Origin of the sequence: Rhizobium sp. X9 (assembly GCF_018873185.1) — a bacterium.
Lineage (GTDB): Bacteria > Pseudomonadota > Alphaproteobacteria > Rhizobiales > Rhizobiaceae > Agrobacterium > Agrobacterium oryzihabitans.
The window spans coordinates 1,132,122-1,188,949 of sequence record NZ_CP071311.1 but is presented as its reverse complement, the minus strand read 5'-3'; the positions used below and the strand labels follow the sequence as shown (position 1 = coordinate 1,188,949).

53 protein-coding genes and 1 pseudogene (2 of these 54 cut by a window edge) are annotated in these 56,828 nt (G+C 59.5%); 15 read left to right on the top strand and 39 right to left on the bottom strand.

The window, feature by feature from the left end; all coding sequences use genetic code 11:
• Together JZY08_RS05765 and cysG are read right to left on the bottom strand one after the other, a co-directional pair.
• Positions 1-293, bottom strand: partial view of a DUF2849 domain-containing protein gene (locus JZY08_RS05765; protein ID WP_082184209.1) — the 5' portion only. It extends 22 nt beyond the left edge of the window; 293 of the gene's 315 nt are visible here — the first part of the coding sequence; it begins with the start codon at positions 291-293; its stop codon lies off the left edge, out of view.
• Positions 286-1,749: a siroheme synthase CysG gene (gene cysG / locus JZY08_RS05760; RefSeq protein WP_216331284.1), complete on the bottom strand. Its 1,464-nt coding sequence runs from the start codon at positions 1,747-1,749 to the stop codon at positions 286-288. The genes JZY08_RS05765 and cysG overlap by 8 nt, the downstream gene beginning before the upstream one ends.
• Before the next feature lie 262 nt (positions 1,750-2,011).
• Between cysG and JZY08_RS05755 the strand changes: the two genes are divergently transcribed.
• Positions 2,012-2,599: a deaminase gene (locus tag JZY08_RS05755; protein WP_216331282.1), complete on the top strand. Its 588-nt coding sequence runs from the start codon at positions 2,012-2,014 to the stop codon at positions 2,597-2,599.
• Positions 2,600-2,662: 63 nt separating this feature from the next.
• Positions 2,663-3,508 carry a nucleoside triphosphate pyrophosphohydrolase gene (gene mazG / locus JZY08_RS05750; protein WP_082184676.1) on the top strand — a complete coding sequence of 282 codons (846 nt, stop codon included), beginning with the start codon at positions 2,663-2,665 and terminating at the stop codon, positions 3,506-3,508.
• 231 nt (positions 3,509-3,739) lie between these two features.
• Here mazG and hflX read toward each other — a convergent pair whose 3' ends face one another.
• From hflX to dusB, 8 genes are all read right to left on the bottom strand, one after another.
• Complete coding sequence (hflX, locus tag JZY08_RS05745) at positions 3,740-5,164, bottom strand: GTPase HflX (protein WP_216331281.1); 1,425 nt, start codon at positions 5,162-5,164, stop codon at positions 3,740-3,742.
• A gap of 108 nt (positions 5,165-5,272) precedes the next feature.
• Entirely contained in the window at positions 5,273-5,515 is a 243-nt protein-coding gene (gene hfq, locus JZY08_RS05740; protein WP_003496145.1) for an RNA chaperone Hfq, read from the bottom strand.
• A gap of 184 nt (positions 5,516-5,699) precedes the next feature.
• Positions 5,700-7,076 (bottom strand): Trk system potassium transporter TrkA, encoded by a 1,377-nt coding sequence (trkA, locus tag JZY08_RS05735; RefSeq protein WP_003496147.1) that lies wholly within the window; start codon positions 7,074-7,076, stop codon positions 5,700-5,702.
• A 48-nt stretch (positions 7,077-7,124) separates the two neighbouring features.
• Positions 7,125-8,489, bottom strand: a complete 1,365-nt coding sequence (locus JZY08_RS05730) for a sigma-54 dependent transcriptional regulator (RefSeq protein ID WP_003496149.1) — start codon at positions 8,487-8,489, stop codon at positions 7,125-7,127.
• On the bottom strand, positions 8,479-10,740 hold the full coding sequence (locus tag JZY08_RS05725; protein ID WP_003496152.1) for a PAS domain-containing sensor histidine kinase: 2,262 nt from the start codon (positions 10,738-10,740) through the stop codon (positions 8,479-8,481). The genes JZY08_RS05730 and JZY08_RS05725 overlap by 11 nt, the downstream gene beginning before the upstream one ends.
• Before the next feature lie 150 nt (positions 10,741-10,890).
• A complete protein-coding gene (gene ntrC, locus JZY08_RS05720; RefSeq protein WP_003496154.1) occupies positions 10,891-12,342 on the bottom strand; it encodes a nitrogen regulation protein NR(I) in 1,452 nt (483 codons plus the stop codon).
• Positions 12,339-13,487: a nitrogen regulation protein NR(II) gene (locus JZY08_RS05715; RefSeq protein WP_003496156.1), complete on the bottom strand. Its 1,149-nt coding sequence runs from the start codon at positions 13,485-13,487 to the stop codon at positions 12,339-12,341. Before JZY08_RS05715 ends, ntrC begins: the two co-directional genes overlap by 4 nt.
• Complete coding sequence (dusB, locus tag JZY08_RS05710; RefSeq protein WP_216331279.1) at positions 13,484-14,500, bottom strand: tRNA dihydrouridine synthase DusB; 1,017 nt, start codon at positions 14,498-14,500, stop codon at positions 13,484-13,486. The genes JZY08_RS05715 and dusB overlap by 4 nt, the downstream gene beginning before the upstream one ends.
• Positions 14,501-14,776: 276 nt before the next feature.
• On the opposite strand from dusB, the gene JZY08_RS05705 reads away from it, so the two are divergent.
• Positions 14,777-15,964, top strand: coding sequence for a bifunctional 2-C-methyl-D-erythritol 4-phosphate cytidylyltransferase/2-C-methyl-D-erythritol 2,4-cyclodiphosphate synthase (locus tag JZY08_RS05705; RefSeq protein WP_216331278.1), 1,188 nt, complete (start codon positions 14,777-14,779; stop codon positions 15,962-15,964).
• Positions 15,961-16,470: a CinA family protein gene (locus JZY08_RS05700; RefSeq protein WP_216331277.1), complete on the top strand. Its 510-nt coding sequence runs from the start codon at positions 15,961-15,963 to the stop codon at positions 16,468-16,470. The genes JZY08_RS05705 and JZY08_RS05700 overlap by 4 nt, the downstream gene beginning before the upstream one ends.
• Here JZY08_RS05700 and JZY08_RS05695 read toward each other — a convergent pair.
• Together JZY08_RS05695 and JZY08_RS05690 are read right to left on the bottom strand one after the other, a co-directional pair.
• A complete protein-coding gene (locus tag JZY08_RS05695) occupies positions 16,452-16,907 on the bottom strand; it encodes a type II toxin-antitoxin system RatA family toxin (protein ID WP_035242538.1) in 456 nt (151 codons plus the stop codon). The two genes, JZY08_RS05700 and JZY08_RS05695, sit on opposite strands and share 19 nt — an antisense overlap.
• Positions 16,908-16,916: 9 nt before the next feature.
• On the bottom strand, positions 16,917-17,486 hold the full coding sequence (locus tag JZY08_RS05690) for an AAA family ATPase (protein ID WP_216331276.1): 570 nt from the start codon (positions 17,484-17,486) through the stop codon (positions 16,917-16,919).
• 268 nt (positions 17,487-17,754) lie between these two features.
• Here JZY08_RS05690 and JZY08_RS05685 point away from each other — a divergent pair, with 268 nt between their 5' ends.
• The 3 genes from JZY08_RS05685 (at position 17,755) to JZY08_RS05675 (ending at position 19,814) form a co-directional block, all read left to right on the top strand.
• Complete coding sequence (locus tag JZY08_RS05685) at positions 17,755-17,931, top strand: hypothetical protein (protein ID WP_003496171.1); 177 nt, start codon at positions 17,755-17,757, stop codon at positions 17,929-17,931.
• Positions 17,932-18,054: 123 nt separating this feature from the next.
• Positions 18,055-18,789, top strand: coding sequence for an AraC family transcriptional regulator (locus JZY08_RS05680; protein ID WP_216331275.1), 735 nt, complete (start codon positions 18,055-18,057; stop codon positions 18,787-18,789).
• Positions 18,790-18,884: 95 nt separating this feature from the next.
• Positions 18,885-19,814, top strand: coding sequence for a DMT family transporter (locus JZY08_RS05675; protein WP_003496174.1), 930 nt, complete (start codon positions 18,885-18,887; stop codon positions 19,812-19,814).
• Between the two features lie 175 nt (positions 19,815-19,989).
• Here the strand turns inward: JZY08_RS05675 and lipA are convergent, their stop codons facing one another.
• The 11 genes from lipA to JZY08_RS05620 all read right to left on the bottom strand — a co-directional run bounded on the left by lipA (position 19,990) and on the right by JZY08_RS05620 (position 31,392).
• Positions 19,990-20,961, bottom strand: coding sequence for a lipoyl synthase (gene lipA, locus JZY08_RS05670; RefSeq protein ID WP_035217452.1), 972 nt, complete (start codon positions 20,959-20,961; stop codon positions 19,990-19,992).
• Between the two features lie 103 nt (positions 20,962-21,064).
• Positions 21,065-21,313 (bottom strand): GlsB/YeaQ/YmgE family stress response membrane protein, encoded by a 249-nt coding sequence (locus JZY08_RS05665; protein ID WP_035217455.1) that lies wholly within the window; start codon positions 21,311-21,313, stop codon positions 21,065-21,067.
• A 99-nt stretch (positions 21,314-21,412) separates the two neighbouring features.
• Positions 21,413-22,858 carry a dihydrolipoyl dehydrogenase gene (gene lpdA, locus JZY08_RS05660; protein ID WP_216331274.1) on the bottom strand — a complete coding sequence of 482 codons (1,446 nt, stop codon included), beginning with the start codon at positions 22,856-22,858 and terminating at the stop codon, positions 21,413-21,415.
• A gap of 58 nt (positions 22,859-22,916) precedes the next feature.
• Positions 22,917-23,561 carry an SGNH/GDSL hydrolase family protein gene (locus tag JZY08_RS05655; RefSeq protein ID WP_020012452.1) on the bottom strand — a complete coding sequence of 215 codons (645 nt, stop codon included), beginning with the start codon at positions 23,559-23,561 and terminating at the stop codon, positions 22,917-22,919.
• A 12-nt stretch (positions 23,562-23,573) separates the two neighbouring features.
• Positions 23,574-24,932, bottom strand: coding sequence for a pyruvate dehydrogenase complex dihydrolipoamide acetyltransferase (locus JZY08_RS05650; protein ID WP_216331272.1), 1,359 nt, complete (start codon positions 24,930-24,932; stop codon positions 23,574-23,576).
• Positions 24,933-24,946: 14 nt separating this feature from the next.
• Positions 24,947-26,368, bottom strand: a complete 1,422-nt coding sequence (locus JZY08_RS05645) for a pyruvate dehydrogenase complex E1 component subunit beta (protein WP_035217464.1) — start codon at positions 26,366-26,368, stop codon at positions 24,947-24,949.
• Positions 26,369-26,385: 17 nt separating this feature from the next.
• The gene (gene pdhA / locus JZY08_RS05640) at positions 26,386-27,429 is read right to left on the bottom strand and encodes a pyruvate dehydrogenase (acetyl-transferring) E1 component subunit alpha (RefSeq protein ID WP_003496181.1); all 1,044 of its coding nucleotides are present in this window, start codon (positions 27,427-27,429) and stop codon (positions 26,386-26,388) included.
• Between the two features lie 153 nt (positions 27,430-27,582).
• On the bottom strand, positions 27,583-27,900 hold the full coding sequence (locus tag JZY08_RS05635; protein WP_004441601.1) for a septum formation initiator family protein: 318 nt from the start codon (positions 27,898-27,900) through the stop codon (positions 27,583-27,585).
• Positions 27,901-28,243: 343 nt separating this feature from the next.
• The gene (eno, locus tag JZY08_RS05630) at positions 28,244-29,518 is read right to left on the bottom strand and encodes a phosphopyruvate hydratase (protein ID WP_137037516.1); all 1,275 of its coding nucleotides are present in this window, start codon (positions 29,516-29,518) and stop codon (positions 28,244-28,246) included.
• A gap of 147 nt (positions 29,519-29,665) precedes the next feature.
• The gene (gene kdsA, locus JZY08_RS05625; protein ID WP_216331270.1) at positions 29,666-30,511 is read right to left on the bottom strand and encodes a 3-deoxy-8-phosphooctulonate synthase; all 846 of its coding nucleotides are present in this window, start codon (positions 30,509-30,511) and stop codon (positions 29,666-29,668) included.
• The gene (locus tag JZY08_RS05620; protein WP_216331269.1) at positions 30,511-31,392 is read right to left on the bottom strand and encodes a VOC family protein; all 882 of its coding nucleotides are present in this window, start codon (positions 31,390-31,392) and stop codon (positions 30,511-30,513) included. The genes kdsA and JZY08_RS05620 overlap by 1 nt, the downstream gene beginning before the upstream one ends.
• A 210-nt stretch (positions 31,393-31,602) precedes the next feature.
• Here JZY08_RS05620 and lexA point away from each other — a divergent pair, with 210 nt between their 5' ends.
• Both lexA and JZY08_RS05610 read left to right on the top strand, forming a co-directional pair.
• Positions 31,603-32,325, top strand: coding sequence for a transcriptional repressor LexA (gene lexA / locus JZY08_RS05615; RefSeq protein ID WP_082184195.1), 723 nt, complete (start codon positions 31,603-31,605; stop codon positions 32,323-32,325).
• A gap of 441 nt (positions 32,326-32,766) precedes the next feature.
• Positions 32,767-33,444: a glutathione S-transferase family protein gene (locus JZY08_RS05610; protein ID WP_216331268.1), complete on the top strand. Its 678-nt coding sequence runs from the start codon at positions 32,767-32,769 to the stop codon at positions 33,442-33,444.
• A gap of 17 nt (positions 33,445-33,461) precedes the next feature.
• Here JZY08_RS05610 and JZY08_RS05605 read toward each other — a convergent pair whose 3' ends face one another.
• A complete protein-coding gene (locus JZY08_RS05605) occupies positions 33,462-35,942 on the bottom strand; it encodes a ComEC/Rec2 family competence protein (RefSeq protein WP_253204051.1) in 2,481 nt (826 codons plus the stop codon).
• A gap of 261 nt (positions 35,943-36,203) precedes the next feature.
• Between JZY08_RS05605 and gltA the strand changes: the two genes are divergently transcribed.
• On the top strand, positions 36,204-37,493 hold the full coding sequence (gltA, locus tag JZY08_RS05600; protein WP_003496202.1) for a citrate synthase: 1,290 nt from the start codon (positions 36,204-36,206) through the stop codon (positions 37,491-37,493).
• Positions 37,494-37,628: 135 nt separating this feature from the next.
• Here the strand turns inward: gltA and lpxB are convergent, their stop codons facing one another.
• From lpxB to JZY08_RS05530, 14 genes are all read right to left on the bottom strand, one after another.
• The gene (lpxB, locus tag JZY08_RS05595; RefSeq protein ID WP_216331267.1) at positions 37,629-38,810 is read right to left on the bottom strand and encodes a lipid-A-disaccharide synthase; all 1,182 of its coding nucleotides are present in this window, start codon (positions 38,808-38,810) and stop codon (positions 37,629-37,631) included.
• A complete protein-coding gene (locus tag JZY08_RS05590) occupies positions 38,807-39,688 on the bottom strand; it encodes an LpxI family protein (protein WP_164056179.1) in 882 nt (293 codons plus the stop codon). Before JZY08_RS05590 ends, lpxB begins: the two co-directional genes overlap by 4 nt.
• Before the next feature lie 3 nt (positions 39,689-39,691).
• Positions 39,692-40,507 carry an acyl-ACP--UDP-N-acetylglucosamine O-acyltransferase gene (gene lpxA / locus JZY08_RS05585; RefSeq protein ID WP_003496208.1) on the bottom strand — a complete coding sequence of 272 codons (816 nt, stop codon included), beginning with the start codon at positions 40,505-40,507 and terminating at the stop codon, positions 39,692-39,694.
• Positions 40,504-40,971 (bottom strand): 3-hydroxyacyl-ACP dehydratase FabZ, encoded by a 468-nt coding sequence (gene fabZ, locus JZY08_RS05580; RefSeq protein ID WP_080600365.1) that lies wholly within the window; start codon positions 40,969-40,971, stop codon positions 40,504-40,506. Before fabZ ends, lpxA begins: the two co-directional genes overlap by 4 nt.
• The gene (lpxD, locus tag JZY08_RS05575; RefSeq protein WP_082184192.1) at positions 40,964-42,031 is read right to left on the bottom strand and encodes a UDP-3-O-(3-hydroxymyristoyl)glucosamine N-acyltransferase; all 1,068 of its coding nucleotides are present in this window, start codon (positions 42,029-42,031) and stop codon (positions 40,964-40,966) included. The genes fabZ and lpxD overlap by 8 nt, the downstream gene beginning before the upstream one ends.
• 49 nt (positions 42,032-42,080) lie before the next feature.
• Entirely contained in the window at positions 42,081-44,405 is a 2,325-nt protein-coding gene (gene bamA / locus JZY08_RS05570; protein ID WP_035242544.1) for an outer membrane protein assembly factor BamA, read from the bottom strand.
• Between the two features lie 199 nt (positions 44,406-44,604).
• Complete coding sequence (gene rseP / locus JZY08_RS05565; protein WP_216331509.1) at positions 44,605-45,726, bottom strand: RIP metalloprotease RseP; 1,122 nt, start codon at positions 45,724-45,726, stop codon at positions 44,605-44,607.
• Positions 45,727-45,775: 49 nt separating this feature from the next.
• Positions 45,776-46,609, bottom strand: a complete 834-nt coding sequence (locus tag JZY08_RS05560; protein WP_216331266.1) for a phosphatidate cytidylyltransferase — start codon at positions 46,607-46,609, stop codon at positions 45,776-45,778.
• Complete coding sequence (locus tag JZY08_RS05555; RefSeq protein WP_082184190.1) at positions 46,609-47,352, bottom strand: isoprenyl transferase; 744 nt, start codon at positions 47,350-47,352, stop codon at positions 46,609-46,611. Before JZY08_RS05555 ends, JZY08_RS05560 begins: the two co-directional genes overlap by 1 nt.
• Before the next feature lie 65 nt (positions 47,353-47,417).
• Positions 47,418-47,975 (bottom strand): ribosome recycling factor, encoded by a 558-nt coding sequence (gene frr / locus JZY08_RS05550; protein WP_003496224.1) that lies wholly within the window; start codon positions 47,973-47,975, stop codon positions 47,418-47,420.
• A 67-nt stretch (positions 47,976-48,042) separates the two neighbouring features.
• On the bottom strand, positions 48,043-48,765 hold the full coding sequence (pyrH, locus tag JZY08_RS05545; protein ID WP_003502561.1) for a UMP kinase: 723 nt from the start codon (positions 48,763-48,765) through the stop codon (positions 48,043-48,045).
• Positions 48,766-48,862: 97 nt separating this feature from the next.
• Entirely contained in the window at positions 48,863-49,789 is a 927-nt protein-coding gene (gene tsf / locus JZY08_RS05540; protein ID WP_216331265.1) for a translation elongation factor Ts, read from the bottom strand.
• Between the two features lie 360 nt (positions 49,790-50,149).
• Positions 50,150-50,917, bottom strand: coding sequence for a 30S ribosomal protein S2 (rpsB, locus tag JZY08_RS05535; RefSeq protein WP_003496241.1), 768 nt, complete (start codon positions 50,915-50,917; stop codon positions 50,150-50,152).
• Positions 50,918-51,110: 193 nt separating this feature from the next.
• Positions 51,111-51,911 (bottom strand): cell envelope integrity EipB family protein, encoded by an 801-nt coding sequence (locus JZY08_RS05530; RefSeq protein ID WP_246231275.1) that lies wholly within the window; start codon positions 51,909-51,911, stop codon positions 51,111-51,113.
• Between the two features lie 158 nt (positions 51,912-52,069).
• Between JZY08_RS05530 and JZY08_RS05525 the strand changes: the two genes are divergently transcribed.
• From JZY08_RS05525 to JZY08_RS05510, 4 genes are read left to right on the top strand one after another with little or no spacing between them, the layout of a single operon-like run.
• Positions 52,070-52,540 carry a RidA family protein gene (locus tag JZY08_RS05525; RefSeq protein WP_003496246.1) on the top strand — a complete coding sequence of 157 codons (471 nt, stop codon included), beginning with the start codon at positions 52,070-52,072 and terminating at the stop codon, positions 52,538-52,540.
• Positions 52,537-53,277 carry a glycerophosphodiester phosphodiesterase gene (locus JZY08_RS05520; protein ID WP_003496248.1) on the top strand — a complete coding sequence of 247 codons (741 nt, stop codon included), beginning with the start codon at positions 52,537-52,539 and terminating at the stop codon, positions 53,275-53,277. The genes JZY08_RS05525 and JZY08_RS05520 overlap by 4 nt, the downstream gene beginning before the upstream one ends.
• Entirely contained in the window at positions 53,274-54,473 is a 1,200-nt protein-coding gene (locus tag JZY08_RS05515; protein WP_216331264.1) for a GNAT family N-acetyltransferase, read from the top strand. Before JZY08_RS05520 ends, JZY08_RS05515 begins: the two co-directional genes overlap by 4 nt.
• Positions 54,474-54,494: 21 nt before the next feature.
• On the top strand, positions 54,495-54,926 hold the full coding sequence (locus tag JZY08_RS05510) for an HIT family protein (protein WP_216331263.1): 432 nt from the start codon (positions 54,495-54,497) through the stop codon (positions 54,924-54,926).
• 178 nt (positions 54,927-55,104) lie between these two features.
• Here the strand turns inward: JZY08_RS05510 and JZY08_RS05505 are convergent, their stop codons facing one another.
• The gene (locus JZY08_RS05505; protein ID WP_216331261.1) at positions 55,105-55,956 is read right to left on the bottom strand and encodes a DUF1989 domain-containing protein; all 852 of its coding nucleotides are present in this window, start codon (positions 55,954-55,956) and stop codon (positions 55,105-55,107) included.
• A 110-nt stretch (positions 55,957-56,066) separates the two neighbouring features.
• On the opposite strand from JZY08_RS05505, the pseudogene JZY08_RS05500 reads away from it, so the two are divergent.
• A pseudogene (locus JZY08_RS05500) lies at positions 56,067-56,828 on the top strand (LysR family transcriptional regulator) (its annotated part continues 120 nt past the right edge of the window); the annotation flags it as partial.

Sequence of the window (56,828 nt, the reverse complement as noted above, 5' to 3'; positions counted from 1 at the left end):
TCGGCCGGCTTGTAACCGGCGGCATAGTGCATGGTGGGGCCAGCGGCGCGAATGCGCTCGCGAAGCCGCGTCGGCCAGAGCTTGCCATTCTCCTCCACGACATCGACGATGGCGACGTCAACGACCTTATTGGCGGAGAAATCGCGCTTGCCGATTTCTTCGAACGAGGCGACGGCCTCCGCATGGCGGGCCACGATTGCCCCCTGCAGGTTCTCCGTCCATTCGCCATTGGCGTCGAGCCAGACGGCGATGCCATCGCCCAGACGGTTGGCGGTCAAAACCTTGTCAACCATTTGCATACTCCCTTTTGAGGCTCGCCGGCTTCACAGCAAGCGCAAGCGCCTCGGATCTGTCGAAATTGGCGCCCGCCACCGCATCGCCGATGATGACCATGACCGGGCCGGTCAGCTCATCGCGATATTCGAGGTCGGGCAGATCGTTCAATGTGCCATGCAGCAGGCGGCGATCCGCGCGGCTGGCATTTTCGATGACGGCCACCGTCGTTTCCACGCCGAGACCAGCCTCGATCAGCCTTGTCGCGACCGACGCTGCAACGCTGCGGCCCATATAGACGGCAATCGTCGCACCGGAGACGGCAAGCCGCGCCCAGTCCGGCAGGACATCGCCGGTCAGGTCGTGGCCGGTGGTGAAAATCAGTGACGAAGCGACACCGCGCAGCGTCAACGGCAATTCGAAATCCGCAGCGGCGGCGAAAGCCGACGTAATGCCCGGAACGATCTCGTAACCGATACCAGCATCGCGCAGCGCCGCCATTTCCTCGCCTGCGCGGCCATAGACCAGCGGATCACCGGATTTGAGACGCACGACGCGCCTGCCATCTTTGCCCAAGCGTACCAGCAGGCGGTTGATCTCGTCCTGCGACTTGCTGTGGCAACCCTTGCGCTTGCCGACGGACAGCCGCTCGGCGTCGCGGCGGCCCATATCGACGATTGCCTGCGGCACCAGCGCATCATAAACAATGACGTCGGCTTCCATCAGAACACGCTGCGCACGCAGCGTCAGCAAATCTTCCACACCCGGGCCAGCACCGACAAGCCAGACGCGTCCTTCGCTGCGTTCGGGCGATTGCAGCAACCGGTCAGCGGCCTCACGAGCCGAGGATGTATCGCCTAGAGCGACCGCATCCGCGACCTGACCGGAGAAAAACCGACGCCAGAAATTGCGCCGCAAGGCACCCTTGGGGACATTCTGCTCGGCCGCGTCACGATATTGCACGGCAAGGCGGGCAAGCTTGCCGAGCGACGGTGACAGCATCTGATCGATGCGTGCACGGATCATCTGGGCAAGAACCGGCCCTGCGCCTTCGGTGCCGATCGCGATGGCGACAGGCGCACGGGCGACGAGTGCCGGCGTGAAGAAATCGCAGAATTCCGGCTGATCCACCGCATTGGCAGGGATTTTCTTTGCGCGCGCGGCTGAGACAATCTCGCGGTCCAGCACGTCGTCGCCCGTTGCGGCAAAAACCAGCGTTGCGCCATCGATCAGCCGGCTGGAAAAGCCAAGCGCCCGATGATCAATGCCTTTGTCACGCAGATAGCGCGCGAAATCCTCTTCCGGCTCATCGGCATAGGCGACGATATGCGCATTGGTGTTGGCAAGAAGCCTGACCTTTGCGAAAGCCTCGTCACCATTTCCGAAAACAGCCACCTGCCTGCCCTCAACCCGGAAGAAAGCGGGGAAGGTCGAAAGGCGGTCGCCGACGGCGGAAAAATCATGTTCGTTGTGCATCGGGCATTTATCCCGCATTGCCGCACAAGATTGAAGAAACAGAAATTCAAGCCTTTCCGACACCTGGATTTTTATTTCTCGAAGACCCCCGTTTTGGAGGAAAACAAACCGTCACCTCTGTTACGGCTCAGTCAAAGGCCTCGAAATCCCGTGAGAATCCCTTGACAAACGAAGTGCTCGCGCCGAACAAGGAGAGACAATTTTCGTCGTTTTCTCCAAGCAAAAACCGCTTTTCCCTAAGGCGGGACGAAGGATCAGACCCTTGACAAGCTCCAGCATCGCCGCCCGTCTTCTCGATGTCATCGAACACGATATCCTGCCCTTGACGGCGCGCGGCGTCAGCCTCGGCAACAAGGTTTTCGGTGCGGCTATCCTGCGCAAATCCGACCTGTCGCTGGTGATCGCGGAGACGAATAACGAGCTCGAAAACCCGCTCTGGCACGGCGAAGTGCACACGCTGAAGCGGTTTTACGAGCTGGGCGAAAAGCCGAACACGAAGGAGCTGATTTTCCTTTCGACCCATGAACCCTGCACCATGTGCATGTCCGCCATCACCTGGGCCGGTTTCGACAATTTCTATTCCTTCTTCAGCCACGAGGATTCCCGCGATGCTTTCGCGATCCCGCACGATCTTAAAATTCTGAAGGAAGTTTTCGGGCTGGAGCCGGGCGGATATCGCCGCAACAACGCCTTCTGGAACTCTTTCTTCATCGCCGATCTGGTGGAGAGCGAAGACGATCCACTGAAAACCGCGCTGAAGGCGCAGACAGCCCGGATCAAGTCCTCCTATGACGATCTGTCCACCAACTATCAGTCATCGAAGAGCAGCAACGATATTCCGCTGAACTAGAGCTTTTCCAGACGGTTTTCCCTCTGGAAAAGCATGAAAACAAAGAATGAAGGTTTGAGACATATGGAAGCCTCGAAGGATATTTCCCGCCTGATCGAGATCATGCAAGCCCTGCGCCAGCCCGAAACCGGTTGCCCCTGGGATGTCGTCCAGACCTTCGAGACGATCAAGCCCTATACGATCGAAGAGGCCTACGAAGTCGCCGACGCCATCGAGCGCAAGGATATGGACGATCTTTGCGATGAGCTGGGTGACCTGTTGCTGCAGGTGGTCTTCCACTCCCGCATTGCCGAGGAACGGGGCGAATTCGCCTTTGGCGACGTGGTTGAGGCCGTCACCTCAAAGATGATCCGCCGCCATCCGCATGTCTTTGCCGTGTCCGATGCCGATACGCCTGACAGCGTCAAGCTGCAATGGGACAAGATCAAGGCCGAGGAAAAACGCGAGCGTGGGGAGCGCCGTGCGCGCCGGGGTATTACCGAGGATTTCAAGGCTGGTTTTCTGGGCGGCGTGCAGCGCAGCCAGCCGGCGCTCACTGAGGCCCTGAAGCTGCAGGAACAGGCCGCGCGCGCCGGTTTCGACTGGTCGGATCCCGCTCCCATTCTCGACAAGATCGAGGAGGAAATCGCCGAACTGCGTGAGGCGCTGGCGGAGGGAAAGCCGGAGAAGGTCTCGGACGAACTCGGCGATCTCATTTTCGCGCTGGTCAATATCGGCCGCCACGTCAAGGCCGATCCGGAAAATGCGCTTCGGGGCACCAATACGAAATTCCGCAGGCGTTTCAATCACATCGAAACGTCGCTCACCGAAAACGGCGAGACGCTTGAAGAAGCGAGCCTTGAGAGAATGGAAGACCTGTGGCAGGCGGCAAAACGCATCGAACGGTCGCTCGATACGGTCTCGTGCTGATCAGTGGGATATGCAGTGAACCCGGGAAGGCACAGCACCTCCCTTATGATTGGGGAATGCATCTGGCAGCAGCGCAGCATCCGCAACCGTCACCCCGGATTTAGTCCGGGGTCCAGCGCGATCAAGTCTTTGATCGCAAAAGACTCATTCCTCACGGCGCAGACGCGCCGTGGCTGGATGCCGGATCAAGTCAGGCATGACGGGAAGAGTTTGGGACAATGCGAGGAGCGCTTACTTCTCCCAGTCTTCGCGCTCGCGGATGGTCGCCTTGCCAAGTTTCCGTTCCAGTTCGGAGGCCTGCGCTTCCGATAGGCGTACATCCAGCGCAACCGAGCCGTCCTCATGGTCTTCACGGTTATCGACGATAGAGTTGCTGTAGACCCAGGAGATCAGCGGCAATTGCTCGACGGAGAGGACAACGGTCGTTTCCGTCAGGACGCCGGACAGACGCGCCGAAATCTCGTCCATCAGGGCATCGACGCCCTCGCCCGTGACGGCAGAAACGGCGCGGATGTTGGAGCGGCCTTCGGCGCGCTCGATGATGGCGTCATGCGCTTCCGGCTCGAGACGGTCAACCTTGTTCCACACCTCGATGATACGCTTTTCGGCTTCCTTCTCGTCAATGCCGAGATCGCCGAGAATGCGCAGCACGTCGGCCGACTGGGCGGCATTGTCAGGATCGGACATGTCGCGCACATGCAGAACGAGATCGGCTTCGAGCACCTCTTCCAGCGTTGCACGGAAAGCGGCGACAAGATGCGTCGGCAGATCGGAGATGAAGCCCACCGTATCGGACAGGATGACCGTGCGGCCATGCGGCAGCTTCATGCGGCGCAATGTCGGATCAAGCGTAGCGAACAGCATGTCCTCGGCCAGAACGCCAGCACCCGTGATGCGGTTGAACAGCGTGGATTTGCCGGCGTTGGTGTAACCGACAAGTGCTACGATCGGATGCGGCACCTTGCGGCGCTTGGCGCGGTGAAGCTGGCGGGTGCGAACCACCTGCTCAAGCTCCTTCTCAAGCTTGACGATGCGATCCTGCAACAAGCGTCTGTCGGCCTCGATCTGCGTTTCACCCGGACCGCCCATGAAGCCTGCACCACCGCGCTGGCGTTCAAGGTGGGTCCAGCTTCTGACGAGGCGGCCCTTCTGGTAATTCAGATGCGCAAGATCGACCTGCAGCGTACCTTCCTTGGTGGAGGCGCGGCGGCCGAAGATTTCGAGGATCAGACCCGTGCGGTCGATGACCTTGCAATTCCACTGTTTTTCGAGATTGCGCTGCTGCACCGGCGTCAGGGGATGATCAACGATCACGAGGCCGGAATCCGTCTCATCCAGAAGATGGCCGATTTCCTCGATCTTGCCGGTTCCAAAGAGCGTTGCGGGGCGCGGCTGGTTGACCGGCACGATCAGGCCTTGAGTGACCTCCAGGTCGATGGCGAGCGCCAGACCCTTTGCTTCCTCAAGTTTTGCTTCTACAGACCGGCTGGCGGTAGCCGGGGCTGCCGCCGCGTCGCGGCTTTCGCGTTGCTGCTTGAGAACCGGTACGAGAACCACGGCGCGCATGTCGTCGCGGCGCTTCTCCTGCTCCGGAATGATCGATTCGTTCGAGGTGTCTCGCGTCGAAATGGGCTCAGCCTTATCCAGAAAGAACATTGCGGCCGACCGCATCCGCGCGGACGGCCTTGGGAATAAACCTGACGAGACCGGAAATGTTCCCGGTCCGGGTCAGCTTATGTTGAAGATACCGTCGCAGGAGCCTGATCAGGCTGCGCCTTCTTCGCTCTCGAACATCTGCATCGGCTGGCCGGGCATGATGGTGGAGATCGCATGCTTGTAGACCAGCTGCGAATGACCGTCACGGCGCAAAAGCACGCAGAAATTGTCGAAGGAGGTGACAACGCCGGTCAGCTTGACGCCGTTGATCAGAAAAATCGTGAGCGAGATCTTTTGCTTACGAACGGTATTGAGGAAGAGATCCTGAAGGTTTTGAGAACGTTCCGCCATGGCGCCGCTTCTTTCTTTTTTGCCGGCAGGGATACCGGAAAATAATCCATCAATAATAAGCCGGCCAAGTCTTGTCCCCCGCTTCGCCGACCTCAAACTCTGGTATCAAATCATGTTCCGTTCCGCAACGGTCAAAACAGCCGAATGAGTACGAGTATTGACCCGCATGTTCAATTCGGGACAGTCAGAAATATTGTATCGAAACACGGAAAAGTTGTTCCACGTCGCGCACCGCATCGGCGGATGCAAACAGCACGACACGGTCCTTCGCCTTGATTTTCGTGCTGCCGTCCGGGCGGATCACCACACCGTCGCGATAGATCGCGCCGATGCGCACGCCATCAGGCATGTCGATATCACGGAAGGACTGCCCCACCAGCGGCGATGTCTCCAGCGCCTCCGCCTCGATCACCTCCGCCGACCCGCGCTGGACGGCGTAAACCGAACGGATGCGTCCCTTGCGCACGTGCTGGAGCACGCGTGAAATGGTGACGGCCCGGGGGTTGATATAGGCATCGAGACCGAGTGAAGCCGCAACCTCATGGAAGGACGAGCTGTTCAGCAGGGCGAGGTTGGATTTGCAGCCGAGCTGCTTGGCCATCACCGCTGCCAGAATATTGGTCTGGTCGTTATTGGTGAGCGTCACGATCAGATCTGCATCCTGAATATCGGCCTGCATCAGAATTTTCTGATCAAGCGCCGAACCATGCATGACGATGGTATTGCTGAGCTGTTCCGATGCGGCAATCGCCCTGTCGCGATCCGCCTCGATGATCTTTACCCGCGTCTTCGGCTGCAACTCCTCGATCTTGCGGGCAACGAAGTGGCCGATATTGCCGGCACCCGCGATCACGATGCGCTGCGCCTCCTGTTCCTCATGGCCGAAGAGGCTCAAGGTGCGTCGGGCATGCTGGCGCTGACAGATAACATAGGCAAGGTCACCGACCCGCAGTTGCTCGGAGGAATGCGCGACCTTGAGGATGCCGTTGCGGTAAACGCCCACCACCGTCGCGATCAGGTCCGGAAACAGGTTGGAGAGCTGCTGCAGCGGCGTGTTGATGACTGGGCAGTCCTCCATGCATTCGATCGCCAGCATGAATATCGTATCGTCGGCGAAACGCACGACATCGGTGGCGCCCGGAAAGGCGATGCGGCGCAGCACCATCTTGCCGACTTCGACTTCCGGGGAAATCGTGACGTCGATCGACATGTTCTCGCGGCTGAAGAGATCGGCATATTCCGGCTTCAGATAGCTCTGGTCGCGGATGCGGGCAATCTTGGTCGGAACGCTGAAGAGCGCATGCGCCACCTCGCAGGCGACGATGTTGATCTCGTCATGCAGGGTCACGGCGATGATCATGTCGGCCTGGTCGGCACCCGCTTTCGCCAGCATGTCGGGATGCGCGCCGTGGCCGACATAACCTCGCACATCCAGCGTCTCGGTGATGGCGGTAATGAGCGGCGCGGCGGTATCGATGACCGATACCTCATTATCCTCACGCGACAATTGTTCGGCAATGCCGTAACCCACCTGCCCTGCGCCGCAAATGATGACTTTCATGCTGTCTCTCTGACGGAATAATCGGTTACGGCGATGCGCCTTGGTTTCTTATACCCCGAGAGATTTCAGTTTGCGATGCAGTGCTGATCTTTCCATGCCGACAAATTCCGCCGTGCGCGAAATATTGCCACCGAAGCGGTTGATCTGGGCGACCAGATAGTCACGTTCGAACATTTCGCGGGCTTCGCGCAGCGGCAGGGTCATGATGTGCTGGTCGCCCTGCGCCGAAATCTTCGGCAGCATGTCGCCAATATCGGCCGGCAGCATGTCGGCCGAGATGGGCGCCTCGCCGCCCTCGGGACGCGCGAGGATCATCAGCCGTTCGATATTGTTGCGGAGCTGGCGGATATTGCCCGGCCAGTCATGCGTCTGGAGAACCGCCATGGCATCGTCGCCGATCTTGCGCGGGCGGATGCCGGCCTGTTCGGAAATCTGCCGCATGAACATGTCAACGAGGAAAGGAATATCCTCGCGCCGCTCGGACAGCGCCGGCACCTTCACCGGCACGACGGCGAGACGGTGATAGAGATCCTCGCGGAACTGGCCTTCGGCGATCAGGCTTTCAAGGTGGTGGGCGGTCGAGGAAATGATGCGCACATCCACCTTCACCCGCTTGCCGCCACCGACGCGCTCGAACTGCTGATCGACCAAAACGCGCAGGATCTTGTTCTGCGTCTCGCGTGGCATCTCGCCGACTTCGTCGAGATAAAGAACGCCGCGATGGGCCTCTTCCAGAGCGCCCACCTTGCGTGGCTGTCCGGGCAGGCCTTCCGTGCCGAAGAGCGCGATCTCCATGCGGTCCGGGGTGATCGTCGCGGCGTTCAGGGCCACGAAGGGTCCGGTGGCGCGCGAGGATTTCTTGTGCACCATGCGCGCGACCAGCTCCTTGCCGGAACCGGACGGCCCGAGGATCATGATGCGGCTGTTGGTGGGGGCTACCCTGTCGATGGTCTGGCGAAGCTGGGAAACTGCAAGTGACGCGCCGACGAGTTCAACGGCATCGCCGGTGCGCTTCTTGAGTTCCTGAACCTCGCGCTTCAGCTTGGAGTTTTCCAGCGCCCGCTCGGCGATCAGGATCAGGCGGTCGGCCTTGAAGGGCTTTTCGATGAAATCGAAGGCGCCGCGCTTGATGGCGTTGACGGCGGTTTCGATGTTGCCGTGACCGGAAATCATGACAACCGGAATTTCGGGATGGCGGCTCTTGATCTCATCGAGCAACGCCAGACCGTCGAGCTTTGAGCCCTGCATCCAGATGTCGAGAAAGATCAGGCGCGGCACGCGCTCCGAAATTGCGGCCAGCGCACTGTCGCTGTCGAACGCCATGCGCGTCTCGTGGCCCTCATCGGAGAGAATGCCCGCTACGATTTCGCGAATGTCCGCCTCGTCATCCACGACCAGAATATCAGACGCCATATGCTGCTTCCTTGTTATTTTCGCCGCCGACCGCCTCGATATAGGGCAGCAGCACTCGGATCATGGCGCCATGGCCATGGTCGAACTCCGGCGGGGCATCGTGAAGTTCAAGATACCCGCCATGCTCTTCGATGATCTTCTTGACGATGGCGAGGCCGAGGCCCGTGCCCTTGTCCCGCATCGTCATATAGGGTTCGAGAATGCGGTGGCGGTTCTCGACGGGAAGGCCGCGGCCATTGTCGATGATATCAGCCACAAAACGGGAATTGGCCTCGTCGAAGGATGCGCGCACCAGAATCTTGCCCGGCCGCTTTTCGCCTTCCACCGCCTCGATGGCTTCCGTCGCGTTCTTGATGAGATTGCCGAAGGCCTGCCCCAGCATGCGGGCATCGAACATGCCCTCCAGCGGGATATCGCCCAGCTCCGTTGAGAATTTCGTGTCGGCTGCGCTGATTTCGCGCAAGAATGCCGCGTCCTTCAAAATCGAACGCAAGTCCGACTTCTCCTTCGTCGGCTTCGGCATGCGCGCAAAGGCCGAGAATTCATCCACCATCCGGCCGATATCACCGACCTGCCGGACGATGGTGTCCGTACACTGATCGAAAATGGCGCGGTCGCTCTCATCGATCTGCTTGCCGAAACGGCGCTTGATGCGTTCGGCGGAAAGCTGGATCGGCGTCAGCGGGTTCTTGATCTCGTGAGCAATGCGCCGCGCGACGTCCGACCATGCCGTCGAGCGCTGGGCGATGACGAGATCGGTGATATCGTCGAGCGTGATGACGTAGCTATCGCGGCTATCACGGGCATCCTCGCGGGTCACCTGGACATTGAGTGTCCGTTCCTTGCCGCGCCGCATAATGTTGATCTGCTTGCGGAAGTTGCCCCGTGCCCAGGTATTGGCCTCGGTCACCACCTGTTCGATTTCAGGCGCGATCTCCGAAAGCTGCGCGCCGATCAGCTGCTCGGAGGTCTGCGCCAGGAACTCTTCTCCTGAGGGATTGACGATAGTGATCCTGCGGTTTTCATCAACACCGATAACGGCGGCGGTGACACCCGATAGCACGGCTTCGATGAAGCGGCGGCGGTCGTCGATATCGTCCTTTGCCTCGATGATCTGCTCCTGCTGGCTGCGCAGTTCCGAAACCATCTTGTTGAAGGTCCGCGACAGGCGGCCGACGTCGCCGTCGACGGCGCGCACGGGAACCAGCACATGCATGTTGCCGGTGGCGACACTGTCGGCGGCGCTGATGAGAAGGCGGATCGGGCGCACGATACGGTCGGCGACAGCAATCGCCGTCCAGATGGCGGCGAGAAGCACGATCAGCGCGAAACCGAGATAAAGGATTGCAAAGGCGATCTGCAGCGGCGCACGGCCCGCCTCCATTGCCTTGTATTCGGCACGGTTCTCTTCCATCAGCCGCATCGCGCCCATCACCTTGGGATCGACGGCGCGCACGGTGTAAAGGAAGGTGCCGCTGATGCCTTCGAGCTTGATGATGGCGCCGACGAGGTTGGTGATACCAGGCGGAATAAGGGTTGGTTGGCCGGCGGCGGCCTTTTCAAGCGCATCATGCGGAATGGCTGGAAGCGGCTTTTCCGTCTTGATGTCGGCCTGCGCGACGGCGTCACCGTCCTCCTGCACAAGAAACGCGCCAAGCAGGCCTCGGCCCTTGGCCTGGCGGGTCATGAGATCAACGAAACCGGTGCGATCGAGATAGAAAAGCGCGCGGTTGCGATCAAGGTCGGTGGCCATCGACAGGGTCTGGCCCTGAAGATAACCGGCATTCTCCATCATATAGGCCTGGGCAATATTGCTGGAAGAATCCACGATCGACTGGGTGCGCAGCGCAAACCAGCGGTCGAGACCGACATTCAGCGTCAGACTGGCGAAGATGGCGACGAGGACGGCGGGCGTAATCGCCACGATGGAGAAAAGCACGACGATGCGCACATGCAATCGCGCCGCTGCCCTGCCCTTTTTGCGCGCCTTCAGCAGGCGGTTGATTTCCCGGCCAATGAGAAAGATCAGCCCGATCACGAAGATCGAATTGATAACCACCGAGGCGATGACGACATTCGATGTCGGTGCAATGGGCGTGACGCCCAGCAGTACGAAAAGTGTCACAATAGCGCAAACAAGAGCAATGCCGGCGAGCACCAGCCCCGGCAGAGCGAAAGACATCCTGCGATCGGCAACCACCATTCCCGCTGCGTCGTCGGCAACGGTGTTTTCGGCGGCGGGTTTCCGCATGCACTACTCCCAATCGCTGGCCAGCCAGCACCACATTTCCAAAGTCAGGTGAGGCTCGCTGCAAATTGGCGAATCTCTCTCCCTTCTAGTGTTTTCCAAGCAACACAATGTGGCGAAAATGCAACGACAAATGCGGCCTTGTCAACATTCTCAGCTTGGACGGGAACTGCGATAGACGGAAACGCCAAGCTCGCGGATTTTCTTGCGCAGCGTATTGCGGTTGAGGCCAAGAAGATCGGCAGCCTTGATCTGGTTGCCGCGTGTCGCAGTCAGGGCGGCGAGGATCAATGGATATTCCAGCTCGCGCAGCACGCGGTCGTAAAGACCGGGCGGCGGCAGGCCATCACCAAAACTTGCGAAATAATCCCGCATGTTTTCCTCGACCGCCTGCGAAATGCTGAGCGAGCCGGTACGGACGGCCATCTTGTCGAGCGGGCTATCTGGAACATCCGATTGCAATTCCTGCTCGATGATCTCGCGGGTGATGACTTCCTGCGGATAAAGCGCCATCAGCCGGCGGATCAGATTTTCCAGTTCGCGCACGTTGCCCGGCCAGGCATAGGCCTTCATGACCTCCAGCGCCTCGGTCTCGAAACGCTTGCCTTCCAGACCCTCCTTCTCACCCGTCTGGATGAAATGGCGCACAAGATCGGGAATATCTTCGGCCCGGTCGCGCAGCGGCGGCAGCCGGAGCGGCACCACGTTCAGGCGATAATAGAGATCTTCGCGGAAAAGACCCTGGTTGATGGACTGCTTCAAGTCCTTGTTGGTGGCGGCGACGATGCGAACATCGGTGCGGATCGGCGTGCGCCCGCCCACTGTCGTATATTCGCCCTGCTGCAACACGCGCAGCAGGCGCGTCTGGGCGTCCATCGGCATATCGCCGATTTCGTCGAGAAACAGCGTGCCGCCCTCGGCCTGCTCGAAACGGCCGGTCGAGCGGTTCTGCGCACCCGTGAAGGCACCCTTCTCATGGCCGAAAAGTTCCGATTCGATCAGATCGCGCGGGATAGCCGCCATGTTGATGGCGACGAAGGGGCCATTGCGGCGCTTGCCGTAATCATGCAGCGCCCGCGCCACCAACTCTTTGCCGGTGCCGGATTCGCCGGTGATCATCAGCGTCAGATCGGTCTGCATCAGACGGGCCAGAACGCGATAGATCTCCTGCATCGCCGCCGAGCGGCCGACAAGCGGCATGCCATCCTGCATGTCGTCGTCAAGCTTGGCGGGCTTGCGCTTCGGCTCCGACAGTGCACGGCCGATGATCGCGATAAGCTCCGTCAGGTCGAAGGGCTTGGGCAGGTAATCGTAGGCACCCTTTTCCGAGGCCTTGATCGCCGTCATGAAGGTGTTCTGCGCGCTCATCACCAGAACCGGCAGGTCCGGGCGCGCCTTCTTGATGCGCGGCAGAAGATCGAAGGCGTTTTCATCCGGCATCACGACATCGGTCACCACCAGATCGCCCTCACCCGCCGAAACCCAGCGCCAGAGCGTTGCGGCATTGGAGGTGATGCGTACGTCGTAACCGGCACGGCTCAGCGCCTGGTTCAGAACCGTGCGGATTGCGGCATCATCATCGGCGACGAGGATAGTAGCTGTCATGGGTCATTTCCTGTCGAGTTCGGCAAAGTGCTGTCGTCCAGCGCCACTTCCGGCGAGACGGGCATCAATACGCGGAAGGTCGTGCGATGGTTCTGGCTGTCGCATTCGACAATGCCGCCATGGGCGCCGATAAGCTTGGCGACAAGCGCCAAACCAAGGCCCGAACCATTCGTCTTGGTGGTGATGAAGGGATCGAAAAGATGCGGCAGGAGATCGGCCGGAACGCCCGGGCCGTTGTCATGCACGCAGAATTCGAGCGGCAGCGAGATGCGCTCACGGCTGCCGGCAACCGAAAGCCGCATGCCGGGACGATAGGCCGTCGTCAGCACGATTTCGCCATCCGGCTGGTTGCCCACGGCTTCCGCCGCATTCTTCACCAGATTGAGGAAGACCTGCACCAGCTGGTCGCGATTGGCATAGACCGGCGGCAGCGACGGGTCGTAATTTTCCGAAATCTTGATGTTGCGGGCAAAACCGGCCTTGGCGATGGCCTTCACATGGTCGAGCACGGAATGGATGTTGACCGGCACGCGGTCCACTGGCCGCTCGTCGGAGAACACCTCCATGCGATCGACCAGCGAAACGATCCGGTCGGTCTCGTCGCAGATCAGTCGCGTCAGCGCCCGATCCTCGTCGGCAACGGATGTCTCCAGAAGCTGGGCGGCACCACGAATACCCGAAAGCGGGTTCTTGATCTCATGTGCCAGCATCGACGCGAGGCCGGTGACGGAACGCGCCGCCGCCCGGTGGGTCAATTGCCGGTCGATCTTGTCGGCCATCGATCTTTCCTGGAAGACGACGACCACCGATCCCGGCTCGCTGACAACGGGCGCGACATAAAGATCGACCAGCTTGTCCTGGCCGAGCCGCGGCGAGCTCAGATCGACGCGATATTCGTTCACCGGCGCGCGACGCTCCCGCACCTGATCGATCAGCGCCAGAAGCGGGCTGCCGAAGGGAATGAAGGTGGAAACGCGGTAGCGGGCGAGATGGGAGGCGCTTGCCCCGAAAAAGGCTTCGGCTTCCCAATTGGCAAAAGCGATGAAACCTTCTGCATCCACCAGGATGACGGGGTTCTGCACCGCGTTCAGAACCGCCATGGCGAGCGGGTTTGCATCTGCCGGGCTGTGTTTGTCAGCGCTCATGCGGCCTTCCTTGCGGCTTCTTTGCCCGCAGTGTCGCAAAGGGCGGAGCGCAGCAGATCCGCCACTTCCCCCGTATCGCGCGATGTCATGATTTTAACCTTGTCAGGGGTAGCGATTTCGAGCGCGAAACGGTCGAGATACCAGCCCAGATGTTTGCGGGCATGCCTGAGACCAGCTTCCCTTCCATAAAATTCCAGCATCATGTCGTAATGTTCGACAGCGATATCGGCAATCTCCGCGCGATGCGGCGCAGCATGTCCCGCTAGCACCGCCGGGAGCCATGGCTGGCCCTGCGCGCCGCGACCGACCATGACGGCATCCGCGCCGGACCGGCGCAGGATTTCGCGCGCATCTTCTGCGGTCTCGACATCGCCATTGGCGATCAGCGGTACTGAAATCACCTCGCGCACGGCGCGAATGGCGTTCCAGTCCGCCCGTCCCTCATAAAACTGCATGCGGGTACGGCCGTGAATGGTGATGAGCTGAACGCCTGCTTCCTCGGCGCGACGGGCGATCTCCGGCGCATTGATGGTGTTTTCATCCCAGCCGAGCCGCATCTTCAGCGTCACGGGCACATCGACCGCGCCGACGGTCGCCTCGATCAACGACAGGGCGTGATCGGGATCGCGCATCAGAGCCGAACCGGAATAACCGCCCGTCACCTTCTTGGCCGGGCAGCCCATATTGATATCGATTATCCCCGCGCCATTGTCGGCCGCGATCTTCGCCGCCTCAGCCATGAAGTGTGCTTCGCGCCCGGCAAGCTGGACCATATGCGGAACCATGCCGGCATTTTTCAGCCGCGCCCAGGATTCGCCCCTGTTAGCGACGAGTTCGCGGCTTGCCACCATTTCCGTCACGACGAGGCCCGCGCCATACCGCCAGGCAAGCTGCCGGAACGGCAGATCCGTCACGCCTGACATGGGTGCCAGCACCGCGCGATTACGGATCGTGACTGAGCCGATGCTAAACGGTTCTGACAACTGTGGAAGGGGCAACTGATGATCTTTCATGCAGAAGGGTTATTTGCATTATTTTTAGACAGTGTTTGCGCAGTTGCCAAGCACTTTTAGAGGGTTGCATCTTTTATTTGCTGCGTGGTTGCCTGCCTGTTTTGCGGTCGGCGGGGAATTGTGCAGGTTCGTGACATGCAATGACGGGCGATCCTGCGGCATGCAGGGTGAATGCGCATCTTATCGGGCTGGCCATCCGGGTTTTGAAACGCTAGAGCAGGACTGTCAACCATTAAGGGTTGCGCACAAAGCATAAGACCAATGCAGGAAAGTACTATGAAACTCGGCATCGTCATCGTCGCCGCAGGACGCGGCGAAAGGGCCGGCTCCCCCGAGGAAGGTCCGAAACAATATCGCCCGATCGGCGGCAAGGCCGTGATCGAGCATACATTGTCGACCTTTCTTGGCTGGGCAGACACCTCCCCGATCGCCGTCGTCATCCATGCGGACGACGCAGCGCTCCTGTCGCCGATCCTTGAACGGCTGAATGCCGGAGAACGGATTGTCACCGTCACGGGCGGCGCGACACGCCAGCAATCGGTGCTGGCCGGACTGGAGGCGCTGGCTTCGCAGGACCTGACGCATGTGATGATCCAGGATGCGGTGCGGCCTTTCGTCGCCGTGGACATGCTGGAGCGCATCGTGGCCCTGCACAGGGCGGGCGCAGTCGGCGTTCTGCCAGCCCTGCCCGTCACCGATACGCTGAAGCGCGGCGCAGGCGATCTCGTTGTGGAAACGGTTTCCAGACAGGGACTTTATGCGGCGCAGACACCGCAGAGTTTCGGCTTTGGGGAAATTCTTGCCGCGCATCGCGCTGCCGCCGCTTCGGGCAAGACGGATTTTACCGATGACGCATCGATCGCCGAATGGGCGGGATTGGCCGTGACGCTGACCGAAGGCTCGGTCGACAATGTGAAACTCACTCTGAAGCGGGATATCGCCATGGCTGATGAAAAGCTTTCCCATGCAATGCCTGACGTGCGCACCGGCAATGGTTACGATGTGCATCAGCTGGAGCCCGGCGACGGTGTGACGCTGTGCGGCGTGTTCATCGAGCACGACCAGAAACTCAAGGGCCATTCGGATGCCGATGTGGCGCTGCATGCGCTGACGGATGCCCTGCTCGCCACCTGCGGTGCGGGCGACATAGGCGACCATTTCCCGCCCTCCGATCCGCAATGGAAAGGTGCCGCTTCGCGCATCTTCCTCGAACACGCGGCCAAGGTGGTGCGTAACAATGGCGGCACGATCATGAATGCCGATGTTTCGCTGATTGCCGAAGCACCGCGCATCGGTCCGCACCGGCAGGCCATGAGGGAGGCGCTTTCCGACATGCTTGGCATCGCGCTGGAGCGCTGCTCGGTCAAGGCGACCACCAACGAGACGATCGGTTTTGTTGGGCGTCGGGAAGGTATCGCAGCGATTGCCACTGCCACCGTGGTCTACACGGGCAGACCGCTATGAGCCTGTTTCCCGCGGATATAGAAGAGCTGGCACGGCGGATCATTTCCGACTTTACCGCCGGCGGCTTCATGGTCTCCACGGCAGAAAGCTGCACGGGCGGCCTGATCGCCGGTGCGCTTACCGAAATTGCCGGCTCTTCCGCTGTCGTTGACCGCGGTTTCGTCACCTATACGAACCAGGCCAAGATGGACATGCTTGGGGTTGGGGCAGAGACGCTGACGACATTCGGCGCGGTATCCCGGCAGACCGCATTGCAGATGGCGCATGGCGCCCTGTTCCGTTCACGGGCGGATTTTTCCGTGGCCGTAACCGGCATTGCCGGTCCGGGCGGCGGTTCGGCTGATAAACCGGTGGGGCTGGTGCATTTGGCCGCCAGGGCACGCAGCGGCAAAATCCTGCATCATGAAATGCGTTACGGCGAGATTGGCCGCACGGAAATCCGTCTTGCGACGGTCAGGACAGCGCTTGAGATGCTGATTGCCCTCGATCAAGCCGGATCCGCGTAAATTTTATCGGCGCGGGTTTCGAAGGCTTCCGCGAACATGCGGAATGCCCTGTCGAACATCGAGCCCATGACCGCACCGAGCAGACGGTTCTTGAATTCATAGTCGATGAAGAAATGAATGGCCGAACCACCATCTTCGGTGGCTTCGAAACGCCAGCGATTGTCGAGATATTTGAAAGGTCCGTCGATATATTTGACATCGATGGCGCGCTCGGCAGGGTTCAGCAGCACCTGCGTGGTGAAGGTCTCACGGAGGGCCTTGTAGCCGACCGTCATATCCGCCACCAGCAACACCTTTCCGTCCCGTTCCTTGCGTGAGCGAACGGTCAGCGCCTCGCAAAGCGGCAGAAACTGTGGATACTTCTCCACATCGGCGACGAGGTCGTACATGCGGTCAGGTGAGTGTTTTACAAGGCGATGCGTTTCGAACTGTGGCATGAGCGGCAGTTAATCCTCGATATGCAGAAGATCAAGAAGGTGACGAAACTGTTTTCGGCTTTTCAGCTGAAATACCGGCACACCCTGCCCAAAAAGCGCGAAATTCTGCTCGAAGATCGGGGCGTGGCGGCGTTCGAAATTCCAGATATAGCGCAGGAAATCGACGTCAATCCTTTCGGGGCATCCCTCCGCCATTTCGGGTCGCGCCTTGCCATAACCCTTGATCGCCCGGCTGATCACGCCCCACAGGCAGAGCCAGCGCGGCATGCGCACCCAGAGGACAATGTCGGATATCGGAAGCCGCATGTCGAAAGACGATGGATTGCTGCCATCCATCAGCCAGCGCTCCTCGGTGATGATCGCTGCTATCCTCTGCCGCTGTTCCTCACGCGGGCGCGCCTGCCAGCCGGGCAGCCAGAAAATTTCACGATCCATGGAAATGTAGCGAAGTCCGAAGGCGGCAGCGAGCTTCTGCGAAAGCGTCGACTTGCCGCCACCCGAGCAGCCGACAACCATGATGCGTTTTGCACTCGCAATGATCTTTGCTGCGTCTTCGGCTCTATCAAGATAGTGCGGCATCGCGTAAACCTCGTTCTGACCGCTGGAACATGGTGCTGCCAATGCGATATCTCCCACTTGAGCGATATCGTGGTTGCGCATGGCAGTTACGGAAAATTGACTATTGCAACTCCCTCGCAGGGATTGCTATTTAATTGCCACTAATATTACACCCATTGGATGCAAACGCGCCGGGACCTCCCGATTTTGCCCTGCGTATTCATCTTTGGGTTCAGACCCGACATAACCGCTTCGAGCCCATAACCGCTTTGAGCCACTGAGTGAGCCGATGGACGATTTTTCCAACATCATCAACCTTCTCGAATCCGCCAAGCAACTCGCATCGATGAACGGCATGCCCGTGCTTGCCTACCTGATCGACGTCGCGAAATGCGAAGCGAGAGAGAACAAGCCGGTTCTGCGCAAGCGCAAACGCGGCGAATCGACCGCCAAGGAAGACTGTTAGGCGCAAGCAAGGCTGACCGATAAAGCCGGCTGGCCCAATCTTCAAGACGATGTCATAATCAAAAAATGAAAATGGCCGCTTTTCGATGCGGCCATTTCTTTGCACGATGGAAACGACAGCGTCATGATGGCCGCATCCGCCGATATCAGAAGCTACAGGGAAGAAAGACCGAAGGAACGGCACGGCTTCGTGCAGATCGTTCTTCCGCTGTCTGGGCGTCTGCAGATCGACGTGGCGGGACGGCAGGACGAACTTTCCACCGGGCGCGGTGTCTTCATTCATAGCGGCGCTCTGCACACCCAGGAAGCGACGGCAAGCAACCATTCGCTGGTGGTCGATATCGACGAAGGCACGGTTCCACAGCAGACGCTTGAGCGATTCGCCCACGCGCCTTTTCTCGATGTTGCGCAGGATACGAGGCAATTGATCGCTTATATGCGCAGCGTCATTGGATCGGATGGGCCGCGCGACGATATTGCCGGGCTTTGGGCGCCGCTGCTGGTCGATAGCCTTGCGACTGAAAAAACCGATATCCGCCGCCGCCTGCAAGCGCTCGCTGCCGTCGTCAAGGCGGAACCATTCTTCCCCTGGACCATCGAGATGCTCGCAGCCTGTGCCGCAATCAGCGAGAGCCGCCTGCATGCGTTGTTTCTCGAAGAGTTCGGCCTCTCCCCTCACCGCTGGCTTGCCGAGTTGCGCATGGACAAGGTCTGCGCATTGTTGCGCCAATCCACGCTGCCGATTGCCGAAATCGCCTTGCAGGCCGGCTTTTCCGACCAGACGGCGCTGACGCGCGCCATGCGCAACGCGATGGGCGAAACGCCCGCCGCCTATCGCCGGGCCTTCGGGGTTCACTGAAACCACCGAACATTTTCGCTCTGGAGTTTTTGTCAAGACAGCCGTAACGGGCTGTGGCACATCGCGGATAATCGTGAATGCGGATGTGACATGACATGAACAAGACAAGCCTCGGGGTTTTTTACGGCATATTGGCGGGTGCGCTGTGGGGAGGGATATTCCTTGCCCCGAAACTCGTACCGGATTTTTCCGCCCTGCAATTGTCGACGGCCCGCTACCTGACCTACGGGCTGATTTCGCTGATCATCATCGGACCGCGCCTGAAACGCGTGTCGGCCCATTTCGGCGCGCGCGAATGGATCGCGCTCGGCTGGTTGAGCATGATCGGCAACATTGCCTATTATGTCTTCATATCGACGGCGGTGAAATTGAGCGGTGTCGCCTTCACCTCGATCATCATCGGTTTCCTGCCGGTTGCCGTCACCATCATCGGCAGTCGCGATCACGGCGCGGTGTCGCTCAGGCGGCTGTGGCCGTCGCTTGCCTTCGGCGCTATCGGCATTATCGGCATTTCCTGGCAATCGCTGACGGAAAACGATGCGGGGCTGGATGTCTCGCGCCTCATGGGACTGGCCTGTGCGCTGGGCGCGCTCGCCTCTTGGACGGCCTTTGCGGTTGGCAATGCACGCTGGCTGTCGCGTCTTCATGATGTGAGCGCCGATGACTGGAACATGATGACGGGCGTGGTGACGGGCGGGCTCGCGCTGGTGCTCGCAATCCCGGCCTTCGCTTTCGGCGGTGAAAGCCATAGTTCAGGGGAATGGCTGCACTTCATGGCCATCGCCGCTGGTCTCGGCTTCACCGCCTCAATTCTCGGCAACGCCTTCTGGAACCGCATGAGCCGCATGCTGCCGCTCACCATGGTCGGGCAGATGATCCTGTTCGAAACGCTGTTTGCGCTGCTTTACGGTTTTCTATGGGAAGGCCGTGGCCCCACACTGATCGAGGTCGTGGCGATCTGCTCGGTGGTGCTGAGCGTTATATTGTGCATGCGGGCGCATCGGCCGGAGAAGGCTGTGGTCTGAGTTCAGGTGAAAGCCGCAATCGGGTTGAGGCTTCACAACAAACCTCACCCCACACTCAACGTCATCCTCGGGCTAGACCCGAGGATCCACCTCTTCAACGGCTTATGGATCCTCGCCTCAAGGGCGAGGATGACGACGGAGAGTAATTGCACCGCTGGTGCGCAATACCCGCCTATTACTCCGCAGCCGCCAGCAGCTTCTTTTCGCGGGCTGCGCGCAGGCGCTCGAAATCGTCGCCGGCATGGTGCGAGGAGCGGGTCAGCGGGCTGGAAGAAACCATCAGGAAGCCCTTGGTATAGGCAACCGTCTCGTAGGACTTGAACTCTTCCGGCGTCACGAAGGCCTCGACCTTGTGGTGCTTGCGGGTCGGCTGCAGATATTGGCCGATGGTCAGGAAGTCCACATCGGCGCTGCGCAGGTCGTCCATCAGCTGCAGCACTTCGTTGCGCTCTTCGCCGAGGCCGACCATGATGCCCGACTTGGTGAACATGGTGGGATCGAGTTCCTTCACCCGCTGCAGAAGGCGCACAGAGTGGAAATAGCGCGCACCGGGGCGAACCGTGAGGTAATTGCCCGGGACGGTTTCCATATTGTGGTTGAAGACATCGGGCTTGGCGGCGACGACCCGCTCCAGCGCGCCGGGCTTCTTCAGGAAGTCGGGGGTGAGGATTTCGATGGTCGTGTTGGGCGATGCCGCACGGATCGCCCAGATGACCTTCTCGAAATGTTCAGCGCCGCCATCGGCGAGATCGTCGCGGTCGACCGAGGTGATGACGACGTGAGAAAGGCCCATCTGCTTGACGGCCTTGGCGACGTTCTCGGGCTCGGCCATATCCAGCGGATTGGGCTTGCCGGTCGCGACATTGCAGAAAGCGCAGGCGCGGGTGCAGATTTCACCCATGATCATGAAGGTCGCGTGTTTCTTGTCCCAGCACTCGCCGATATTCGGACAGCCGGCTTCCTCGCACACCGTCACCAGCTTGTGCGAACGCACCAGTTCACGCGTCTCGTGATAGCCCTTGGATGTCGGCGCCTTGACGCGGATCCATTCCGGCTTGCGCATGACCTCGGTATCGGGCTTATGCGCCTTTTCCGGGTGGCGAATGCGCTTTTCGTCGGACGACGTCCTGTCGAGAATAGTGACCATTAAAAACCTGCTTCCATCGCCCCTGGCGACCTAAACATCTGTTGGTCCGATGCTTTAGAACAATTCCAGAAAAAGCGTAAGCCCCTTCCGGTCACGAAGCCTTTCAGCGCCGTACCAGCTTCGCCAGAAACAGCAAAAGGCTGGCGCCGATGAACGACGTGACGAAATAGCCGAGCCTGCTGTCCTGCACGAAAACATCGAAGGTTCGAAGCATCGCAACCGCAACCACCGAACCGACGATGCCGAGGATGATGTTCATGAAAATGCCGAAGCGCATATCCATGAGCTTGCCCGCAAGCCAGCCGGCGAGACCGCCGATGATGATCGCTGCAATCCAGCCTACACTTTCCATTCCCACGCTCCCTGAAAGAACCAGCCCCATTTAAGGAGCCTGCATCGAGACATATGGGACACCCGGCATGGTTAAACAATGCCGGGTATCACGGAGCACTTATGCGTTCAGAACACGCCCATAGGCGTCGAGCACGCTTTCCTTCATCGATTCCGAAATGGTCGGATGCGGGAAGATCGTATGCATCAGGTCTTCTTCAGTGGTCTCGAGGTTCATCGCAACAACGAAGCCCTGAATGAGTTCGGTGACTTCCGCACCGACCATATGAGCGCCGAGCAACTCACCCGTCTTCTTGTCGAAAATGGTCTTGACCATGCCCTGATCTTCGCCGAGCGCCACGGCCTTGCCGTTCGCCGCAAAGGAGAAGCGGCCGACGCGGATGTCGCGGCCCTGTTCCTTCGCCTTGGCTTCGGTGAGACCAACCGAGGCGACCTGCGGGTTGCAATAGGTGCAGCCGGGAATCTTGAGCTTGTCCATCGGGTGGACATTCGGCAGACCGGCGATCTTTTCGACGCAGATGACGGCCTCATGTTCGGCCTTGTGGGCAAGCAGCGGCGGGCCGGCAACATCGCCGATGGCATAGATACCAGGTACGTTGGTCTTGCCGTAACCGTCGATGACGATGAAACCGCGATCCGTCTTCACGCCCGCTGCCTCGAGGCCGATACCTTCGATATTGGCGACGACGCCGACGGCCGAAATCATGCGGTCAGCGGTGATCTTCTCGGAAGAACCGTCCTTCTTCTCGAGCGTCGCGGTGATGGAGTTCGCACCCTTCTCCACCTTGGAAACCTTGGTTTCGAGGTGGATTTTCATGCCCTGCTTTTCGAGCTGCTTCTTGGCGAAGGTGGAAATTTCCGCATCCTCGACCGGCATCACCTGGCTCATGATCTCGACGACGGTAACGTCGACGCCCATGGTGCGGTAGAAGCTGGCGAACTCGATGCCGATCGCGCCCGAACCCATGACGAGCAGCGACTTCGGCAGTTCTTCCGGCTTCATCGCCTCGAAATAGGTCCAGATCAGCTTGCCATCGGGCTCGATGCCGGGCAGAGCGCGCGGGCGGGCGCCTGTGGCGACGATGATGTGCTTGGCGGTATAGGTGCCCTCGCCCAGCGTGTTCTTCGGCACGGGACCCTGCGGCTGAACCACCGGCTTGGTGGACTTGCCGACGACGATTTCGCCCGGCTTGGTAATTTTCGCTTGACCCCAGATGATATCGACCTTGTTCTTCTTGAACAAAAAGCCGACGCCGTTGTTCATGCGCGCGGCAATGCCGCGCGAACGCGCGACGATCGCCTTCACGTCAGGCTTGATCGAGCCTTCGAGCGTCAGGCCGTAATCCTTGGCATGGGTGGCGGTGTGCATCACATCGGCGGTGCGCAGCAGGGCCTTGGTGGGAATGCAGCCCCAGTTGGAGCAGATGCCGGCCAGATGCTCGCGCTCGACCACGGCAACCTTCATGCCGAGCTGGGCTGCACGGATCGCGGCAATATAACCGCCCGGTCCCGAACCGATGATGATGACGTCATAAGATTGAGCCATAGGTGTCCTGCCTTGTCTTATCGGGTCACGGCATGCCGTTCCGAAACGAGAATTGTTGTCAAAGTCCGAGCATCATGCGAACGACGGGCTCCAGCCCGCGGCCGATGGCCCGCGTGTTTTCAGCATCGAGATGAACGCCGTCCACCGGCGTCGTGCGGGCAACCGACCCGGCGTCGAAAAATCCGCAATCGAGGTCGTCGGCAAGGTCCCGGTAAACCGAAGCCAGCATGGCCGATTCATCGATCGCATCGCGATAGATCGCCCCCATCACGGGGTTTGCCGTTTCGCAAAGCTGCGGCGGCGCGACGATCAGAACATCCGGCGCTTCCCAGTCAGCGACTTGCCAGACGTGATTGCGCGTGAGTTTCACCAATCGCTCGATACCCTTCATGGCGACAATGGCCGATCCGTGGATCGACGGTTTCATGTCGTTGGTGCCGAGCATGATGATGACGAGATCAAGCGGCGCATGGCTGTGCAGCAGCGTCGGCAGAAGCCTTGCGCCATTGCGATCACAATCGGCCGTCAGATCGTCATAGGCGGTAGTACGGCCACCAAGACCTTCGTGGATCACGTGCACGTCGGGACCGAGCGCCTTTTGCAAGACGCTCGGCCAAAGATCGTCATGGCTGTGCCGGCCACCCGTTTCCGCATCAGATCCCCATGTCAGGGAATCGCCAAAGCAGAGGACCGACTTCACCATCTCACTCTCCGATCAAACCAGCATGCCCATCGGGTTTTCAATGTAGCGTTTGAAGGCGCCGATCAGCTCGGCTCCGAGCGCGCCATCGACGCAACGGTGGTCGGTAGAGAGCGTAACCGTCATGACATTGGCGATCTTGATCTCGCCGTTCTTCACGACAGCACGCTCTTCGCCCGCGCCGACTGCCAGAATGGTGGCGTGCGGCGGGTTGATGACGGCGGAGAAGCTCTTGACGCCCATCATGCCCATGTTGGACACGGCCGTCGTGCCGCCCTGATACTCCTCGGGCTTCAGCTTGCGCTCCTTGGCGCGCTTGCCGTAGTCCTTCATCTCGTTGGAGATGGTGGAGAGCGACTTCTCTTCCGCCTTGCGGATGATCGGCGTGATCAGGCCACCCGGAATGGAAACGGCAACGCCGACATCCGAATGCTTGTGCTTGACCATGTTGCTTTCCGTCCAGGAGACGTTGGCATCAGGCACATCGCGCAGCGCGAGAGCCAGCGCCTTGATGACCATGTCGTTGACCGAAAGCTTGTAGGCGGGCTTGCCGTCCTTTTCGGGAGCGGCGGCGTTGAGCTGGGCGCGCAGCGCCAGAAGCGTATCGAGTTCGCAATCCACCGAAACGTAGAAATGCGGAACCGTCTGCTTGGATTCGACCAGACGCTTGGCGATGACCTTGCGCATGCCGTCATGCGGCACCAGCTCGTAAGAACCCTGTTCGAACAGCTTGAGAACGGCTTCGTCCGACTGGCCCTTGGCGAGGGCCGGAGCCGGTGCGCCTGCGGATGCAGCAGCAGACGGTGCGGCCTTCGCACCGCCGGAAGCGACGGCCTTTTCCACGTCGGTCTTGACGATACGGCCATGCGGGCCGGAACCGGAAACGGCCGAGAGGTCGAGACCGGCTTCCTTGGCAAGACGGCGGGCCAGCGGCGAAGCGAAGATGCGCTCGCCGGACTCTGCGACCGGAGCCGGTGTGGACGATGCGGCAGCCTGATCAGCCACGGGCTTTTCAGCCTTGGCCGGGGCAGATTCTTCCTTCGGCGATTCGGCCTTTGCAGCTTCCTGCTTCGGAGCCTCGGCCTCGGCGGGAGCGGCAGCGCCGCCCTTTGCCGCCTCGGCCACATCCTCGCCATCGGCGGCGAGGATGGCGATCAGGGCGTTGACCTTGACCGCTTCGGTGCCTGCCGGAACAACCAGCTTGGCGACCGTGCCTTCGTCAACGGCTTCCACTTCCATGGTCGCCTTGTCGGTCTCGATCTCGGCGATCACGTCACCGGGTGCGACCTTGTCGCCTTCCTTGACCAGCCACTTGGCCAGATTGCCCTCTTCCATCGTCGGAGAAAGGGCAGGCATGGTGATGTTTATCGGCATCGAAACGCCTCCCCTTACTTGTAGCAGACGGTTTTGACGGCCTGAACGACTTCATCGACGTTCGGCAGAGCCAGCTTTTCGAGGTTTGCCGCGTAAGGCATCGGAACATCCTTGCCGGCGATCGTCAGGATCGGCGCATCGAGATAATCGAAAGCGGCGCGCATGACCTGGTTGGCGATGAAGTCACCGACCGATGACTGCGGGAAACCTTCCTCGACCGTGACCAGACGACCGGTCTTCTTGACCGATTCGATGACGGTGGGCAGATCCATCGGGCGGATGGTGCGCAGATCGATCAGTTCGACGTCGATGCCGAGCTTTTCGAGTTCCGCAACCGCCTTGATCGCGTAGGTCATGCCGATGCCGAAGGACACGATGGTCGCATCCTTGCCCTTGCGATGAATGCGCGCCTTGCCGATCGGCAGCACGAAATCATCGAGCTTCGGAACTTCGAAGCTCTGGCCGTAGAGAATTTCATTTTCCAGGAAGATGACCGGGTTCGGATCGCGGATGGCTGCCTTCAGGAGACCCTTGGCGTCCGCTGCCGTGTAAGGCATGACGACCTTGAGACCCGGAATATGGCTGTACCAGGCGGCGTAACATTGCGAATGCTGAGCGCCAACGCGAGCGGCAGCACCCGAGGGGCCGCGGAACACCATCGGTGCACCCATCTGGCCACCCGACATGTAAAGCGTCTTCGCCGCCGAGTTGACGATCTGGTCGATCGCCTGCATGGCGAAGTTGAAAGTCATAAATTCGACGATGGGCCGCAGGCCCGTCATCGCTGCACCGACGCCGATACCGGCAAAACCGTGCTCGGTGATCGGGGTATCGATGACGCGACGCTCGCCGAATTCCTGCAGCAGGCCTTGGGTGATCTTGTAGGCGCCCTGATATTCGGCGACTTCTTCACCCATGACGAAAACTTTTTCGTCGGCGCGCATTTCTTCGGCCATGGCGTCGCGCAGCGCTTCACGCACGGTCGTCATCACCATTTCCGTGCCTGCCGGAATGTCCGGATCGGCAGCGACTTCAATCTTGGGTGCTGCCGGAACCTTTGCGGCTTCCTTGGCAGCGCTCGGCTCCTCGGTTGCTTCGCGGGTCTTGCCGCCAGCCGCATCCGAATCGGAATTTGCAGCTTCAGCCTTCGGCTCTTCTTTCTTGGCGGAAGAAGAAATGTCGTCGGCGCTTTCGCCGTCCTGGAGAAGCACGGCAATAGCCGTGTTGACCTTGACGCCTTCGGTGCCGGCATCGATCAGCAGCTTGCCGATGACGCCTTCATCCACGGCTTCCACTTCCATGGTCGCCTTGTCGGTCTCGATCTCGGCGATCACGTCGCCGGAGGTGACCTTGTCGCCTTCCTTTTTAAGCCATTTGGAAAGCGTGCCTTCCTCCATGGTCGGGGAAAGGGCGGGCATAAGAATTTCTACTGGCATGGGTTTCCCTTTCCCGATCAGAGCAGAATGTCGGTGTAGAGCTCGGATACATCCGGCTCTGGGTCGTTCTGGGCGAAGTCTGCGCTGTCGGCGACGATATCACGGACATCCTTGTCGATGGCCTTGAGTTCATCCTCGCTTGCCCAGCCCTGCTCCAGAAGCCGTGCCTTGACCTGCTCGATCGGGTCATGTTCGGAGCGCATCTTCTGCACTTCGTCTTTCGAACGGTATTTCGCCGGATCGGACATGGAGTGACCACGGTAACGGTAGGTCAGCATTTCCAGAATGATCGGACCCTTGCCGGAGCGGCAATGTTCCAGCGCCTGATCGGCGGCGGCCTTGACGGCGCGCACGTCCATGCCATCCACCTGAATGCCGGGGATGCCGAAGGACTGGCCGCGCAGCGAATAGTTCGACTGGGCGGTGGCGCGGGCGGTCGACGTGCCCATGGCGTAGCGGTTGTTTTCAACGATATAGATGATCGGCAGCTTCCAGAGAGCGGCCATGTTGAAGCTCTCGTAGACCTGACCCTGGTTGGCGGCGCCGTCACCGAAATAGGTCACGGAGACATTGTCGTTACCGCGATAGCGGTTGGCGAAAGCGAGACCGGTTCCGAGCGAAACCTGCGCACCGACGATGCCGTGGCCGCCGTAGAAATGCTTCTCCTTGGAGAACATGTGCATCGAGCCGCCCTTGCCTTTCGACAGGCCGCCCTTGCGTCCGGTCAACTCGGCCATGACGCCACGCGCGCTCATGCCGAGCGCCAGCATGTGGCCGTGGTCGCGGTAAGCGGTGATGACCTGATCGCCTTCCTTCTGCGACATCTGCATGCCGACAACGACAGCTTCCTGACCGATGTAGAGGTGACAGAAACCACCGATGAAGCCCATGCCGTAAAGCTGGCCGGCCTTTTCCTCGAAACGGCGGATCAAAAGCATTTCACGGTAGGCGTGAAGCTCTTCTTCCTTCGAAAAGTCCGGGCTGTTCTTACCGGTGAATTCGGTTGAAGCCTTTGCCGTTGTCTTTCGGCCGGATACGGACGCGGTTTTTCGCGGCGCCATTCATCCCTCCCTGAGTTGCCGTTTGAATGGATAGAGTGGCGCGTACCATATGCAAGAAAATGCCATGCAGCAATGCTTTAAACGCATGGCACATATTCACGCTAAGATGCTGTGAATAAATCACAAAAGATTAATTAACTTGATTTCGGTTAATTAGAAATAGGTGTTCATGATGACGATTTCGTCCGTGCGGGACATATTCAACTGGTAACGGGAAATCTCATCGATCATGTCCCGTTCCAGCGAGCCGTCGCTCAGCAATTCCACCTGCCGCTCCAGCGCAACACGGGCCTGCGTCAGCTTGGCAAGCTCTGCAGTACGGGTGATACGCTGCCGCTCCAGCCGCTCCGTCGCCTGAAGGCCGAAGTCGCCATGGATGGAATGATAGCCGAAATAGGAAAGAAAAGCGATCGTGATGGCCGGAACGATCAAACGGCCGAATCGTCTCTTTTTATGATGTCTGGTCCACATGCCGGAGAGAAGCCTTAAAACGCATAACCTTTGAGTCTCGAGATTAAGGCTGATTGTTTAACTATCCGTTGACCTTAAATTGTCTTTGGCTAATAGGCGCAAAAAAGCCCGCCGGAGGGCGGGCTAAGAATGGCAGCGACGTCAAAAGAACCCTCGTCATGCCGGACTTGATCCGGTATCCAGCCACAGCGCGTCTGCGCTGCGGGGAGAGTCTTTCGCGATCAAGGACTTGATCGCGCTGGACCCCGGATCGGGTCCGGGGTGACGGAATGCGGATGCTACCGCTCGCCCCTGAATGAGCCCGCCAAGGCGGCGGGCCGCATCACAACCAATACTGCCGGAATTAACCGCGCAGGATCGAACGGCCGGCGTAAGCCGCCTGCGGGCCCAGCATTTCTTCGATGCGGATCAGCTGGTTGTACTTTGCGAGCCGGTCCGAACGGGCAAGCGAGCCGGTCTTGATCTGACCGCAGTTGGTAGCGACTGCGAGATCGGCGATGGTAGAATCTTCCGTCTCACCCGAGCGGTGCGACATGACGGCGGTGTAACCGGCCTTATGCGCCGTCTCAACCGCATCCAGCGTCTCGGAGAGCGAACCGATCTGGTTGACCTTGACGAGAATGGAGTTGGCAACGCCCATCTTGATGCCGTCGCGAAGGCGTGCGGAATTGGTGACGAAGAGATCGTCGCCGACGAGCTGGCACTTGTTGCCAACGAGATCGGTCAGAGCCTTCCAGCCATCCCAGTCGTCTTCAGCCATGCCGTCTTCGACGGAGATGATCGGATACTTGGCGACGAGTTCGGCCAGATATTCGGCCTGCTCGATCGGCGAACGGGTCTTGCCTTCGCCTTCATAAACGTAGTTGCCGTTCTTGAAGAATTCGGTTGCGGCACAGTCGAGACCGATGAACATGTCGTCGCCCGGGCGGTAACCGGCCTTTTCGATCGACTTCATGATGAAATCGAGTGCTGCCGGCGCGCTTTCGAGACCCGGTGCGAAACCGCCCTCGTCGCCGACATTGGTGTTATGGCCCTGCGCGGCCAGTTCTTTCTTCAGCGTATGGAAGACTTCCGAACCCATGCGCACGGCTTCGCGGATGTTTTCTGCGCCGACCGGCAGGATCATGAATTCCTGGAAGTCGATCGGGTTGTCGGCATGCGCGCCGCCATTGATGATGTTCATCATCGGAACCGGCAGAAGATGTGCGTTGGGGCCGCCGACATAACGGTAAAGCGGCAGGCCGGAGGCTTCAGCGGCAGCCTTGGCAACAGCGAGCGACACGCCGAGGATAGCGTTGGCGCCGATGCGTGACTTGTTCGGCGTACCGTCAAGCGCAATCATCGTCTGGTCGATCTGGATCTGGTTTTCGGCATCGAAACCGCCGATGGCGTCGAAGATTTCGGTATTGACGGCTTCAACCGCTTTTTCCACGCCCTTGCCGAGATAACGCTTGCCGCCATCGCGCAGCTCAACCGCCTCATGCGCGCCGGTGGAGGCGCCGGACGGAACGGCAGCGCGGCCCATGGAGCCGTCTTCGAGATAAACGTCGACTTCAACGGTCGGATTGCCGCGGCTGTCGAGGATTTCGCGCGCGATGATATCGGTAATGGCAGTCATGGTCTCTCCCTTGGGAATGGAACAGATATTTTCCGTCGCCTGTCTTAGACGATGGCGAAGAAATTACAATGACGGCGGACGGCGGAAACGGCCCGCCCGCCATTAAAATCGATTGGCTCAAACGGCGCTCACCGCAGCGGCCAGCCCTCAGCCTTTCGTGATGGCGTCGAAAGCCAGAAGCTTTTCCAGCAGTTTCGGCATGTCCTTCAGGTGGACCATGTTGGGGCCGTCGGACGGTGCATTGTCCGGGTCCTCATGGGTCTCGATGAAGAGGCCGGCCACGCCGACCGCAACGGCCGCCCGCGCCAAAGTCTCGACGAATTCGCGCTGGCCGCCCGTCGAGCCACCCTGCCCGCCCGGCTGCTGCACCGAGTGGGTCGCGTCAAACACGACCGGCGCGCCAAGCGATGCCATGATCGGCAGCGAGCGCATGTCGGAAACCAGCGTGTTGTATCCGAAGGACGCACCGCGCTCGCACAGGAGTACATTCGGATTGCCGCTCTCATTGAGCTTGGCAAGCACGTTCTTCATGTCCCAGGGCGCCAGGAACTGGCCCTTCTTGACGTTGATGACGCGGCCGGTCCTGGCGGCGGCGACGAGAAGATCGGTCTGGCGGCTGAGAAAGGCCGGGATCTGCAGCACGTCCACCACTTCGGACACGATGGCGCATTGCTCTTCGGTGTGAATGTCGGTCAGAACCGGAAAGCCGAATTCCTTCTTGAGATCGGCGAAAACCTGCATCGCGCTCTCAAGGCCGATGCCGCGTTTGCCGGAAAGCGAGGTGCGGTTCGCCTTGTCGAAAGAGGATTTGTAGACAAGCCCTATTCCCAGCTTGTCGCAAAGCTCCTTCAGGACACCGGCGATCATGAAGGCATGGTCCCGGCTTTCCATCTGGCAGGGGCCGGCAATCAGCGAAAACCGCTCAGAATTGGAGAAGAAAACCTTGCTGGCGCCATCGCCGGCGGTGACTTTGAGATTGTTCGTAACGCTCATCATTTTTCCTCGAAGGCGAATGTTACGCCCTGACCGGGTGCCGCGGGCACCACCAGGCGGCCGCCCGCTTTTGCGCAGGACACGCCATTAGCAGCAAGCACCGCTTCTGTCACGGCAAGATCGTGTGACAGAAAGACGATGCCCGCGCCGCGCAATCCGCCGTCGCTCCAATCCGAAGCACTCACGGCATGCCCGCCGAAAGCCGGTTTTCCGGTCAATCTGATGTGCGCATTGCCGGTCACGAAAACCATATCACCATCCGGAGATATCGTGCCTTCACAGCCAAACACCGTTTCGATCAGGCGCGCCGCCTTTGCATCGCCGCCGGAAAACAGAACTATTTCGCTGAGGCCAGAGACCCCGTTGGCATGACGCTCCAGCGCCGTGCGGTCGCCCGGCAGGGCCTGTAGCCGCTGGCAACTGAACAAAAAGAAATCCGCAGCCGATCCGCTCGCCGCAAAAGCAAGCCGAAACGCCGCTTCACCCTGCGAACCGTCCGGCATCCGGAGAGGCCGCGAAAACTCGAAGACATCGCCTGCCGAGAGGCCTGAGATCGCAAACCTGTCATGATCGCCAAAGGCATCATCGGTTCGGGCCACGAGCGCCGAAAAACCCTCCTGTCTATCACGCTGCCGGAAGGCCTGATCCCTGCCGGTGAACACATCCCCCTTCTCCACCGAGGCATTATATTTAGCCGGATTAGAAATCGCGAGCGGTTCCAGATAGGTTCCGTCAGCGAAAAAAACACAGGCGTTCTGCGTGCCGAAGGGATGAAGAGCCTCCGGTGCAACCGTGAAACCGAGAGCGCCAACGCGCTTTTCAGCGATTCCGAGAGCCTGCACGGGCAGAACGAGATGATCGACGCTTGCGGGTTTCGTCATTATTTTTTCCTGCTGGCGGCGTAGTCAGTCCCAGGCCGCAATGGTTCGGACCGAAGAAAAGCACAAATGCGGGCAATGAGGCAAATCATCAAAACAACAGATAGCTGCTTCACGAAATTTTAGGGGATTGCAGAACACATATGGAACATATAGTGTTCGTTCTGTATTTGTTTCGCGACTTCCACTACGATTCTCAAGGGTGTTTTCCTCATGCTCACGCGCAAACAGCAGGAATTGCTTCTCTTCATTCATGAACGAATGAAAGAGTCCGGCGTGCCGCCCTCCTTCGATGAAATGAAGGACGCACTCGATCTTGCCTCGAAATCCGGCATCCACCGGCTGATCACCGCCCTCGAAGAGCGCGGATTTATTCGCCGGCTACCTAATAGGGCGAGGGCGCTGGAAGTCATCAAGCTGCCTGAGGCCTATACGCCCGGAGCAAGGCCGCAGCGCGGCTTTTCGCCGAGCGTCATCGAAGGCAGTCTCGGCAAACCGAAGGCGCCGGAACCCGCCCCTGCCCCCAAGGCGCCTGCCAATGATTTCGGCGGGGCTGTCACCGTGCCGGTCATGGGCCGCATCGCCGCCGGCGTGCCGATTTCCGCCATCCAGAACAACACCCATGATGTTGCCGTGCCGGTGGACATGTTGGGCACCGGCGAACATTACGCGCTTGAGGTCAAGGGCGATTCGATGATCGAGGCCGGCATTTTCGACGGCGATACCGTCATCATCCGCAACGGCAACACCGCCAATCCGGGCGATATCGTCGTGGCGCTGGTGGATGACGAGGAAGCAACACTGAAGCGCTTCCGCCGCAAGGGCGCATCCATCGCGCTGGAGGCAGCAAACCCAGCCTATGAAACCCGCATCTTCGGGCCGGACCGGGTTAAGATTCAGGGCAAGCTGGTTGGGCTGATCCGCCGCTATCATTGATCATAAGGGACCGGACGTGGTTCAGTTTTCAGCAGGCGTCATCGGAAGGTGACGTCTGTTGCATAAGTGTGAAGGCTGGTCCGGAGCAGGCCATGATTTTGCGGTAGGAAGCGATACTCTGCGACCTTCAGGATCGACGCCTTTTAGAAACTGATCCAATTTTCATACCGATATTTCCGTCTATATAGCGAAGCGATGCATGTGCCGTTGACCGCGATCAGCGCCAGAACTTCTGCCAAAGTTTTTGCAAGATTGAATTTTCGCCATCGCGTCACGTGACGAATTTCCGCCGTCTCCAAGTGGTGATATTGACGGGGTGCTGCCGTCCATGCCTGCGCCCTGCCATTCATCAATACGGCTTATGGGAGCCATGGATTATTTTCGATATTCCGTGGACGTCCGGCAGGTGTAGAAATGCGCGTCATATCCGGGAGATACGCCATGTACGATCTTTATGTAGCCAACAAGAACTATTCTTCCTGGTCGTTGCGGCCGTGGGTGTTGATGCGCACGCTTGGTATCGCCTTCGATGAAAAACTGGTTCCGTTCGGTGAAGGCGTGTCCTTTGCCTCGTTTTCACCAACCGGCAAGGTTCCCTGCCTCGTCGATGAAGGCTTCAAGGTATGGGAAACGCTTTCGATTGCGGAATATCTTGCCGAAAGACATCAGGGCGTCTGGGCAAGCGACAAGCAGGCAAGAGCCTGGTCACGCTCGGCGGCCAGTGAGATGCATGCGGGCTTCTCCTCGCTGCGTAATCTCTACCCCATGTCTGTCGGCATAAGGGTAAAGCCGAAAGGTGGCGATGCCGGACTTGCGGCCGATATCAAACGCATCGATGCGCTCTGGAGCGAAGGCCTTGCGAAATTTGGCGGACCATATCTCGCCGGCGCTAAATTCACGGCGGTCGACGCCTTCTTCTGCCCGGTCGCATTCCGGTTCCAGACCTACGGCGCGGATCTTTCGCCCGCAGCGAAGAGCTATTACGAAAGGCTGCTCGCCCTGCCCGCCATGCGTGAATGGTATGAGGCCGGTTTGAAGGAGACCTGGCGCGACACGGCGCATGAAGAGGAAATCGGCGGGATCGGCCAATTGACCGAGGATCTGCGCGCCAAGGCCTGATGAACCAAGCTGGCGGCTCATTCTGACGCCGCCAGCAGCCTGTTGACGGCGTCCGGCACCTCGTGATCAAAACGGCCGCTTTTCCAGTCGTAATAACGATGTTCGCTCCACGGCCTGTCCGTTCCGGAGATTGCGGCGCGCAGCCGCCCCACCACCCCTGCCTGGTCCATATTGGCAAAGTCTATTTCCAACGAGCCGATACGTCGCAGTATGTTGCGATTGAGCAGGAGCGCGCCGGAACGGCACTGTGAGAAAGAGGTTCTGCGGGAAACAACAACGATATCGGCGATATCGCAGGCTGTTCCGGCAAAGCGGCCGTCTTCCAGAACGATGATCCACTCGCCGCTGCCGGCGCGCGCTGCGCACCACACGCCTTTCCTGCAGGTAAAAACACCAGTCTCGGCATCTCTCAGTGCAACGGTCATCTCCCTTGTCACCGCCGCGACCTCTTTAGGCGCCAGCTTCGTTTTGGGGCCCAAGACGGCATTGCTCACGATTGCCTCCGCCGCCAGAACGACCGGTGGCACGGGTTTTTCCGGCAGCAACAGCGCTCTCTGCCACTGGCCATAAACAAAGTCCGGTGGCCGCGCTTTGGTCGTGAAGACCTTGCCATCCTCCACCATCGCCACCAGCTCGCCGTCCTCGTGCACCAGCAAATCCGGCGGATCGCGGGAGGTTGTTGCCGCCGACAGGGCGAAAGCGAAAAGCAGAACCGGGATACCGAGAAGGGCCAGCCGGCTGCGCAACAAAGTCAGCAACAGGAAACCCAGCGAGGCAATACCGATGAACCAGCCATGCGGGCGGCCCGTCGCCGCGCTGCCGTCCCACGACGCCACCTCATTGGCAACCTCGATGACGAGAGCCATACCATACCCCATTATCTTCAGGAACGGCGCATCGAGCCCGAAGGGCATCAGCAGCATGGCGAGAAGGCCGAATGGCATGACGATCAAAGACATGAGCGGCATGGCAGCCAGATTGGCGAAAAGTCCATAGGTGGTGACACGGTGAAAATGTTCAGCCGAATAGATCGCCGTCGAAAGGCCGCCGATAAGGGACGTCGTGACAACACCGCCGATGACCGCGCCCACCGTTCCCGCCACCGTCATCCATGCAGGTTTGCGCCCGATGAACAGACGGTCGCGATCAATGCGCCAGCGGCTCCAGGCGGCATAGGCAGAAACAAGCGCTATGGTGGCTGCAAATGACATCTGGAAACTCGGCCCCATGATTTCCGATGGCGAGAAAGCCAGAATGACCAGAGCGGAAAGGGCAACATTTCTCAGGCTGAGAGACGGCTGGTCGAAAAGAACTGCGATCAGCATCACCGACATCATCAACCATGCGCGTTCGGCGGAGACGGCAAAACCGGAAATGAGGTAATAGGCGAGTGTCATCAGCAGTGCTGCAAAGGCCGCGATCTTCTTGACCGGCCAGCGCTGTGCAAAGCCCGGAAACAGGCTGAAGGCCAATCTCAGGCCAACGAAGAAAATGCCTGACGCCAGCGCCATGTTGAGCCCGGATATCGCAACGATATGGGCAAGGCCGGAGAGCCGCAGCGCCTCCATCGTCTCCGCCGATATTGCCTGTCTCTCATCGGTGACGATGGAGGCGGCGAAGGCGCCGGCATCATCGCCGATGGTTAAGCGTATGCGCTCGGCAATCGCGCTGCGAAGTCCGTAAAGCCACATATCGGCCCGTTCGAGCCAGCCAGTTTCGGCCTTGACGTCACCCGCGAGTGGCGGAAGCGTTTGTGGCGGTTTGTAGAAGAAACCGGTCGCCCCTACTCCTTTGAAATAGGAGGCGAAGGCGAAGTCGTTCAGTCCCGGCAAGGCCGGGCCGGATGGCGGCGAAAGGCGCACCTTGCCGCGAATGGTGGCGCCAAGTGCCGCCGGTTGCCCGCCGCCGCGTGAAAGCACCGAAATCGTCTGTGGCGGACGTGACAATGTCGGCGCTTCCGTCGCCGTCAGCCGAACCACATATCGCCAGGAGCCGCGCGCATCAACCTCCCGGCGCGCAACCGTACCGGTGATGGTGGTGGTGACGGGCGTGTCCAGCACCACCGTTCCCGCCCGCCGGGTCTCAAAATCGGCCAGAAGCATGCCGAGCAAAACAAAAGCGAAAAGGCTGCAGGCCACCGACATGAAGCCAGGTGTATATCTGACGATGAGCGCCAGGCCTGCGACAAGCACAAAAGCGAAAGCCAGAACCAGCGACGACGGCGCGGCATCGAGAGAAAACCACAGGACAGCGCCACAGCCGATAAAGACGGGAATGAAAAGAAAATCGTGGCCGAAAGCGCGCTCTTCAGCCACCCATGCGGCTATTTTTTCCGTGACGGTATGTTTGAGATTTCGGGCAGGAACGATGGCGGGCGTACCGTATGTCGTGGCATCGCTTGTCCGGCGAAGAGGAAACAGAATATCGCGCGTGCCGGGCAAGCCGCCCTGCAACGTTTCGGCATATCCGAAATGCTGTTTTTCCCCTTGACCAAGCAATCTGCGCCGCCCCTTGCCGCACTGGAAACAGGTTTGCAGGCAGGCGCGAGGGATTGCAATCCTTTCCTTTAACGGTGCGTTGACCGAGATTGAATTGCTATCGCCGGGAAAGCCCGGAGCAACCCGATTGCGTTTGCCGCAATGCACAATTTGACCTTCGGATAGCTTGGCATCTGCGCAAGGATCATATAGCTAATCGGTAGACGCTTAACCGCGGGGCGTGTCTCAACGCCCCCACCCGCATGTTTTCGGAGGATCAGTATGACGGAAAAAAGCGCTACAGTGACACTTGGCGAAAAACAGGTCGAACTCCCGGTCAGGGAAGGCACGATTGGACCAAGCGTCGTCGATATCGCCACGCTGTACAAGCACACGGGCTCTTTCACTTATGACCCGGGTTTCACGTCGACGGCCTCCTGCGAATCCAAGATCACCTATATCGATGGTGACGAGGGCGTTCTCCTGCATCGTGGCTTCCCCATCGAGCAGCTCGCCGAACAGGGCGACTTCCTGGAAACCTGCTATTTGCTGCTTTACGGCGAACTGCCGACCGCGGCTCAGAAGAAGGACTTCGACACCCGCGTCACGCGCCACACCATGGTGCATGAACAGATGAGCCGCTTCTTCACCGGATATCGCCGCGACGCGCATCCGATGGCCGTCATGTGCGGCACGGTCGGCGCTCTCTCGGCCTTCTATCACGACTCGACCGACATTACCGATCCGCACCAGCGCATGGTCGCTTCCCTGCGCATGATCGCGAAAATGCCGACGATCGCCGCCATGGCCTACAAGTATCATATCGGCCAGCCCTTCGTTTACCCGAAGAACGATCTCGATTACGCCTCCAACTTCCTGCACATGTGCTTTGCCGTGCCTTGCGAGGAATACAAGGTCGATCCGGTTCTGGCACGCGCCATGGACCGCATCTTCATCCTGCATGCCGATCACGAGCAGAATGCGTCCACCTCCACGGTGCGTCTTGCAGGTTCGTCGGGTGCAAACCCCTTCGCCTGTATTGCAGCGGGCATTGCCTGCCTTTGGGGTCCCGCACATGGCGGCGCCAACGAAGCGGCACTCAACATGCTCAACGAAATCGGCACGGTTGATCGTATTCCCGAATACATCGCCCGCGCCAAGGACAAGAACGATCCGTTCCGCCTGATGGGCTTTGGCCACCGCGTCTACAAGAACTACGACCCGCGCGCCAAGATCATGCAGAAGACGATGTACGAAGTGCTGGAAGCCACCGGCAATTCCGACGATCCGATCATGCAGGTCGCGCTGGAACTGGAAAAGATCGCCCTTTCCGATCCTTATTTCGTCGAAAAGAAGCTTTACCCGAACGTCGACTTCTATTCGGGTATCACGCTGAAGGCTCTCGGCTTCCCCACGACCATGTTCACCGTGCTGTTCGCGCTTGCGCGCACCGTCGGCTGGATCGCGCAGTGGAACGAAATGATCGAAGACCCGCAGCAGCGCATCGGTCGTCCGCGTCAGCTCTACACGGGCGCCGGCAAGCGCGATTACGTTCCGGTTTCCAAGCGTTAAGCCGGGAAATCGTCCAATATCAAAAGGCCGGCGGGGTTTATCCGCCGGCCTTTTTTATTGGATACGACCATCGAGAAGAAGCAGCACCCTGCCCGGCCCGACGTCCAGTAGGAGCCAGACAAGATCGCTGCCGGCTCAGCCTTGCTGTCTGCGGCTGTTCAGAACATCGAGAAGGATAAGGGCGCCGGTTTCGCCCGGGGGCACATCGGTGCGCAGGCGTTCCTGTACCAGGGCATAACCTTCCAGCATCGCCCGACGCTCGGTGGTGTCGGATGAGAGCCGCTCGGCCCAGCGCAGCATCGACCCTGCCCGTACCACCTCATTGAAATATTCCGGCACGACGACATAGTCGGCAATCAGGTTCGGAAGCGCGCCCGTCCAGGTTTTCACCCGCTTGCTCAGCATCGTGAAAATCCAGTCGGTCTTGTAAACCGAGATGGTTGGCACGCCGGCGAGCGCGAGTTCGAGAATAACGGTGCCGGAGGCCGCAATCGCCGCGTCGGCAGCAGCGAAAGCATTCCATTTAAAAGCGGGATCAATGCCGATTTCTGGCCGGATCTCCTGCGGCCATGCCGCCGCCAATTCGCGGATGCGGGCCTCCTGCCGCGGCACGGTGGGCAACAGAAACCTCGTCGGGCCGTTGCGCTCGACATAGGCTTTTGCAGCCTCCTGAAACGGCTCCATCAGCCGCGTCGTTTCCGTGGAGCGCGACCCCGGCAGGAGAAGAATGGTTTTCGGTTCGCCATTGGCGGGAAGCGGCCGCTCCACCCGTCTCTGCCGCACGGAGAGCACATCGTGATCAACACTCAGACGATGGCCGACAAAGGTTGTTGGCGGGCCGCCGAGACGCCGCATCGCCTCCGGCTCGAAGGGTAGCAGGGCGAGAACGTGATCGACATAGGACAACATCGCGGTGGCGCGATATTCCTTCCACGCCCACACGCTCGGGCAGACATAATTGACGACCGGCAGATGCGGCAATTGTTTGCGGACTTTTTTCGCGACGCGATGGGTGAAATCCGGGCTGTCGATAATCAGCAGGACATCCGGCCTTGCGGCAATGATTGCCTGCGCAGTTTGGTTGATCCGCGAAATGAGCTTCGGCAGTTTCTTGAGGACCTGCGTAAACCCCATGATGGAAAGCTCGGAATAATCAAACAGCGAGACCAGACCTTGCACTTCCAGCGCCTCGCCGCCGACGCCGATCAGCTCGATGGATCCATCATACCGGGCTTTCAGGGAACGGATCAGGTCCGCGCCCAGAAGATCACCGGAGACCTCGCCGGCTATGACCGCCACTTTCAACGTTGCCGTCATCCTGCCATGTCTCCGCCTACCATGTCTTCACCCAGTGACGTATCGATACCGCAGACGAATATGCCCGCCTGATCGGCGGCTTTCAACATCTCTTCGCGGTCGAGCACCAGCGCCCGTCCAGCTTCGACAGCGATGCCCGCCAGCCCGGCTTTCTGCGCATTCTCCACCGTTTCGATACCGATGGTCGGCAGGTCGGCGCGGATATCCTGCTGTGGCTTGCAGAGCTTGACCAGCACGCCCCTGCGGCGGGGCGAGATGCGGCCCTCGGCGCGCAGCGCTGCAACACGCGCGAGCATCGCGTCGGTTCCCTCAACGCCTTCCAGCGCCACGATGCGGCCACCGACGGAGACAGCACCCTGCCCGACATCAAGCGTGCCAAGCGCAAGTGCCGCCTGAGCCGCCTTGCGTATGTCGCGCAGATCATCCTCAGCCGGTTTCTGCGCACCAAAAGCACCGATCGTGGCAAGCAGGCCGGGGGCGATCTCATGGGCGCCTATGACCTTTGCGCCGAGCGTGCCGATGACCTGGATGACCATCTGCAGAACAGCGTCATCTCCGCCCGAAAGCAGGGTCCGCACGATGGATGGCAATTTCAGCACGATGCCGACCGTGGGGCGAATTTCACGCCATTCCGGACGCCGCGCAACGGCGCCGGAAAGCACGACGCGGTCTACCTGGTTGTCACGCAGCAGACGACCAAGCCCGGCAACATCGCCGACACTGATCACGGCATTGTCGAAACCCGTCCAGTCGAAGCGGGAATCATCGCGCAACCGCACAATGAAGGGGTTTTCGCCCATCTCGCGCGCGGCAGCTGCCACATAGAGCGGCAGCTGGCCGCTGCCGGCCACGATGGCGAGACGCCCGCCGCCAGTCACTGCTCACTTGCCCCGGTTTGGCGAGGAGAGCGCGCGGTCGCTATCCGCACCGATGAAGTCGAGGATTTCGATGACCTGGGGGCAGTCTAGATATTCCGCGCGGTCGATCGCGGCTGCATTGGCGCGGATGGCGCCTTCGCCTTCGAATATCTGCTTGAAGACGCGCCTGACCTTGTGGATATCCGCACGATCTATACCGGCGCGTGTCATGCCGACGACGTTGAGGCCACCGAGAATGCCGGGATTGCCGTTCAACATGCCATAGGGAATGACGTCGTAATTGACTGCCGACAGCCCGCCGATGAAGGCCTGACGACCGATGCGGGTGAACTGGTGCACGGCGCAGCCACCGCCCAGAATGGCCCGGTCCTCGATGGTCACATGTCCCGCCAGCATCACATTGTTGGACAGGATGATATGGCTGCCGAGACGGCAATCATGCGCTACATGCGAATTGGCGAGGAACAGATTGTCGTCGCCGACAATCGTCTTGCCGCTGCCATCGGAGCTGCCGGCATTCATCGTCACGCCTTCGCGCATGATGCAGCGTTCACCGATCTCGAGCGTCGTTTCCGAGCCGTCGTGACGTACCGCCTGCGGCGTGCCGCCGATAACCGCCATTGGATGGATGACCGAACCACGGCCGATGACGGTCAGACCGGAGACGACGGCATGATTGTGCAGCTTGACGTCGTCGTGCAGCGTGACTTTCGCGCCGACATAGCTCAGGGCGCCGATGACGACATTTTCACCGATAACCGCGCCGTCTTCGACAACGGCGGTCGGGTGAATTCTGGCCGAAGCCGCGATCGTGCTCATTGCTGGTCCTCGGGGATCATCATCGCGCCGACATCGGCTTCCGCCACCAGCACGCCGTCCACCTTTGCCTCGCAATGGAATTTGAAGACATTGCCGCGCTGACGCTGCTTGACCACGTGGATTTCCAGACGATCGCCCGGAACGACGGGTCTGCGGAAGCGCGCATTGTCGATGGTCATGAAATAGACGAGATAACCACCCTCACCCTGGCTGCGGGCGCAGATCGCACCTGCGGTCTGGGCCATGGCTTCAACGATCAGAACACCCGGCATGATCGGGCGGTCCGGGAAATGACCGGTGAAATGCGGCTCGTTGACCGTCACATTCTTGATGCCAATCGCCGAATTATTACCATCGATCTCGATGATCTTGTCGATGAGCAGGAACGGGTAACGATGCGGCAAAAGCTTCATGACTTCCAGAATGTCAGCCGCGCCGAGCGTCGTCTTAGTTTCTTCAGTCATCTTTTTTTTCTCCTGTTTTTTTGTCACGCCCTTCAGCGCGTGCCAGAATTTCGGCCATGTCGCGCAGGAAATATTTCATCGGACGTGCAGGCGTTCCGCCGTAGCGCGCGCCTGCCGGTACGTCCGCGACCACACCGCTCATCGCCGCGATCTGCACGCCGTCGCCGATATTGATATGGCCATTGATGCCCGCCGCACCGCCGATCATCACGCCGTCGCCGATACGGGTGCTGCCCGCGATACCGACCTTGCTGACGATGCCGCAATGGCGGCCGATACGCACGTTGTGGCCGATCTGGACCTGGTTATCGATCTTCGTACCTTCGCCGATGACAGTGTCATCCATGGTGCCGCGGTCGATCGTGGTATTGGCGCCGATCTCGACATTGTCCTGAATGATGACACGGCCAATCTGGACGATCTTCAGCATGCCGCGCGGACCGGGCGCGTAACCGAAGCCATCCTGGCCGATGCGGGCGCCGTTGTGGATGATCACATTGTTGCCGATGAGAGAAGCAAGGATGCTCGCGCCGCCGGCAATGGTGCAATCGCGGCCCACCTGTACATCCGGCCCGATAATGACACCCGGGCCGATGCGCGTGCCCGCACCGATATGGGCGCCGGCGCCGATTATAGCAAGCGGCTCGACGATCACGCCCGCTTCCAGCTTCGCGGAAGGATCGACATGCGCGGCACTGGAGATTTCACCCTCCATCGGCGCAATCGTCGCGGGACGCATGGCGGCTGGATGCAGCAAGGCACCGATCTGCGCAAAGAGCGTGTGGGGGTTTTTCGATATCAGCGCCGGTATGTGGGACGGAACCATATCCTTAAGCGCGGCGTCACAAATGACGGCGCCAGCCTCGCAGGTCTGCAGCTCATCGCGATTCTTGCGGGTGAGAATATAGCAGAGCTGGTCGGACTTTGCCCGGTAGACCGGGGAAACGGATCTTATGATCCGCTCTCCTGCCGTGTCGTCAGACAGTTCCGCCCCAAAACGGTCTGCGATATCTTTCAATCGCAGTCCATCGTGGGGCGGAAAAAAGGCATTGTATTCCATTAGCCGGAAACTCCAGAACGTTCAAAGTTGCAGTTCTGGACTGCCGATATCAGAAAGTGTTGGACATGCCAAACCGGAAACGCTGTTCCTCGTCGTAGTCTTCCTTGGCGATCGGAACGGCATAGTCGACGCGGATCGGGCCGAAGGGCGACGCCCACATCACACCGATACCGGCGGATGCGCGGATGGAGTTGTCGTCCTTCACACCTGCGCTGTTTGCAACCTTGTTGCCGTACAGCGTACCGGCATCGACGAAGCCAGCCAGACGCAGGCCGAAATCTTCCGGAACGCCAGGCATCGGGGCCGTGACTTCTGCGGAAGCCGCAAAGTAGGTCGTGCCGCCGATGGAGTCGTTGCCGATGCGCGGACCGATACCGTCGTTCTTGAAGCCGCGAACCTGACGGCCGCCAAACTTGAACTGATCGAATACCAGCAGATTGTCGCCCGTCGGAACAACGTGACCCGCCTGACCGGTGAGCGAGCCGATGACATCGTACTCGTCCGACAGCGTGTAGTAGAAGCGCGCCTTGGCGTAGATCTTGTAGTATTCCGAATCGCCGCCGAGACCTGCAAATTCGTTCGTCAGGGCAGCCTGCCAGCCTTCGCGCGGCATGTTGCGGTCATCGAGCGTATTGTAGTTCAGCGTGTTCGAGATGATGGACTGTGTCCAGTCACCACCACGGATCAGAGCCTTATAGGGTTCGGCAAGATTGCTGCCGGTTTCCCAATCGCCCTCACCATCGTAGTTGAGCTGCTTGTAGGTGTATTTGAACGTCGTCGAGAGGTTCTCGGTGATCGGCGCGGTGACGCGCAGCGCGAAGCCCTGCTCATCGTAATCGTAATAGTCTTCGCTGCGGCTCTGGCTCTTGAACAGGTCGAAGCCTGCAGCCAGACGGTAGCCGAGGAAATACGGCTCGGTGAAGGACAGCGTGTAGCTGCGTGCATCATCTTCACCCGCACCGGCGGCAAGACGGATGTACTGGCCGCGACCGAGGAAGTTCTTCTCTTCGATGGATGCTTCAAGCAGCACGCCGTCGTTCTGCGAGTAACCTGCACCGATACCGAACGAACCCGTGGACTGGTCTTCAACATCGACAACGATGACGACACGGTCAGGCGCGCTGCCGCCGGCGGTCGAGATATTGACCTTGGAGAAGTAACCGAGCGCCTCAAGACGACGCTTTGCCGCCGTGATGACCGTCTGGTTGAAAGCATCGCCTTCGGAAATATCGAACTCGCGGCGAATGACGTAATCGCGCGTGCGGGTGTTGCCGCGGATTTCGATACGCTCGACATAGGCGCGCTCGCCCTGATCGACAATGTAGGTCACACCGATGGTGTTGCCGGACATGTCGCGGTCGCCGCGCGGCGTTACGCGGGCGAAAGGATAACCTTCGCCGGCAACGCGCTTGGAAATCGCTTCCATGGTCTGCTGAACTTCCTTGGCGCTGTAGCTTGCGCCCTGGCGGGTTTCAACGAGACCCTGCAATTCGGAACCATCAACGCCCGGCACGGTCGATTCGACGGCGACGTTGCCGAAATCGTAACGCTGGCCTTCATCGACGGTGATCGAGATGGTGTATTCGTTCTTGGACTCGTCCAGCACAGCCTCGGAAGACACGACCCGGAAGTCAGCATAACCGCGGTTGTAGTAGAACTGGCGCAGCGCCTCTTCGTCGGCGCGCAGCTTGTCCTCGTTATAAACGTCCTTACGCGTCAGGAACGACAGCATGTTGGACTTCTTGGTGTTGATGACGGCGGCAAGACGGCCGTCGCTGTAGGCATTGTTGCCAACGAAATCGATGCGGCCGATCTTGGTGCGCTCACCTTCGTTGATGACGAAAGCGATGTTCACGCGGCCCTGACCGACAGAAACGGTCTGGGTGGTGATTTCGACGTCGCTACGACCGATGGCACCGTAGGCTTCCTTGATGCGGGCAATATCCGCAGTCACGATAGCCTGGTTGAACGGACCGAGCGGCTGGGTCTGCACGATGCCGGCCAGCTTGTCGTCCTTGATCTTGCGGTTGCCGTTGAAGACCACCTGGTTGACCAGCTGGTTTTCGTTCACCGTCACGACCAGCGTGCTGCCGGAAACGCGCATGGAGACATTCGAGAAGTAACCGGTGGCGTAAAGACGCTTCACCGATTCATCGATGTCCGAATTGGAAAAGTTCTTACCCGGCGCAATGGTGATGTTGGAACGCACGGAGTCCGCACCGGACCTCTCGGCCCCGCGAACATCGATCCTGCTGATGACAGCTGCATTTGCAACGCCAGCAGAGGCAAGCACGCCGAGGCCCGCAACCGAAGAAACACCAGCAGACAGCGCAACCGCCGACACAGCGTTCAAAAACCTTGAACCAGCCTTCATTTCAATTCTTACCTTTTTACGTTGTCCCTCAGCGGGCGGAACCCGACTCCGGCCATGTGCGTCGTTTTACCTGCTTTTCCCCTACAAGCAAGTCAGAACGTTAAATTCTGTTTACTTCGTGATCCAGAGTGGCTCATTCGCCACTTCGGCATAAAAACAGGGTAAACAAGTCCCTAACAAAACCGTTAAAACACTATCCTCAGCCGATCAAGCTGCTGATATCATTCCATGTTGCAAAAACCATAAGACCCAAAATCATCATCATGCCAATACGGAAAGCCACCTCCTGCGCACCGGCGCCAAGCGGCCTGCCGCGGATGGCCTCGATTGCATAAAACACCAGATGCCCGCCATCCAGAACCGGGACAGGCATCAGGTTCAGAAGACCAATCGACACGGAAAGAACGGCGGCCAGCTGGATAACTGCCGAAATGCCGAGTGTCGCCATCTGGCCCGACGCCTGCGCCACACGGACGGGACCGCCGAGCTGATCGGCGTTCATGCGCCCGGTGACGAGGTTGCCGATATAGTTGAAGGTGCCGGTGATGACGTGGCCCGTTTCGCGCACGCCCTCGAGCAACGCCTGCGACGGCGAATATTCGATGTGGCGGAAATTGCCGCTGCTCTGGTCGGTGACGATACCGATAATACCCATTTCCAGCTTGTTGCCGAACTGGTCGGTGGTTTCCGTGCGAGTCGGTACCATCGGCAGCTTAAGCTCTTCGCCCGATCTTTCGACCGTCACGGCGATCGGCGTGCCCGGCCGGATGCCAACATAACGGCGGACATCCTCGAAGGTTGTCATCTTTTCACCGTCGATCGCCATCAGACGGTCGCCGGGGCGCACGCCGGCTGCGGCGGCCGCGCTGTTTTCGCGCACTTCGGCCACGACCGGATCGGCGATCATCCGGCCATAGACACCGAAGAGGACCGCGAAGATGAGGATGGCGAGAATGAAATTGGCGATGGGTCCGGCAGCAACCGTCGCCGCCCTTTTCCATAGCTTGGCGCCGGAAAGCGTCTGCGCCCTCTCCTCCAGCGACATATGCGACAGGCCGGAACTATCCGGCTTGCTCGCCGCATCTTCGTCGCCGAAGAACTTCACGTAGCCGCCGAGCGGGATCGCGGAAATCTTCCATCTTGTGCCGTGCCGGTCGGTAAAGCCGATCAGCTCAGGGCCGAAACCGATGGAAAAGGCTGTGGAACGGATGCCGCTCCAGCGTCCGACGAGGTAGTGGCCCATCTCATGGACGAAAACGAGCAGGGAAAGCACCAGGATGAAGGGCACTATATAGCCGGTCAGAAAGCCGGTCGCCGCCATTACTGTGTTCATGACAATCTGCCCTTTATTTCATGACCTTTCGCGCCGCTTAGAATCCCGGCAAGAGACCGCCACCCGAGCCGGGTACGTCGCCGGTTGCCGCTGCATGCACGAAAGCAATGAGGAATACCGTAAAGCAGGCGAAAACAAGACCGTCAACCCGGTCCATGAAGCCGCCGTGGCCGGGAATGAGATGGCTGGAATCCTTGACCTGAAACCGTCGTTTCACGAAGGATTCGAAGAGGTCGCCGATCTGGCTGAATACCGAGAGGATGAGAGCGAGCCCCAATACGAGCAGGCTTATCCTGCCGTGATAGGCGAGCGACACGGCGCCTCCCCCGATCAATGCGGCCACTGCACCACCCATCGCGCCCGACCAGGTCTTGCCCGGCGAGATCGCCGGCGCAAGCTTCGGCCCGCCAATGGCGCGCCCGACGAAATAAGCGAGAATATCCGTCGACCAGACGACCGCAAAGATAAACAGGATGGAGACAAAACCGGTCAGCTCGTCGCCGCGAATGGCCGCAAGCGATATGCCGCTCAGGCCCGCGTAAACGATGCCGCCCACCAACCACCAGTTCCTGCCGCGCAGAACGGGAAACAAGGCTGCGGTCAGCGTAAAGCCCGAGAGCAGCGGCAGATCGAGCGAAGGCTCGCCGAAAATCGTATTGCCGGCGATGACAGCGACCGCAAACCAGCCCCAGGCATTGCCGGTGGAATTGGTTTCCGACAGGCGGGTGATCTTCGACCATTCATAATAGATGAGGATCGCCAGGAGACCGGCCACGATGCGGAACAGAATGCCGCCATACCAGGTCGCCGCCAATATGACCGCCGCCATGACAATTGCGGACACGATCCGCAGTCTGAGTTCACGGCTCATCAGGCGCCTGCCACGGCAACCTGCTCGGCGATCGCGCCAAAGCGGCGGTCACGCGATGCATATTGCTCGATTGCGGAGAAAAACAGCTGGCGGTCGAAGTCGGGCCAATATTCCGGAATGAACAGGAATTCGGAATAGGCCGCCTGCCAAAGCAGGAAATTCGACAGACGTTCCTCACCGCTGGTGCGGATGATCAGATCAGGATCCGGTATTCCGGACGTATCGAGTCGCGCCGAAATCATCTCGGGCGTGATCGATGCCACGTCCAGCCGGCCTTCCGCGACGTCGCTGGCGATCGCCATCGTTGCGCGGGTAATCTCGTCGCGGCTGCCATAATTGAAGGCGATCACCAGCGTCAGCTTGGTGTTATCAGCCGTCATCTGTTCGGCTTCTTCAAGAAGGCTGCGTATATCGTTTTTCAGTCCCTGCCTGTCACCGATGATCCGGACACGGACGTTTTCGCGATGAAGTTCCGCAAGGTCGCGCCGGATGAAAGCCTTCAGAAGGCCCATCAGGTCGCTGACCTCGGATTCCGGCCTGCGCCAGTTTTCCGACGAGAAGGCGAACAGCGTGAGATAGCGGATACCGCAATCGCCCGCCGCACGCACGGTCTCGCGCACGGCCTCCACCCCGCGGCGATGCCCCATCACGCGCGGAAGACCGCGCTGTTTTGCCCAGCGTCCATTGCCATCCATGATGATGGCGACGTGCTCGGGTATGGAGGAACGTGTCGTCGTCGGCATATCGATCCAGTAACAGGCAGTGCGGAATTAAAACGAATAAAATACAGGTCTATCGCAAAGCGATATCAGACCTGCATGATTTCCTTTTCCTTCTCGCCAAGCAAGCGGTCAATTTCCGAAATCGTGTCGTCGGTCATTTTCTGGACCTTTTCAGACTGGCCACGACTTTCGTCCTGACCGATGTCACCGTCCTTTTCGGCTTTTTTCAGACCATCCATGCCGTCACGACGAACATGGCGAATCGCCACCTTGGACTTTTCGGCATAATCATGGGCTACCTTGACGAGCGATTTGCGGCGCTCCTCGTTGAGCTCGGGCAGCGGAATTCTGAGGTTCTGGCCGTCAACGATCGGGTTGAGGCCGAGATTGGATTCGCGGATTGCACGGTCGACGGCATTGACCATCGACTTGTCCCAGATGTTGACGCCGAGCATGCGCGGCTCCGGTACGGTGATGTTCGCGACCTGGTTGAGCGGTACGCGCGAGCCATAGGCCTCGATGGTTACCGGATCGAGAATGTTGGCCGAAGCACGGCCGGTGCGCAGCGATGCGATATCGCTCTTGAACGCATTGATGGCGCCATCCATGCGGCGCTTGATATCGTTGAGGTCAATACCACTCATCTTGATACTCCATCTCTGTCGGCCGTTCCGGCCGGAATTCGCCCCAAGGGGCGGCATCTTTTCTTGATTACTTGTCGTGCACGATGGTCTTGCGGCCACCGCCGGTCAATATCTGCGCGAAACCGCCCTTCTCATGGATCGAGAAAACGATGATCGGGATGTGGTTTTCTCGGGCAAGCGCAACAGCCGCGATATCCATGACCGCCAGCCCCTTGCCGAGCACTTCGCTATGGGTCAGCTCGTCGAAGCGGGTGGCTGTCGGATCCTTCTTCGGATCGGCCGAATAGATGCCGTCCACCTGGGTGCCCTTGAAGATGGCTTCGGCGCCCATTTCCGCGGCGCGCAGCGCTGCGGCGGAATCGGTGGTGAAGAAGGGGTTGCCCGTGCCGCCGGCAAAAATCACCACGCGACCCTGTGCGAGATGATGAAGAGCTGCGCGCTGCGAGAAGCTCTCACAGATTTCAGGCATGGCGATTGCGGACAGAACGACGGTGTCGATGCTGAGCTTGCGCAGCGACGTTGCGAGCGCCAGCGCGTTGATGACGGTCGCCAGCATGCCCATATGGTCGCCGGTGACGCGGTCGCCGCCCTTGGATGCCACGGCGACGCCGCGGAAAATATTGCCGCCGCCGACGACGACGCCGACTTCAACGCCCATCGCCCTTGCTTCGGCGATATCGGAGGCAATCCGGTCGGCCACCGCCACATCGATACCGAAACCCTGATCGCCCATGAGGGCTTCACCGGAAGCCTTGAGAAGAACACGTTTGTAGATCGGCTTGGAAGACATCATGACTCCTCGGAAATGTAACCGAAACGCGGATACACGAAGGGCACCGCGTTGTCACGCGATGCCCTCCCGTTTTCCCAAGATTGGGTAAATATAATCAGCCCTTGGCGACGGCGGCGACTTCTGCTGCGAAATCGCTTTCTTCCTTCTCGACGCCTTCGCCGAGCAGCAGGCGAACCATGCCCGTCACTTCGATGGCGGCGCCGGCTTCCTTTTCGGCTTCCTTGACGGCAGCGCCGACGGTCAGGTCCGGGTTGATGACGAAAGCCTGCGACAGAAGGGCAACTTCTTCGAAGAACTTGCGCATGCGGCCATCAACCATCTTTTCGATGATGGCTTCCGGCTTGCCGGATTCGCGGGCCTGTTCGATGAAGACGTTACGCTCGCGCTCGGCAACAGCCGCGTCGACTTCTTCGGCACGGATGGCGAGCGGGTTGGTCGCAGCAATGTGCATGGCAACCTGGCGGCCGATCGAGTTCAGGACAGCCTTGTCGCCAACCGACTTCAGGGCAACGAGAACACCGAGCTTGCCGATGCCGTCGCCGGCAGCGTTGTGGATGTAGGTCGCGACAACGCCGTGCTCGACTTCGAGCGCAGCCGAGCGGCGCAGCGTCATGTTTTCGCCGATGGTGGCGATGGCGTCCTTGATGCTGTCGGAGACGGACTTGCCGGTTGCCGGATAGGTGGCAGCGGAAACAGCGTCAACGGTGCCGTTGGTGGTGAGGGCAACCTGGGCGATACCGCGGATAAGGTCCTGGAACGCATCGTTACGGGCAACGAAGTCGGTTTCGGAGTTGAGTTCGACAACAACAGCCTTGTGACCCATGGTGGCGACGCCGACCAGACCTTCAGCAGCCGTACGGCCAGACTTCTTGTCGGCCTTTGCGATGCCCTTGGCGCGCAGCCAGTCGATCGCCGCTTCCATGTCGCCATTGGTCTCAGCAAGAGCCTTCTTGCAGTCCATCATGCCTGCGCCAGACTTCTCGCGCAGTTCCTTCACCATTGCGGCTGTGATTTCGGTCATTGTTTGCCTCTTATCGGTTCGATCGGTCAGCCGGCGGAATTTGCCGTGCCGAAGTTCTGGGTGATGACTGTACCCGGCCGCACACCCTTTGAAACCGGAGAGGATTTCAGGAAAGGGGCATGCGCATTCCCAAGTGCTGCGGCGTCTCCATGCATCGGAATGATGGGTGCCGCCGAAGTGTGACAGCGTTATGAAGACTGCCTTGCGTTTCAACCACGTCAGACGCCAGCGGTTTCCTAAAAACGTAGCGGAGCGCTTGAAACGAACAAGGCCGTCAACCCATTGAAGGTCTTTGACGGCCTTGTCATATCCTGGTCGAGGAGACGGCGATCAAGAAATCGCCGCCAGACAGGGCCTAGATCAGGCGCCAGCCTCGTCTTCGAGCGCGGGCTCGATCGGAGCTTCTTCAGAAGCGCCGATGTCGCGGCCGGAAGCGCCCTGCTGACGGGCAATACCGTCGATGGCAGCACGGGCAATCAGGTCGCAATAGAGCGAGATGGCGCGCGATGCGTCATCGTTACCCGGGATCGGGTAGTCGATGTGATCCGGATCGCAGTTGCTGTCGATGATCGCAACGACCGGAATGCCAAGACGCTTGGCTTCTTCGATCGCGATCTTTTCCTTGTTGGTGTCGATGATGAACATCAGGTCCGGAACGCCGCCCATATCGCGGATACCGCCGAGAGCCTTTTCAAGCTTTTCGCGCTCGCGCTCAAGGTTCAGGCGTTCCTTCTTGGAGTAGCCGGAAGCTTCCGAGTTCAGGATCTCGTCGACCTTGCGCAGGCGCTGGATCGAGTTGGAGATGGTCTTCCAGTTGGTCATCATGCCGCCGAGCCAGCGGGAGTTGACGTAATACTGGGCCGAACGCTTCGCGCTGTCGGCGATGATTTCGGACGCCTGACGCTTGGTGCCGACGAACAGAACGCGGCCGCCGCGAGCGACGGTGTCGGACACGACCTGAAGGGCGCGCGACAGCATCGGAACGGTCTGAGCCAGGTCGATGATGTGGATGTTGTTACGGTCGCCGAAGATGTACGGCTTCATCTTCGGGTTCCAGCGGTGCGTCTGGTGGCCGAAGTGAACACCAGCTTCCAGAAGCTGGCGCATAGAAAAATCGGGCAATGCCATGCCTTGTTACTCCTTTTCCGGTTTAACCCCCGCGAAGCGAACAGCACCGATTTTCATCGATACCACCGGGCGGAACGAACCGGATTTCTCCCGGAACATCCCAAGCTTCGCGTGTGGAATGGTGAGGCGCATACAGTCGCCACAGATAAAAAGCAAGCATTTATGCGAAAAAACCGCGCGAATGGCCCGCCTTTCAGCGAACCGGCTTGTTTTCGCAGGTTTCCGGCTTGAGAATATCAAGCTTCGCGAGCTTGCCGGTCAGAACGAAATCGCCGTAATCCATCGTCAGGTCGCGGGTGATTCCGTTTTCGTAAAGTTTGAATGACATGCGGTAGATCGGCAGCGCGTCCGTACCCGTCTTGTCGTTGTAGTAGGCGATCGTCACCGGCCAGAATGCGGCCTTGGCGAAATCGCCCGCCTTGCCGGCCTCGGCGTCGCCATCCTTCGGCATTTGCGACTTGCCGACAAGCGTGGAGGTGATCAGACTTTCATCGCCGTCATCCGAACCGTCGAAAATGCGGGATTCGAAGATGCGCTTTCCCTGTCTGGCATGCTCGATGACCTGGACCATATGTTCCGTCGGAAATTCGCTGGCGACGAGACTGACCTGACGGGCGTCCGGGCGGGTCAGATCGACCTTCACGCCCTCACTGCTGTCGACTGCGGCCCCCTGCACTTCCTTGTCCAGCTTGTCGTCCGTGTAGGACTTGGTCTCGAAGGTGAACTTCTTTGCTGTCAGGTCTTCGAAGGTCGTCGTCTGCTGGTCGGTCATGCGGACCGCGTCGCCGGTGTTGATCTGCGTCACGAAACGGAAGTCCGTCTTGTAGCCCTGACAGGCGGAGCCGGTGAATTCATAGACCATGCGGCCCGTCATGCCCTCGATGCCGGAGCGGTCGGACGCATCCTTGAGTTCGAGATCATAGATGGCGCGGTGCGCAACGAGATCCGGAACCGTGACGGGCAAGGCATTGGCAGCGTTCGACAGGCCGGTCATAAGCCCTGTTGCGGCAACGAAACCAAGCGTCCTGACAAACATGCAATATCTCCTGTTGGACTCACCGCTCATATTGTACAAGCAACCGCCCGGCTTTTGGATCAACATCTTCTGAATGCCGGATTCTTGAAGGATTTACAACAAAACCGGAGACGAAAATGTCGGACGTCATCGAAGGCCGCCTCAAGGAACTTGGCTTTACGCTTCCCGTAGCGGCAGCACCAGCCGCAAACTACGTTCCGTTCACCATCAGCGGCAATCTTCTTTATGTATCGGGTCAACTGCCGATGGAATCAGGCAAGATTGCGGTGACGGGTCTTGTTGGCCGCGATGTTGACGTGCCAGGCGCCCAGCGCGCCGCCGAACTTTGCGCCGTCAACATTCTCGCACAGGTCAAGGCCGCGTTGAATGGCGACCTCTCGAAAATCCGCCGCGTCATCAAGCTGAATGGCTTCGTTGCCTCCGTTCCGGAATTCGTCGAACAGCATCTCGTCATCAATGGCGCGTCTAACCTTCTCGCCAATGTTCTGGGCGATGCCGGCAAGCATGCCCGCGCTGCCGTCGGCATGGCCTGCCTGCCCTTCAATGCCGCCGTCGAGATCGACGCCATCCTGGAAATCGAAGCATGACCCTTAAACTCTCCTGGCTGACGGCCGAGCCCGTCGCCCATCGCGGTTATCACGATCTGAACAAGGCGGTCTGGGAAAACACGCTTTCCGCCTTTTCCCGCGCCATCGAGGCCGGTTTCGCCATTGAATGCGACGTGCAGCTGGCAGCCGACAGCGTGCCCGTCATTTTTCACGACGACGACATGGCCCGATTGACGGGCATCAAGGGCGACGTACGCGAACATACCTCCGGTGAATTGTCTCTCCTCTCCGTTGGCCAGACCAAGGACCGTATCCCGACGCTGAAGCAGCTTCTGACGCTTTGCGCGGGCAAGGTGCCGCTGGTGATCGAGCTGAAAGGTCGCGAGGGCGAAGGCGTCGATGACGGTTTTGCCGAAGCGGTGCTGGAGGACCTCGAGGGTTACAAGGGCCATGTGGCGCTGATGAGCTTCGACCATCATCTCCTCAAGGATCTGAAGGCGGCGGGCTCGCCCTGGCCGCTCGGGCTGACCGCCGAGGGCGACAAGCCGGAAGACTTCTTCAAACATGACGAGGCGATGCAAACCGGAATCGATTTCATCTCCTATCATTGGGGTCATCTGCCCAACAGCTTCATCGAGGCGCAGAGAAAACTTGGGCTTCCGGTAATTACCTGGACGGTCAGGGATGAAAATGCGCGCGAGACTACCTATAAATATGCGGACCAGATGACATTCGAAGGTTTCGACCCGAGAGAGAACCCCTCCGCCACGGCATGACAGAAGACTATTCCATACGCGTTGCGCAGTCCCTTGGGGATATCGATCCGGAAAGCTGGAAGCGGCTTTCCGGAACATCGCGCAATACATTAGGTAAATATTACAACCCATTTATTTCCCACGAATTTTTATCCTCCATGGAGGATTCCGGATCAGCGACTGCCAAGACCGGTTGGCTTGGACACCATCTGCTTCTCGAAAACGCGTCCGGCGCGCTGGTTGGGGCAATACCTGCCTATCTGAAGAACCACAGCAAGGGCGAATATGTCTTCGACCATGGCTGGGCGGATGCCTTTGAGCGGGCGGGTGGGCACTATTACCCGAAACTGCAATGTTCAGTGCCCTTCACACCGGCAACCGGGCAACGGCTGCTCGTTTCGGAAAACGAAGACGAGACACGCTTCAAGGCGTTACTGGCCTCCGGTCTCGCGCAGGTGACTGAAAAGATCGGCGTCTCCTCGGCACATGTCACATTTCTGGAAGAGAGCGATCTTTCCGCCCTTCTGCCGCGCGATTTCCTGCACAGGACCGACCAACAGTTTCATTTCATCAATGACGGTTATCGCGACCACGATGATTTTCTCGACGCCCTTTCATCGCGCAAGCGCAAGGGGCTGAAAAAGGAACGCCGCGCGGCGCTGGAACACGGCATCGAGATCGACTGGCTGACCGGAAGCGACCTCACCGAAGATATCTGGGACCAGTTCTTCGCCTTCTATATGGATACCGGCGGCCGCAAATGGGGCCGGCCCTATCTGACGCGGGAGTTTTATTCGCTGATCGGCGAGCGTATGGCCGATGATGTGCTGCTGGTGATGGCGAAACGCGAGGGGCGCTATATTGCCGGCGCGATCAATTTCATCGGCTCGGATGCGCTTTATGGCCGCCACTGGGGCTGCATCGAGGATCATCCGTTTTTGCATTTCGAGGTCTGCTACCATCAGGCGATCGACTTCGCGCTGGCGAAGGGTTTGAAGCGGGTGGAAGCGGGTGCGCAGGGCGAGCACAAGCTGGCGCGCGGTTATGTGCCCGTCACCACCCATTCGGCGCATTTCATCGTTCACCCGGGTCTGCGCCGCGCCATTGCCGACTATCTTCAGCGCGAGCGCGAAGAAGTTGAGCATATCGGCGACTATCTGGAAGACCACACGCCCTTCCGCAAGGGCGAGAGACAGGAACAGGAACCGGACGCATAGTCCGCGATGAGGAGATCACCGATGACGGCCAGCGCTTATGACGACAACAATATCTTCGCGAAAATCCTGCGCGGCGAAATTCCGAGCCACAAGCTTTATGAGGACGAGCATACGCTGGCCTTCATGGATGTGATGCCGCAGGCGCCGGGCCATCTGCTGGTCGTCCCGAAGATCGGTTCACGCAATCTGCTCGATGCAGACCCGGAAGTGCTGGCAAAGACCATTCCCGTGGTGCAAAAACTCGCGGTCGCGGCCAAGGAAGCCTTCGATGCGGACGGCGTCTTTGTCGCCCAGTTCAATGAACCGGCGGCCGGCCAGACCGTGTTCCACCTGCATTTCCACGTCATTCCGCGCAAGGAAGGCGAGCCGCTGAGGCCTCATTCCGGCGCGATGGCCGATGGCGAGGTGCTGAAGGCCCATGCCGAGAAGATAAAGGCGGCGCTTGCTTCGTGACGGGTACCGAGACGCCTGCGCGTTTCGCAGAACGGCGGCATCCGCACACCGTCACCCCGGACTTGATCCGGGGTCCACTGCGATCAAGTCCTTGATCGCGAAAGAATCCTTTCACGGCGCAGACGCGCGGTGGCTGGATGCCGGATCTAGTCCGGCAGGACGACAGAGGTGTTTATCATCATTCCAAAGGACGATACGCATTCTTCTCCGGCCACGGCCAGCCTTCAAGCACCGCCATATCCGGCCGGAATATCTCCACCTTCAGGGGATAGCACGGGACCGCATCGCTGGAATGGCTGGAACCGCAATCGCCGCCCGGGCAGGCTGAGAGCGCGCCGATGAGATCGATTTCCGCGAAAAGTTCCAGATAGTCGCCCGGCCGCACGGGGCTCGCCTTCATGAAATATTGATGCGTGTCGCGGGTGAAACCCGTGCACATGAAGACATTCAGCACATCATGCACATGCGGCTCCGCCTCGCCGAATGAAAGGCCCTTGGCCGAGGCCAGCGCATTGGTGAGGTTTGAATGGCAGCAATGGTGGTAATCGCCACCGCTCAGAAGCCTGTTGGTATAGGGATCGCAACGGGTGCCGATCACGTCATGCACGCCGCCACCATCCTCGTCCCAGCCATACCATGAGAGCGTATCATGGGTGATGGTCGCCATCGGCCGCAGGGACGGCAGGTTGCTCCACAGCCGGTTGCCGACGGAAACATGGGTGGCATGCAGGGCGCGGGTCTTGCCGCTGAAAAAGCGTTCCGTCAGATCGTGGGCGTTCCAGAGGTTCAGATCCCCCACCTGCGGCCCATCGATGCTGACGATGCGGAAGAAATGCCCCTTCGGCACGTTGAAGCTGCGGCCGTCACGCGGCCGCACGATGACCTCGTCGATCTTCTTCATATGTCCCTTTGCCTTCTCCAGAAACGCAAGGTCAGGTGTCTGAAGTGTGCCGTTCGGATAAACGACAACGGGGCGGACAGCGCGGCGCGCGGCGGCGTCAACGGGCTCGGCGGCAGGCATAGGGGTCATAAAATCCTCGGAGCGATGTAGATGTCGGCGCGAAATTGCGGCATGAACGCCCAACTGACAAGATGGGTTTTTCTTGCGCTCAGACCAAGTCTTACTTAGCCTTGCGGATCATGAAACTGCCACCACTCGCCACCCTTCGCGCTTTTGAAGCCGCCGCCAGAAGAACAAGCTTTTCTTTGGCCGCGGTCGAACTCGGCATGACGGCGACTGCCGTCAGCCAGCATGTGCGCAATCTGGAGGCGTGGCTGGGTGTGCCCCTTTTTGAGCGCCATGCAAGAGGCGTCAGGCTCACCCCGGCGGGCCGGGAATTCGGCATTACCGTCTCGGATAGTTTGCGGCAGATCGCCGCCGGCGCGCAGCGGATCAGCCAGGGCCGCGACCGCATGACCGTCCGCCTCGCAAGCCTGCCTTCAGTGGTGGCGCATTTTCTGACACCGCGCCTTCCCCGCTTCCGGGCACTGCATCCCGACATACAGGTTTCGATCAGCTATCCCGGCAGGGATAACGCAACGCAAGCCGATCTCAGCATCATACACGGCCCAGCCCCTGAGCAGAAAGCCGTGGCGCTCTTCAGCGCCGAGACACATCCGACATGCGCGCCTGCCTACGTCGCGACATCCGGGCCCTTCGATGACGTCTCGAGCCTGCTGCGGGCAGAATTGCTTCATGACGACAGCGAGAGGGCGTGGCGGGAGTGGCTGGCAATTGAGGGCCTATCCCTGCCAAAGCGTGCTGGCCCCATCTTTGCGGATTTCAATCTTCTGGTGACGGCGCTTAAGGATGGACAGGGTATCGGCCTTTGCCCGACCGCACTTCTTCACGACGAAATCGCCGAAGGTCAATTGACGGTGCTCTTCGATCGGGCAGCCGAT

Bases quoted from the DNA above. Each gene is read 5' to 3' on its own strand.
- cysG (WP_216331284.1), bottom strand. From the start codon at position 1,749: ATGCACAACGAACATGATTTTTCCGCCGTCGGCGACCGCCTTTCGACC.
- mazG (WP_082184676.1), top strand. From the start codon at position 2,663: ATGGAAGCCTCGAAGGATATTTCCCGCCTGATCGAGATCATGCAAGCC.
- hflX (WP_216331281.1), bottom strand. From the start codon at position 5,164: ATGTTCTTTCTGGATAAGGCTGAGCCCATTTCGACGCGAGACACCTCG.
- hfq (WP_003496145.1), bottom strand. From the start codon at position 5,515: ATGGCGGAACGTTCTCAAAACCTTCAGGATCTCTTCCTCAATACCGTT.
- trkA (WP_003496147.1), bottom strand. From the start codon at position 7,076: ATGAAAGTCATCATTTGCGGCGCAGGGCAGGTGGGTTACGGCATTGCC.
- JZY08_RS05730 (WP_003496149.1), bottom strand. From the start codon at position 8,489: ATGGCGTCTGATATTCTGGTCGTGGATGACGAGGCGGACATTCGCGAA.
- JZY08_RS05725 (WP_003496152.1), bottom strand. From the start codon at position 10,740: ATGCGGAAACCCGCCGCCGAAAACACCGTTGCCGACGACGCAGCGGGA.
- ntrC (WP_003496154.1), bottom strand. From the start codon at position 12,342: ATGACAGCTACTATCCTCGTCGCCGATGATGATGCCGCAATCCGCACG.
- JZY08_RS05715 (WP_003496156.1), bottom strand. From the start codon at position 13,487: ATGAGCGCTGACAAACACAGCCCGGCAGATGCAAACCCGCTCGCCATG.
- dusB (WP_216331279.1), bottom strand. From the start codon at position 14,500: ATGAAAGATCATCAGTTGCCCCTTCCACAGTTGTCAGAACCGTTTAGC.
- JZY08_RS05705 (WP_216331278.1), top strand. From the start codon at position 14,777: ATGAAACTCGGCATCGTCATCGTCGCCGCAGGACGCGGCGAAAGGGCC.
- JZY08_RS05700 (WP_216331277.1), top strand. From the start codon at position 15,961: ATGAGCCTGTTTCCCGCGGATATAGAAGAGCTGGCACGGCGGATCATT.
- JZY08_RS05695 (WP_035242538.1), bottom strand. From the start codon at position 16,907: ATGCCACAGTTCGAAACGCATCGCCTTGTAAAACACTCACCTGACCGC.
- JZY08_RS05690 (WP_216331276.1), bottom strand. From the start codon at position 17,486: ATGCCGCACTATCTTGATAGAGCCGAAGACGCAGCAAAGATCATTGCG.
- JZY08_RS05685 (WP_003496171.1), top strand. From the start codon at position 17,755: ATGGACGATTTTTCCAACATCATCAACCTTCTCGAATCCGCCAAGCAA.
- JZY08_RS05680 (WP_216331275.1), top strand. From the start codon at position 18,055: ATGATGGCCGCATCCGCCGATATCAGAAGCTACAGGGAAGAAAGACCG.
- JZY08_RS05675 (WP_003496174.1), top strand. From the start codon at position 18,885: ATGAACAAGACAAGCCTCGGGGTTTTTTACGGCATATTGGCGGGTGCG.
- lipA (WP_035217452.1), bottom strand. From the start codon at position 20,961: ATGGTCACTATTCTCGACAGGACGTCGTCCGACGAAAAGCGCATTCGC.
- JZY08_RS05665 (WP_035217455.1), bottom strand. From the start codon at position 21,313: ATGGAAAGTGTAGGCTGGATTGCAGCGATCATCATCGGCGGTCTCGCC.
- lpdA (WP_216331274.1), bottom strand. From the start codon at position 22,858: ATGGCTCAATCTTATGACGTCATCATCATCGGTTCGGGACCGGGCGGT.
- JZY08_RS05655 (WP_020012452.1), bottom strand. From the start codon at position 23,561: ATGGTGAAGTCGGTCCTCTGCTTTGGCGATTCCCTGACATGGGGATCT.
- JZY08_RS05650 (WP_216331272.1), bottom strand. From the start codon at position 24,932: ATGCCGATAAACATCACCATGCCTGCCCTTTCTCCGACGATGGAAGAG.
- JZY08_RS05645 (WP_035217464.1), bottom strand. From the start codon at position 26,368: ATGCCAGTAGAAATTCTTATGCCCGCCCTTTCCCCGACCATGGAGGAA.
- pdhA (WP_003496181.1), bottom strand. From the start codon at position 27,429: ATGGCGCCGCGAAAAACCGCGTCCGTATCCGGCCGAAAGACAACGGCA.
- JZY08_RS05635 (WP_004441601.1), bottom strand. From the start codon at position 27,900: ATGTGGACCAGACATCATAAAAAGAGACGATTCGGCCGTTTGATCGTT.
- eno (WP_137037516.1), bottom strand. From the start codon at position 29,518: ATGACTGCCATTACCGATATCATCGCGCGCGAAATCCTCGACAGCCGC.
- kdsA (WP_216331270.1), bottom strand. From the start codon at position 30,511: ATGAGCGTTACGAACAATCTCAAAGTCACCGCCGGCGATGGCGCCAGC.
- JZY08_RS05620 (WP_216331269.1), bottom strand. From the start codon at position 31,392: ATGACGAAACCCGCAAGCGTCGATCATCTCGTTCTGCCCGTGCAGGCT.
- lexA (WP_082184195.1), top strand. From the start codon at position 31,603: ATGCTCACGCGCAAACAGCAGGAATTGCTTCTCTTCATTCATGAACGA.
- JZY08_RS05610 (WP_216331268.1), top strand. From the start codon at position 32,767: ATGTACGATCTTTATGTAGCCAACAAGAACTATTCTTCCTGGTCGTTG.
- gltA (WP_003496202.1), top strand. From the start codon at position 36,204: ATGACGGAAAAAAGCGCTACAGTGACACTTGGCGAAAAACAGGTCGAA.
- lpxB (WP_216331267.1), bottom strand. From the start codon at position 38,810: ATGACGGCAACGTTGAAAGTGGCGGTCATAGCCGGCGAGGTCTCCGGT.
- lpxA (WP_003496208.1), bottom strand. From the start codon at position 40,507: ATGAGCACGATCGCGGCTTCGGCCAGAATTCACCCGACCGCCGTTGTC.
- fabZ (WP_080600365.1), bottom strand. From the start codon at position 40,971: ATGACTGAAGAAACTAAGACGACGCTCGGCGCGGCTGACATTCTGGAA.
- lpxD (WP_082184192.1), bottom strand. From the start codon at position 42,031: ATGGAATACAATGCCTTTTTTCCGCCCCACGATGGACTGCGATTGAAA.
- bamA (WP_035242544.1), bottom strand. From the start codon at position 44,405: ATGAAGGCTGGTTCAAGGTTTTTGAACGCTGTGTCGGCGGTTGCGCTG.
- rseP (WP_216331509.1), bottom strand. From the start codon at position 45,726: ATGGCGGCGACCGGCTTTCTGACCGGCTATATAGTGCCCTTCATCCTG.
- JZY08_RS05560 (WP_216331266.1), bottom strand. From the start codon at position 46,609: ATGAGCCGTGAACTCAGACTGCGGATCGTGTCCGCAATTGTCATGGCG.
- JZY08_RS05555 (WP_082184190.1), bottom strand. From the start codon at position 47,352: ATGCCGACGACGACACGTTCCTCCATACCCGAGCACGTCGCCATCATC.
- frr (WP_003496224.1), bottom strand. From the start codon at position 47,975: ATGAGTGGTATTGACCTCAACGATATCAAGCGCCGCATGGATGGCGCC.
- pyrH (WP_003502561.1), bottom strand. From the start codon at position 48,765: ATGTCTTCCAAGCCGATCTACAAACGTGTTCTTCTCAAGGCTTCCGGT.
- tsf (WP_216331265.1), bottom strand. From the start codon at position 49,789: ATGACCGAAATCACAGCCGCAATGGTGAAGGAACTGCGCGAGAAGTCT.
- rpsB (WP_003496241.1), bottom strand. From the start codon at position 50,917: ATGGCATTGCCCGATTTTTCTATGCGCCAGCTTCTGGAAGCTGGTGTT.
- JZY08_RS05530 (WP_246231275.1), bottom strand. From the start codon at position 51,911: ATGACCGGCCTGTCGAACGCTGCCAATGCCTTGCCCGTCACGGTTCCG.
- JZY08_RS05525 (WP_003496246.1), top strand. From the start codon at position 52,070: ATGTCGGACGTCATCGAAGGCCGCCTCAAGGAACTTGGCTTTACGCTT.
- JZY08_RS05520 (WP_003496248.1), top strand. From the start codon at position 52,537: ATGACCCTTAAACTCTCCTGGCTGACGGCCGAGCCCGTCGCCCATCGC.
- JZY08_RS05515 (WP_216331264.1), top strand. From the start codon at position 53,274: ATGACAGAAGACTATTCCATACGCGTTGCGCAGTCCCTTGGGGATATC.
- JZY08_RS05510 (WP_216331263.1), top strand. From the start codon at position 54,495: ATGACGGCCAGCGCTTATGACGACAACAATATCTTCGCGAAAATCCTG.
- JZY08_RS05505 (WP_216331261.1), bottom strand. From the start codon at position 55,956: ATGACCCCTATGCCTGCCGCCGAGCCCGTTGACGCCGCCGCGCGCCGC.